Raw genomic sequence first — 57,671 nt, 5'->3', positions numbered from 1 at the left:
GCCTACGGTATTTAGTCATTTTGATGAGTTTATTAAAACTGATACCAAACTTGGCTTGATCGTTTCGCCCTTATCCCGTGGTTGTGTACTGGGACTCGGCGCACAAACTGCCGTCAGCATCATCTGTGAAACTGAGCTCTTCGGCCAGCGGATTTCACAGCAGCGTCGCCGCGAAAAACAGCGTCAGATCAGTAACGATACCCTAATCAAAAACTTAGCCGAGCTGAAAGTTGGCCAGCCGATCGTACACTTAGAGCACGGTGTTGCCCTTTACCAAGGTTTAGTCACCCTCGATACTGGCGGCATTGTTGCTGAATATTTGCAACTTGAGTACTCAGGCGGCGATAAGCTCTATGTCCCCGTTTCCAATTTACATTTAATTAGCCGTTATAGTGTTGGCGCCGATGGGGAAACGCATCTTAATAAACTCGGTAACGACACTTGGGCTAAGGCAAAAAATAAAGCCATTGAAAAAATCCGCGATGTGGCCGCAGAACTTCTCGATGTCTATGCACGTCGCCAAGCACGTCCCGGTGAGAGCTGCGAAATCAATGACGAAGAATACGCCCAATTCGCTCAAGGTTTCCCCTTTGAAGAAACCGTCGATCAAGAAAGTGCAATACATGCCGTGCTCGCCGATATGCAATCGCCAACCGCAATGGACAGATTAGTTTGTGGTGATGTGGGCTTTGGGAAAACCGAAGTCGCGATGCGCGCCGCCTTTGTGGCGGTGAATGCGGGTAAACAAGTGGTTGTGTTGGTACCCACCACGTTACTCGCCCAGCAGCACTACGAAAACTTTAAGGACAGATTTGCCGACTGGCCGGTAGTGATTGAAGTGATGTCACGCTTTAGAACCGCCAAAGAGCAGACCCAAGTGCTAAAACAGCTCGAAGAAGGCAAAGTCGACATCGTGATTGGCACCCATAAGCTGCTGCAATCCGAGGCTAAATTTGAGAATTTAGGCCTACTTATCATCGACGAAGAACACAGATTCGGTGTCAGACAAAAAGAGAAAATTAAAGCACTGCGGGCCAATGTGGATATTTTGACCCTCACCGCCACACCGATCCCCCGCACCTTAAATATGGCGATGTCGGGAATGCGCGACTTATCGATTATTGCCACACCTCCCGCTAAGCGTTTGGCGGTGAAAACCTTTGTACGCGAATCCGATCCCGCGACGGTGCGCGAGGCTATATTGCGTGAAATCCTCCGTGGTGGCCAAGTCTATTACCTGCACAATAATGTCGAAACCATTGAAAAATGTGCCCAAGACATTAGTACCTTGTTACCCGAAGCGCGGGTGGTGGTCGCCCATGGCCAAATGCGTGAGCGGGATCTTGAGCGGGTGATGTCGGACTTTTATCACCAAAGATTCAACGTGTTAGTCTGTACCACTATTATCGAAACCGGTATCGACGTCCCTAGTGCAAACACCATTATTATCGAACGCGCCGACACCTTTGGTTTAGCCCAGTTGCATCAGCTACGTGGCCGTGTGGGTCGCTCTCACCATCAAGCCTATGCGTATTTGATGACGCCACATCCTAAACGTATGACTAGCGATGCTCGCAAACGTCTCGAAGCCATCGATGCCCTTGAGGATTTAGGTGCCGGTTTTATGCTCGCCACCCAAGATTTAGAGATCCGCGGCGCAGGCGAACTCTTAGGTGATGAGCAAAGCGGCCATATCTCAAAAATTGGCTTTAGCCTCTATATGGAAATGCTTGAATCGGCGGTCAAAGCGCTTAAGCAAGGTAAAGAGCCATCGCTGGCGCAAATGCTCAATCAGCAATGTGAAATGGAGCTCAGAATTCCGGCCCTATTACCTGAAGACTATGTCGGTGATGTGAATATTCGTCTGTCGCTCTACAAGCGTATCGCCAGTTGTGACAGCGAAGAAGCCTTAGACGAACTTAAAGTTGAGCTTATCGACCGCTTTGGTTTGCTGCCCGAGGCCACTAAAAACTTGATGGAAATGACTCTGTATAAACATCAGGCAACTCGGCTAGGGGCTACTAAAATTGAGGTACACGCTAAGGGTGGCAGTATCGAATTTAGCCAAGATCATAATATCGACCCAGGCTTTATCATTGGATTACTGCAAAGTCAGCCACAAATCTATCGAATGGACGGGCCGAATAAGTTAAAGTTCATGCTCAGCGCCGAAACGGCAAAAGAGAGGCTCGCGTTAGTCAAGCTCTTGCTCGAACAACTATCTCAACATCAATCGCAACATCGTCTTGGAGATAAATAGTGTTACGTCAACTCGCGGTCTCTATCGCTACACTTATTGCACTTTCACACAGTTCACTTGCCCGTGCTGAGGCGTGGTTCGAGGTTGAAGTCTATATTTTCGAACGCCAAAGCCAGTCAACTGAACAATGGCCTATGGCCCCAATTGAGACGAAAACCAATAGTGCAATCGACCTGATCTCACCGGTTGTAGGTCAGGCTGTGGTATCCATGAGTAATGAGTCTGCGCCTTGCACACTTGTTTATGATGCCGATGCCAATAGCCATTGCGCAGAAAACACAAATACGAATGCCACTAGTAACACCGATAATAGCACTACAAGCGGCTTAAGGATCACAGGCCCAAGCACAACGACCACCCAGTACCGTTACCCAAGCATGATCCCATCGGAAATCGGCAGTAGCAGCCAAACCTACGCCAAACTTGGCAGTGGCCCGGTATTACTCGCAAGCAACCAAGGTCAGTTTTCAAGTATCGTTAATAGCTTATCCAGAGAACGTGGTAATCGCAGTCTACTGCATATGACATGGCAGCAACCTATGACGGGTAAAAGCGGCTCAGTGCCTGTTCGCCTATTTGCTGGTAAGGATTTCTCCGCCAACTACCACTTCGATGGCCGCCAAATTGTGCAACAAGCGTTAAACAGTTCGATGCAAAATACTCAAAGCTCCCAAGGAATGGCTTTAGAAAGTTCGGCACCATTGCTGCCCTCTCCTGTTTGGCAACTTGATGGCACGTTAAATATTTATCTCAGCCACTACCTCTATATCGAAACGGCCTTAAATCTTCGCAAAGAAGGACGTAAGTTAATGCCTGTGCCGACCGATGAAACCAGCACAAATACTAATGCGACGCCTGTTAAAGTGATGACGCCTTACCTGATGTCTATTCCGCTGGAACAGAATCGCCGAGTGAAAAGTGATGAGATTCATTATCTCGATCATCCCGAAATGGGCATGGTGATCCAGATCCGTAAAATGGCGCAACCTAGCGCATAAAACGCCAGCCGATCAATGCTAAATAAAAAGCGGTAATACGAGTGTAATTACCGCTTTTTTTATCACCAATAGCTCCATGACCATTCAAGACTCATCGAGACTGAATTTAGCAGCAAATCAGCGCACTATTGAAAAATCCAGATAAATATCATCGCCTTGGTCTTCTTCCACCCGCACCATTAATCCATCGGTGCAAGGCACGCCTAACTCACACCAGGCAATAAGATTATCTACAGCAGGATTACTGCCCTGTGCGAGCACTTCGACACTTCCATCGACGCAATTAGTCACATAACCTGTCACGCCCAAGGCTCGAGCCTTTGTCAGTGTCGCATGCCGACAGCCCACACCCTGTACGGTTCCCGTTAATTTGATTAGCACCCGTTTCATTTAAGACTCCTGAACAAGGTTAGCTTGTTATTCTCATGCGAGTTTAAGCATAGCCGAGATTTGAGCTTAGTTACGTTATAAATGTGTTAAGTGATGGATTTACTGAGTGAAACAAATGAAATGAAACGCATAAAAAAACAGCTAACAAGACCGCTGTTAGCTGTGTCGGGCGACATACGCAAAAGGTTGTCCATAAATGGACTAATGGCATAAAAGTTTGTAGCATTTTGTAACAAACTATTAAGACGCGCTACTTTACACAATTAATTACAAATTTCAACAAAATGATAGATAAATCCACTCTTACAGTACTTATTTAATGCTTTTTACTGAAATAGCCAACCAAACCAATAATATATACCGTCAACCATTCCAAATATGAAATATATCGATATACCAATACATGACGCTCGGTAGCATAAGCAGCAACCCCGTACATATAACGAACTGAAATATGGAAATGAGCGAAGGCTAAGGCTGGCAATCACACGAAAACCAAACCTATTCCCCTACAAATGAGTCGCGATGCGCGGTCTAATGATGAGCCTGCAAACGAGTATTAACCGTTAACTTAGCTTAAAAGCTTTGATTTTAGGCAAATGGGCCGCTAATTGGGGGAATTTATGGGGTTGAGTTTCATCCCATTCGATAGGGTAAAAACAACTGAGTTCACTGGACGTTGCTTGACTGTCGAGCACTTCATCAAAACGAGACAGAATGCACATCGCTTTGTGGGTATTCTTCAACCTAAACTCTGAAACACACTTATTGGCGATGTCGGCATACTCTTCCGGGCGATCAATTTTCCCTTGCATTGTCTCTTCTGGATGAAGATTGGGATTGATCAACACCGACTTTAACCCATTTAAAAAGCCAATTCGCTCAGCCCAATACGCCCCCAAACCGACGCCCACCATTAACGGCGTGGGATCGTCGCTATACTGCATTTGCTTGGCGACCTCTTTCAATAAATGCTGCATATCATGCTTGGGGTGCAAAGTGCTATAGCTGATAAGCCTTACATCTGGGTCAATAAACTGCAACTGACGCATTTTTTCGTGATTACCAGGGCTAGTCGCATCGAATCCATGAAGATAAAAAATCATATTGAGACCTTTTAACAATCTGCCAAACACGGCGTATGCCACTAACCCTAGCAAATATTCATTGCAGAACCTTGCGCTACATCAAACTTTTGCCTGTTGTGCGAGTTGGATTTGCTCGGCCAGCTGCTTGGCATTTTCCCAACGAGCACTATTTTCTAATGCGATAGCAGTCTGCGCCGCATTAGGTTTAAGTAAACTCGCCGGATGTTTTGGTGCAGCAGAAGGCCATACAAAACCGTTTAAGAGTGACATAACACCTGGATTATCATTACAAACCAAAATCATATCGCAACCCGCATCCAACGCAGCTTGGGCGCGGCCTAAATAATCTCCCGCAAAAGATGCGCCCTTCATCCCCAGATCGTCGGAGAAAATCACTCCATTAAAACCCAGATCTTTGCGAAGGATCTGCTTTAACCAATAGGTTGAAAAGCCCGCAGGATTGGGGTCAACTTTAGGGTAGATCACATGGGCAGGCATAATGCCTGATAATTTACCTTGAGCGATCAACTCCTTAAACGGCAGAATATCTTGATTAAAAATCGCCTCAGCCTCACGTTCATCGATAGGTTGCGCAATATGGGAATCTGCCGCCACACTGCCATGACCAGGGAAATGCTTACCCACAGCCCCCATGCCCGCCTCGGCCATACCCTCAATAAAACTCTGCGCTAACGCAATCACTTCATCGGGCTTTGCACTAAAACTACGTTTGCCAATGACTTGGCTGATGCCGTTAAGATCGAGCACAGGCGCAAAGCTTAAGTCGATGTCACAGGCGAGTAACTCGATGGCCATTAAAAAACCCAGCTCACAGGCCCAACGTTTCGCCAATGCCATCTCGCCCTTAGCCGCTGGCAAAATATCCCCCATGGCCGGAATAAGCGTAAAACCTTCGCGAAAACGTTGTACTCGTCCGCCCTCATGGTCGACGGCAATCAAAATCTCGGGACGAATTTGGCGAATCTGCTGCACCAAGGCAATTAATTGCCCACGGCTAGTAAAGTTGCGGGAAAACAGGATCAAACCGCCCACTTGCGGATGGCGCAGCATCTCAGCTTCAGCCTCACTGACCTCTAAAGACAGCAGATCCAGCATTAGATAACTCATAATTCTCCCTAAAATTTCTTATTCATACTCAAAAAATAACCATAGCGATACTGGCTACGGGGTTCACAAAAATCCCCAAAAAGCGAGCCATTTACCGTCAAATTTTACCCAAAACCGATAATGTAGGCCATTAAATCGACATTAATGATCCGCTAATTAAGCTCAGCTTATCCGAAGACTTTCTAATAAAAAAAACTAATGTGAATCTTGATACTGATTTATGGGATACTGAACATAAGCGTATCACACAAGCCTATTTTTACGTGGATAGTGCCTGCAGTTTGCCAGAGTTGATGCCCTAAAAACCAGCGTATTAACACCATAACTGCAAAGTTCATCCGCACACACTAAAATAAAAATCGAGACACAACAGGACTTCAATCATGATTAGCGTATTCGATATGTTCAAGATCGGCATTGGCCCTTCGAGTTCACACACTGTTGGCCCCATGAAAGCGGGCAAAATTTTTATGCAGCACCTTGCTGATTCGGGCCAGATTGCCCAAGTGGATGAATTAAGAGCCGAACTCTTTGGTTCCCTCGGCCAAACAGGCAAGGGCCACGGCACAGGTAAGGCGGTCATTTTAGGCTTGATGGGTGAAGATCCTGAAACCGTCGATACCGACAGCATCGATGGCATTCTTGAGCAAGTGTCTAAAAATGAAACCCTCAGCCTCAGCTGCGGCAAAGTAGTCAAGTTTACCCGTGAAGACGGCATTACCTACCACAGACGTAAAACCCTTCCCGCCCATGCGAACGCCATGACACTTTATGCCTACAGCAAAGGCGAATGTATTTTTGAGCGCACTTACTACTCTGTCGGTGGCGGATTTATCTTAGATGAAGATGAAATCAACCAACGTAATGCCTCACCAGCATCGCAAATTGAATCAGCACCTTATGATTTTAACAGCAGCGCCCAATTACTCGAACTTTGTACTGAACATGGCTTAAGCATTTCATCCTTAATGATGGCCAACGAACTTAGCCTTGCCAGTGAAGAAGAGGTCAAAGCCAAGCTGTGGAATATCTGGCAAACCATGAAAACCTGTATCGAAAGAGGTTATCAGAAGGAAGGTATTCTGCCTGGCGGCTTAAAGCTGCGTCGCCGCGCGCCAGCACTCTATCGTCGCCTCAAAGCCGAAGGCCGTAACAACGTCGATCCATTAACCGCAATGGATTGGGTCGATTTATTCGCCCTCTCGGTAAACGAGCAAAACGCAGCAGGCGATCGCGTTGTGACTGCACCAACAAACGGTGCCGCAGGTATTATTCCTGCCGTGCTTTGTTACTACGATACCTTCGTGCAAGAAGTCGATATCGACGTTTGCGCCCGTTACCTGTTAACCGCCGCTGCAATTGGTATCTTGTATAAGAAAAATGCCTCGATCTCAGGCGCTGAAGTTGGCTGTCAAGGTGAAGTCGGCGTAGCCTGCTCAATGGCGGCAGGCGCCTTAACCGAGATTATGGGCGGCACAGTCGAACATGTTGAGAACGCAGCTGAAATTGGTATGGAACATAACCTAGGCCTAACCTGCGACCCCGTAGGTGGCCTAGTACAAGTGCCTTGTATTGAACGTAATGCAATGGGCGCAATCAAGGCCATTAACGCCTCACGTATGGCGCTGCGCGGCGACGGTAACCACAAGGTATCACTGGATAAAGTGATTAAAACCATGATGGATACAGGTAAAGATATGCGCAGCAAATACAAAGAAACCGCCAAAGGCGGCCTTGCGGTGAACATTGTCGAATGTTAATCCACTCAAGCTGTTAATTAACTTAAGTTTTTAGCACTGTAATGCCGCGCTTAACCGTTCAAACCTAAACGATTAAGCGCGGCATTTGTTTATCTTGTACAATCTAATGCCTTAACTAGCAGGACAGGTTTCTGGCGATATCCCAGATATCTGCCAAAGCGTTTTCTCGATCCAATCCCTGAAATAGGCAATACGTGAGTAATGTTCAATCACACCATACTTGCCTTCTTCCCAATTGGTTGACTCAGCATTTTGCCATGAGCTGACACCGATAAGGCAGACTGAATTGATCGAGACGAGATACGCGGGGCCGCCCGAATCTCCTGGGCCACTAATCCCCTCCAATGGTAAGGCATTCGCGTCGCGGTCAAAGATAAATTTCAGCCATTGCTCCTGCACCCCAACTACGGCATTGTGTGCCGCGCGCAATTGTTTGTCGGCCGCCACAACGCCCACTAGCCCATTACCAAAATCGCCACGTCCGACGAAGGTAGCGATTTTACCCGTTTCGGTTGAGGCAGGATTCAATTTAGCGAGTGTGGCGTCTTCAATTGAAGACGCCAATTGAACCAATGCAATATCATAGGGAAAGTGTCGTTCTTTCCAAAGTGGATGTTTTATCACGTTTTTAATCGAGTAAAAATCCTTTTTAAATTGCACTTTATTGCCAGTCGTTAGCTCATTAGCCACATGCGCCGCAGTCACAATCCATTGCTTATCAATAAGGCTGCCAGTGCCAAGCACAATGTCTTCACCTTTATAGCGCCCTAAAAAGGTGACCGTCGAATTATCGCTTTGAGCCGCTACTTGATATTTCGCGTCATCCACATCATGCCTGATAATCATGGCATTGGCGGTACTCGTTATCGCCAGTAACAGCACGAACATCCATTTCATATTGAACTCCTATCCTTATGTATCTTTATTCGTCAATATTGTATTGAAAATATAGAGAATGAATCATCTTTAATTTCGAGAACTTAACAGCTTTTTCTCATTTGAGATATAGCTGCGGTGTTCAAATCATTCAGCCGCGATGGGTCAACAAGACATGCTGAATGACATCGCGATTTATCTATAGAAAATAAAATCGCGATAAACTTAAGTTCACCGCGATTTTTAATATTTAACCCTAGGCATTAACTAAGAAGTTTAATACTGAAAAGGGTTAACAATTGGCAGGGCTATTTAAAATACAAGCTATGGAATTTAAGGTGCTCTTCAATAAAGCTCGCAATAAAATAATAGCTATGATCGTACCCCGCCTGCATACGCAAATCTAAGGGATAACCTTTGACTTTGGCGATATCACTCAATGTTTGTGGCATTAACTGTGTTTCTAAAAAGCTGTCGGCATCGCCTTGGTCGACTAAAATAGGCACTTCGCTGATCGCCAATTTGAGTAACTCACAGGCATCGTATTGGCGCCAGTGCTCGCGATTTTCCCCTAAATACTCGGTAAAAGCTTTAATCCCCCAAGGCGCATTGCTTGGATTACTGATAGGACTAAAAGCCGAGATTGAGCTATATCTGTGGGGATGGGTTAACCCTATCACTAACGCGCCGTGCCCACCCATGGAGTGGCCAGATATGGCACGCTGCCCTGTCACGGGGAAATTCGCTTCAATCAGCGCTGGCAGCTCATGCACGATATAGTCGTACATTTTATAGTGGCGATTCCAAGGTGCTCTGGTCGCATTCACATAAAACCCTGCGCCGAGGCCCAAGTCATAGGCTTTATCCGGTGCATCGGCAACATCATCACCACGAGGACTGGTATCGGGAGCGACGATAGCCATTCCCAACTGCGCCGCAATACGCTGCGCGCCAGCCTTCTGCATAAAGTTTTCGTCGGTACAGGTGAGTCCCGATAGCCAATACAGTACAGGTACAGGCTTATTGGCCGCCTCGGGTGGCAGGTAAATCGCAAAGCGCATCTCGCAGTTCAGCGCCTGAGATTGATGGCGATACTGTTTGTGCCAACCACCAAAGCTCTTGTTACAGCTGATATTTTCTATGGTCATGTCAATCCCTTTCCTGTTCACTTTTAGCGGTTAGCTTGCCGTTCAAGACCCTATCACAAGCTTAAAACACATAAGCAGCAGATAAGTCGTCAGCGGTTATCTGCTGCTGTGATGACAAAGAGCGCAATTATTTATCGAAATGGATCACGCTGCGAATGCTCTTGCCTTCATGCATTAAATCGAAGGCTTCGTTGACTTGCTCAAGTCCCATAGTGTGGGTGATAAAGTCATCGAGCTTAAACTCACCTGCTAGGTATTGTTCAACGATTTTAGGTAATTGCGAGCGTCCTTTCACGCCACCGAAGGCTGAGCCTCGCCATACGCGACCTGTCACCAGTTGGAATGGACGGGTAGAAATCTCCTGCCCTGCGCCTGCAACACCAATGATCACTGATTCGCCCCAGCCCTTGTGGCAACACTCGAGCGCGCTGCGCATCACATTGACATTACCGATACATTCGAAGGAGTAATCCACGCCGCCATCGGTCATCTCGACAATCACTTCTTGAATGGGTTTGTCGAAATTTTTAGGGTTAATACAATCGGTTGCACCTAGTTTACGGGCAAGTTCGAATTTAGATTCGTTGATATCAATGGCAATAATCCGGCTGGCTTTAGCCATGGTCGCCCCAATAATGGCCGAAAGACCGATACCACCTAGGCCAAAAATCGCCACGGTCGCGCCTTCTTCCACCTTAGCGGTGTTCATTACGGCGCCCATACCTGTCGTCACACCACAGCCGAGCAGACAGATCTCTTCTAATGGCGCAGTTTTATTGACCTTAGCCAATGAAATTTCAGGTAATACAGTGTACTCAGAGAAGGTAGAACAGCCCATGTAATGGAAAATTGGCTGACCATCTTTATAGAAACGCGTGGTGCCATCTGGCATTAAACCTTTGCCTTGAGTCGCGCGGATCTTCTGGCACAGGTTTGTTTTACCCGATAAACAGAATTTACATTCACCGCATTCAGGCGTGTAGAGAGGGATCACATGGTCGCCCACCTGCACGCTGGTCACGCCTTCGCCCACTTGCTCAACAATACCACCGCCCTCATGGCCGAGGATCGCTGGGAACACGCCTTCAGGATCGTCACCACTTAAGGTAAACGCATCGGTATGGCACACCCCAGTCGCCACGATGCGCACTAATACTTCGCCGGCTTTAGGTAACATCACATCGACTTCTTCAATCTTGAGCGGCTGTCCCGGCCCCCAGGCCACGGCGGCCTTTGACTTGATAAACTGTGGTTTTTCGTTCGACATGCTTGTCTTTCCTTCTTTTAATCAATGGGCTTATCAATTTACGGCTTATCCTAGCCCTACTCGCTTGTAAGCATAGATTGAGGCGGACGGATAAGCTTAAAAATAGTGTGCGGTAATGCAGTCATTCGATTGTATTTATTTCCTGAGGATTGATAATCTAGCATTTTGGCAATTCATTTTTACTGAGAAGCAATAATGTACCTTTGGGATGGCATATCAGAATTTGTAGCAGTAGCCGAAGCCGAGAACTTTACCTTAGCCGCACAGCGCCTCAATGTGTCCACCGCCCACGTGAGTCGGCAAGTCGGCGCGCTGGAAAATCGCCTCGGCACTAAGCTGTTTTACCGTACGACGCGCAAGGTATCGCTCACCGAAGAAGGCACGATTTATTATCGCCATTGCCGCCAATTGCAGACAGGCCTCGAGGAAGCTGAGCGAGCGATTACCGATCTTAAAGACTCGCCTCAAGGGCTGATAAAACTCACCGCGCCCGTAGCCTACGGTGAAAAATTTATCATGCCGTTACTCAATGACTTTATGGTGCAGTACCCGAGCGTGGAATGTAATGTTGACTTGACTAACAGAACCTTGGATTTGATTGAGGGCGGTTACGATTTGGCTATTCGCCTTGGCAAACTCGCCGACTCCAGCCTAATGGCCAAACCCTTGAGTAGCCGCACCCATTATGTGGCCGCCTCGCCCAGTTATGTTGAAAAATACGGTGAGCCCCATACGCTTTCGGAGTTAAATCAACATAATTGTCTGATCGGGAATCACAATTACTGGCGCTTTATTGAACATGGCCGCGAGCGCAATATTAAGGTACGCGGCAACCTTATCTGCAACAGCGGCTATGCCCTGCGGGATGCAGCGTTAAAGGGCATAGGGATAGTACAACTCCCTGATTATTATATTGAAGAAGATATTCATGCAGGCAAACTTATCTCCTTCCTCGACGCACACCGCGAAGCCAAAGAAGGCATTTGGGCGCTCTACCCCCAAAATCGTCATCTGAGCGCCAAAGTGCGGGTTTTAGTGGATTATTTAGCTGAAAAACTGGCGAGCAGTTAACTCACAACAATTAATCCAATATGAGTGACAATCATCTCGCTTTCGTCAGACGCCCCACCTGTTTAGCGCCAGTTTTCCCTGAGGGTGTAATACAACATACCGAGTGCCAGTGCCTGATTACCAAACCATTCATTCAGCGGGATCCGGATATGACGCATGGCGGCGAAGAGATCGAACTCTCGCATTTGACCATCGATCGCCTGCCCCATGATCTCGGCCATGATATGGGAAGTTGCCACGCCATGGCCGGAATATCCCTGACAATAGAAGATATTCTGAGTAATTTTGCCCAGCTGAGGAATACGGTTAATCACTATCCCCGCCATGCCAGCCCAGGCAAATTCAATATCGACGCCCTTTAACTGGGGGAAAGTACGTTCAATCGCCGGGCGCAGCTCAGCGGCAACGTTTTTAGGATCGCGGCCGCTGTAATTGGTGCCACCGCCAAACATCAAACGGTTGTCGGCAGTTAAGCGGTAATAATCCAGCACGAAGCGGCAATCATACACGGCCAAATCCTGTGGATTAAGTTGCTTAGCTAACTCAGCTGGCAATTGGGCTGTCGCACAATTGCCAAGGGAGGCAGGAAATAACATGCCCCGTAGCTTGGGACGGCCCAATTTGTGGTAGGCATTGCCGGCGATGAGCACGCTGTTTGCCTTAACCGTTCCTTTTGGCGTGACCACGGTTGCAAGCTCTCCTTGCTGAATATCCAGCACCTGCGAATGTTCAAAAATCTGCGCGCCTAATGAGGCCGCGGCTCGCGCCTCACCAAGGCATAGATTTACCGAATGCAGATGCATATTGCGCCGATTGACTAAACCGCCGTGGTACAAGGGCGAGGCTAAATAGGTGGGCATCTCCTGCTCAGGCACTAAGGTCATAAACTCCCCCATGCCACGGCGATTAGCCTCGTCGAACATTTGCTGTAACTCTGCCATATGTGCGGGGCGATAGGCCGTCTGGATATGACCAAATTTTAAATCACAATCAATGTTGTACTTCGCCACTCTACTTTTGATGATATCGTGCCCACGCCAGCGAAGATCCCACACATAATCCTCGGCATCCTGACCAAGATGACGCCGTAATTGCTTGGTCATCGCTGCATCGCCAGATAGGCTTCCGGTCACTTGACCACCATTACGGCCAGTCGCGCCCCAAGCAATTTTATTTGCCTCTAGTAATGCGACTTTGTAGCCTTTTTCAGACAACTCAACCGCTGTTGCAACACCAGTAAACCCACCGCCGATGATGGCAACATCTACACGAAGATCACCTTCAAGTTCTGGATAATCAGACTCTTGCTTAATAGTGGCATTGTAATAAGAGGCGCAGCGTTTGGCTGACATAGGGTTTCCTTACACGATGTTATTATGATTTTTCGTTTAATATTTTTTACAAACGTTCAGAATTTTTGAGTATAACGAAGCTATTATCATGGTCAACAGAAGAATGCCCCTGACAGGGAAATAAGCGAGTTTGGCAAAACAGCTTAAGCCATTGGATTAACGAGGTTAGTGACTTAAGCTAGGCACCACCCGCTAGGATGGTAATAGAATTGACCCTGCGTTATTGTCTCAAGGGTAATCGCCATCAGAAAGACGCATTTCACAAAGATTTATTTAACAATAACTTGTCTAACAATGACCTATCAGGAGAAACTATGCCGCAGGATATACAACCTCAAACAACTGATGTTCTGCCCTTTTCTCAAGCCTGTGAAAATAATAAAGCGCCTATTCTTGCGGTATTAAAAACCGCTTTTGCCAATACCAAACAGGTACTTGAAATTGGCAGCGGCACGGGACAACACGCCGTTTATTTTGCGGCGAATCTCCCTCAGCTTTTTTGGCAAACGAGCGATCAAGCGCAATATCTTGAGGGCATTAGTGCAAGATGTTTACAACAAGGTCATCAACTTGGCGTTCATAATCTTGGCTTACCTATTACACTTGATGTATCACTACCTTGGTCTATCAACGGCCCCCATATCGATGCAGTATTCAGCGCCAATACCTTACATATTATGAGTAAACCCAAGGTGGAAGCATTTTTTAATGGCTTAGGAGAGTATTTACCACAGCTCAACACCCTATGCCTGTACGGGCCTTTTAACTATCAAGGTCACTTTACCAGCGACAGCAATCGGCGATTTGATGACTTATTAAAACAAAGAGATAGTGAAAGCGGTATTCGAGATGTTGAATGGATTGTCACCCTTGCCCAAGCCCAAAACTTAACCTTAGTCGAAGATATCGCCATGCCCGCCAACAATCGCTTACTGCATTTTAAGCATTTATTGGCGTAAGGCGCTCAATCCTGAACCCAAGATTCGCATCAGTGAAGCATAAGGATGCTGTGACTACTTACACTTAAACCATTATACATACGCCCTCAAACTATACTGATAATAAGCAACAACTCAGCCACGCACGCAATTACGGCCATCAGATTTAGCTTCATACAGGGCTTTATCCGCTCTGCTAAACAAGGTTTCTGCATCATCGCCCTTTTGCAAAGAGGCTAAGCCAATCGACACCGTAATGGCGCCCAATGAGAGTTTTTTATCTTTGCCTATGGCTAGGCGCCGCTCGGAGATCCGCTCCCTCAAAGTCTCGGCCACTTGCAGCGCATCATGAAAATGGGTATTAGGCAGCAATACCACAAATTCCTCACCGCCGTAACGGGCGACAAAGTCATCACCACGCACACATTGTTTTAAAGCCAGCGCAACATAAGCCAAGACTTTGTCGCCGATTTGATGCCCATAGGTGTCGTTAAATATCTTAAATCTGTCAATATCCACAAGTAATAAACTACAACGGGTTTGTTGTTCCTCCGCACGATGGATATGGTCTTGAATGGCAATTTCGTAAGCTCGGCGGTTATGTAACGAAGTCAATTGATCTGTCATTGCTGCCAGACTTAAATTTTCCATTTCAGCTTTTAAGTTTTGTACTTCTTGTCCCATGGCATTGAGGCTCTGCTCCATGGCTTGGTTATTAACCAATAGGCTCTGCATTTCATCAAGCACCCCATCGACTAATTGATTTAACGTATTCACATCGGGCGTTGATTGCAGTTGCAATCCAAAATCCGCCAAGGTGCTTGTAAATGCTTCCGTCCCTTGAGTTAACTGAGTAATTTTACTGATGAGAGAGTTAATCAGTATCTGAGTTTCTATCTGGACATTCTCAATGACTTCAGGGGACTTCTCTTGAATAAAATTCTTGTACAGACTGGTATTCACTTCTTTGGTGAATACGACATTGTTAGCAAGAAAACCATCAATAGCACGATTTAGATCTAAGTTTGACTGAGCAAAATACTCATACCAAACGGTGTAGTTTTCTGGCGTAACCGGTATATCAAGCGCAGACATTTGCGGTACAGCTAAACGTAAAATTTGAGCCGCTGAATCGAGCTCTTTATTTGCTGCAGGAAAAGACATGAATCATGCATCCATGAGTTGTTATAATTTTGTATAACTTAAGTTAACTCAACTGCTTCATTTTGGATACTGGGTAAAATGATTATTATGATGGCGCGCAAAAACAAAAAGAGGATGTTGCCATCCTCCTTTAATTTTTTATGTTATGCCAAAAGCGGCTCAACCTCGGCAGCGGGCAAAAATATCCAATTCAGGCTGATAAACCTGAGTTTGAACATTCATTAATCCCAATAGGCTATCGAATAAATTGTCATGGGAAAATCCCCCCTTTTCGGCTTCTTTGGCAAGACAGGCCATATTCAAATGATTGTCTTGACTAAAATCCTCAGAAAACCAAGCCAGCATAGGAATACTCGTTTGCTCAATGGGCGCAATGCTGTAAGGGGCGCCATGCAAATACATTCCTTTTTCACCCAAAGACTCGCCATGATCGGATAGATAGAACATGGCAGTATCAAATTTTTCTTGCTGTTGTTTAAGCTTATTGACGACTTCACTGATGATGTAATCGGTATACAAAATAGTATTGTCGTAGGTATTCATTAACTCCTCAGTGCTGCAATTTTGGATATCGCTACGTGGGCAATCCGGGGTGAATTTACGGTGCTCTGGCGGATAACGGAGATAATAAGTCGGTCCGTGACTGCCAATAATGTGTAACGCAATCACAGTATCTTTTTGCTCGGCGTTAGCTAATGCTTCATCAAGTTTGTTCAACAAAACTTGATCAAAGCAATATTGACCGGAGCACAACTCAGGATCGCTCTTTAAATCGATAGTGATGTTCTCAACCTGATCGCACACGCCTTTACAACCCGAGTCATTATCAAACCATTGCACCTTAATCCCGCCATGATTCAGTACATCAACGGCCGTGTCTTGGGCATAGGCACGGCGGGAATCATAGTCATCGCGTCCCATGCGGGAAAACATGCAAGGCAGCGATACTGCGGTTGCCGTTCCACAAGAATGGCTATCCTTAAAGACCAGTAATCCTTGCCCCTGAGTATGGGCGTTAGTCGGTTTATCATAACCATAGTATTGATAGTTCATCGAACGAGCCGTTTCCCCAACCACCAGCACTAATAAATTGGGCTTACCGTTGGCATTGGGACTGACATTTTTTGCATCCAAGCCAAGCTGTTCATATTTGATTGGTGTTTGTAGGTAATGCACATTGATGTACTTAGCCGCCGCACCAATAAAATAGGTCGGCACGATATAACGCTTAATCTCATCATTATTGCGGCCAAAGGAAGCGTAGTCTTGGAAATAGAAGAAAGCGATAATCCCAAGCCCTGCTAACATCGCCAGCATAAACAAAACTTTATGTAGCAACTCTTTGAAAAATGGCTTGTATTGGATATCAGCTTTGTAAATCAAATAGGCTGGCAAAATCCCCGTAAGCAGCATATTGAGTATGGAAGCAAAATTGACATACATCAGCGCTTCAGCGCTGTTGGTTTGAAAGGTGTTTTCAATCATGCCGTAATCAAACACGATATTGTATTTTAAGGCCGCAAAAAACACGCTAGATGATAATAAAGTGAGGATGATAAAAAAGGGCTTTAGCAGATACTTCACTGTAAACAGCGAAAACACAAAACTCAGCGCAAAGATCAAAAATAACGGCATACTGGCGATAAAAACCGGATCGACATCAGGTTGTTTTTCAATGCCTTTTTTGATGATTTCAAACAGTGGGATATTAAAAACGCAAACGTAAAATAATGCGGTGATAAAAGTGAAACGATTCACGGTTAGGGTTTTAAATCTCGTCAGCACTGGTTATGGTCTCTCAAATCAATAGTGGGCCGAAGCTAACTTAGTTTTCTTAAGGCAATCTTATGCCCTACAATTTGCGCCATCTTAGCAAGTCGTCAGATTCTCCTCAATTAAATAATCTTTATAATTAACAAGTTATAATACAGATTAAAAAAACGGCCGAATCTGAAGGCATTCGACCGTTTTTGACTCCCCAACCTATAGGGACTTGCTCGGAACTAACCCCAGCTTGTTAATTTACTGCGGTAACAAGTGCGATTATTTTAACTGCTGTAATAAGTAGGCAAACGCCATTGAATTTAGTTCCGCAGCTTGATTATTATCTGCAGCCCCAGCATGCCCACCTTCGATATTTTCATAGTAAAGCACATCAATACCCATATCCTTCATCTTAGCCACCATCTTGCGGGCGTGCCCTGGATGTACCCTGTCGTCACGGGTTGAGGTGGTAAAAAACACCTTAGGATAATGCACGTCTTTATGCAGATTATGATATGGCGAGTAGGTTTTAATGTAGTCCCACTCCTGTGGAATATCAGGATTACCGTATTCCCCCATCCAACTGGCTCCCGCGAGTAACTTGTTAAAACGATACATGTCGAGTAATGGCACTTGGCACACTACGGCATTGTAGAGATCGGGACGACGGGTAAAGGCAGCGCCCATTAGCAAACCACCATTACTGCCGCCTTGAATACCTAAATGCTTGCTCGAGGTAATCTTACGGGCTATGAGATCCTCGGCGATGGCTTCAAAGTCCTCGTAAGCCTTATGACGATTCTGCTTAAGCGCCGCTTGATGCCACGCAGGACCATACTCGCCGCCACCTCGGATATTGGCCAGTACATACACACCGCCCTGCTCTAACCAGTTTTTACCAATAGTGGCTGAATACGCTGGGCGAAGAGACACTTCAAATCCACCATAACCATAAAGCAATGTTGGATTGCTGCCATCGAGCTTAAGATTTTTTGCCATCACCACAAAATAAGGCACTTTGGTACCATCCTTTGAAGTGGCAAAATATTGCTCGGTTTTAAATTTATCCGCCGCAAACTGCTGAGGCATACCTTTGATTTTTTGAGGTTTAAGCGTCTTAGCATTGACGGTATACAGGCTCGATGGCTCAAGGAAGCTAGTGTAGTTGACGAAGAAATCGTCACTGTCACGCTCCATATCCATCACAGTTAGCGCACCATTGGCCTCAAAGGGCACTGGCGTGCTTTGCCATGCGCCTTTTTCATCTTGCTCGTAGCGAACCAGCTTGCTCTTCACGTTATCGAGCCAATTAACAAAAATCGCGCTCTTACTGAAACTTAGCTGCGCGATAGATGCTGTTGGGGTTGGGCTCACAAATTCAGTGAAGGAGACTTTTTGGGCAATTAGATCGGCCACATTAGCGAACACCACAGCGCCTTGGCTGAATGTCGCCGCAGGCGTTGCTAAGTCACTTTTTAGCTCAATAAACAATTTGCCTTGGAAATAGCCTTTAATCTCAGCATCTTGTGGGATGGGTAGTTTAATCAGTTTGCCGTCTTGATAAACATATTGGGTGGCGGTGTAAAAGGTATGTGCTTCTGTGACTAGGCTCAGCGGAGATTTATCGTCGAACATCACCCAACCCGATACTGCCACCGAGGTTTTATCACCACTAAAAATCGTTTTCGCTTGCTCAAGTGGCGTACCACGTTGCCATAACTTAACGACACGGGGGTAACCTGAGTCCGTCATGCTTTGGCCATCGCCAAAGTCGGTGCCGACAAATGCTTGGTCTTTATCTATCCAACTTAGGCTAGATTTCGCTTCTTTTAAAAAGAATGGCTTATCTTTTGCTGGCACAAAATCTTTGGTGGTTAAATCAAATTCACGCACTTCGACCGCATCTGCGCCGCCACGGGATAAAGACACAAAACAACGTTGATTATCGGGATATTGGCAATCAATGCTCTTAAATACCCAGTTAACCGATTCCAACTTACCTAAAGCATCGACATCAAGCACGGTTTCCCACTTGGGTTGCGCCTTTGTGTATTCTTCCATCGTGGTGCGACGGTAAATCCCCCGTACATGGGTATCGTCCTTCCAAAAGTTATACAGCTTGTCGCCGATGTGTGTGGCGTAAGGAATACGCTCTTTGTCATTGAGGATAGCGAGGCTATTTGCAACTAAGGTATCAAACCCTTTGAACGCTTTAATTTCAGCGGCAGAAGCGGCATTTTGGGTCTTAACCCATTCCATAGGCTTGGCGCCTTCAACCTCTTCAAGCCAAATATACTTGTCTTCTTGCGCGTGGACTTGAGCAGTCATAGTGAGCACACCTGCGATGCACCAAGGCAGTAATTTACGATTCATGTTATTCCTTTTTAAACAGAGTCCTTAAACAGAGCCCTTAAATTGAGTCCATCTTAATTTCTGCTCTACATTACCTTAATTGATTTTCAGTTCAACTTTTAATCCAACAAGAATGTAACAAAAGATAAGATATTGTAATCACGGATGATTAATCGAGAATGAATCGAAAATATTCAAGATGTTGTGTCATAAAAAAAGCGCCCATCGGGGCGCTTTAATCGTGACTTAATGAGCTACATAAATGTGCAATTAAAACTCTTGGTTCATCCGCGTCAGCAGGTTCAGCAGCACGCTGCGCTCCTCCGCGCTCATTTTAGCGGTGAGATCGGTCGTTAATTGCAAATGCAGCGCATCATGCTCAAGAAATAGTGCTTGGCCCTTTTCGGTTAACTCGACCAGAATCGAGCGCCTATCGGTTTCGTGCGGGCGGCGCACAACCCATTGGGATTCGACCATCTTATCGATTTGCACCGTAAGCGTGCCAGTCGTTACCCCAATTTTATCAGCAAGTTCCTTCATCCGCATCGCGCCGTGCACTCCCAATAATTCAATGGTGTGAACCTGTGATAGGCTAAAACCCTTATCACGCACGATAGCATGCTCCCAAGATGATAATTTTTCATAAAACTCAATAATCACATGGTTTAACGCCTGATCCGTGGAATGGACGGCCGAGGCTGATAGAGCATCATGCTGCGGTGCAACTGTCATTAGGCTTCCTTAGCGACACACTCACGTTGACGACAAGTATGCAGCTCAATAGTAATATGGGATAACTCAGGGAACTTAGTCAGTAACTGATTAAAATAACTGGCTTCTTTCGGTGAGTGGGACACTATGGATAACATAATAGCATGGTGATCGGCACTCACGCGCCAAATATGTAAATCGGCGACTTGGTGATCAGGCACCGCTTCAATGGTTTCGCGCACTTTACGCTGTAACGCTGCATTTACCCCGCCGTCGAGCAAAATTGGACTCGTTTGCTGAATCAATCCCCATGACCAGCGACTGATAATAATTGCCCCTACAATCCCCATAATCGGGTCGAGCCAGGTTAAGCCCATATATTTACCGAATAAGAGTGCGGCAATCGCCAGCACTGAGGTTAATGCATCAGCTAATACGTGAAAATAAGCCGCTCTAAGGTTGTGATCATGCCCCGAATGCCCATGTGCGTGGTTGTGTGAATGGTCGTCATGGTCATGGTCATGGTCATGGTCATGGTCAGCAGCATGATGATCGTGCCCATGGCAGCAATGATTATCTTGATGAGCCTTATGGTCATCGTTCTCATCATCATGATCATGTGCGTGAGTGTTGCCATGAGAGTGACCGTGTGAATGTCCATGGTCGTGGGAGTGATGGTCTTTCAACAAAAACACGCTTAATACGTTCACACTTAATCCAATCAAGGCTACGAAAATGGCCTCATTAAAGTGAATATTCTCAGGGTTTATCAAACGCATCCCTGATTCGATAAGCATGATAAGTGCAACCAGTCCTAAAGCAATTGCACTGGTATACCCCCCAAGTACACTGACCTTACCAGTACCAAAGGCAAACGCAGGATCATTGGCGTGCTTACGGGCATAGGAATAGGCAAACAGCGTGATCATAAAGGCGGCGGCATGGGTGCCCATATGCCAACCATCGGCCAGCAATGCCATAGAGCCGTATATCGTGCCCGCCACAATCTCGGCCACCATAGTGATAACCGTTAAATACAGCACATAACGGGTATTTTTTTCGCCATCAGTATTTTGTGTAGAGAATCCATGGGGATGTTGCCATTGGGCGATGGAGTGTCCAACGCCATGACTTGGCTGCGACATTGTTGTTGAGGGTGTTATTTTCATTGTCTTTTCCTACGCTCCCTGCCCTTCTCTAACCGATTGAGGCAACAGTACTTGTGGTGTTTGATGACTTACACCAGTATTTTAGTTTGAAAATCAAAATATATAAATATCAAAATAATCATTTTTCAAACTATTTGCAGAAATATTGCCGACAATCACGAGATGTTAAAACGGACAGATACGGAAAATGGCGGAGTCTAGAAACACAAAGGCGCTTAAATCAACCGATTTAAGCGCCTTAACACAGGATTTGATTAGAATGCGGTATCAGAACATAGATACGAAGAATGCACTGAAAAATAAAGCAATTACAACTGTAGTACCTAGCGCCATTTTAAGTTCGGTGTTCATATTCACTCTCCTAGTGGGTATGAACCCATTATTATCAAGCCTGCGATAAATGCCTATATTGAGATAGTTATTTTGTGAGCAAGACCTAAATTATCCTGTACTTTTCACATTGCATTTAATGGTTACGTGATACAGCTCACACCACGCAACCTCGCCTAGCGCACATCAATTCAAAAATCAAGGCATAGCAATTCGCTTATTCGATTAACATTAAGACTCGATTAACAATGATTTTTGTTATAATGCCGGCATAATTCATTGACCGAGATAATCCTATGTCACAACTGTTACACACAATGATCCGCGTTGGTAACTTAGAGCGCAGTATTAATTTTTACACTCAAATACTTGGCATGAAGTTACTACGCACCTCAGAAAACCCAGAATACAAATATTCTTTAGCCTTCGTGGGCTACGGTGAAGAGTCAACAGGGCAAGCGGTGATTGAATTGACCTATAACTGGGGCACTGAAAAATACGATCTCGGCACAGGCTTTGGCCATATCGCCATTGGTGATGAAGACATTTATGCTCGTTGTGAAGCCATTGCCGCCGCAGGCGGTAAAGTGACACGCGCGCCTGGCCCTGTTGCAGGTGGCACCACCGAAATCGCCTTTGTGGAAGACCCTGACGGCTATAAGATTGAATTTATTCAAATGAAATCGGCAACCCAAGGTTTAGGTTAAACCTATTCTCTTCCAACGTCTGATATAAAAACGGCGCTTGCATTGTATGCAAACGCCGTTTTCTTTGCTCGTTGATAAATGCCAACACTACAGATTATCGCTTGCCCTCGGCGGCCATCGCGATACGGCTGCTGCGCTTCTTCTGCCAAATGGGTAAACGCCATGCGAGCAACAAACCAAAACCGAGGATATACAGACTCGGTTCGATGATTTCGGATTTGACCGACCAATAAAAATGGATTGGTGCCAGTATCGCCACAAGATATACCCCATTGTGCAGCGTTTGCCAACGGCGGCCCATTTTTCGCATTAAGACCTTAAATGAGGTAATCGCTAAGGCGCTCACAATCACATAAGCCACAGCACCAACTAAAATATAAGGCCGTTTCGCCACCTCGCTGAAAAACAACTCCCAGGCAAACAGCAGATCTAAGCTGAAAAACGCCACAATATGCAGTGTGGCATAGGCAAACACATACAAGCCGACAAGCCTGCGAGTCTGCATTAACCAACCTAACTTAAATCTCTTGGCAATAGGTGAAATCAGTAGTGTTGCCAGTAGCGCATTGAGTGCACCAATTCCAGTAAAGTGGATAATATACTGCACAGGGTCGCCGCCCGCACGCCCCGACAGCACAGTAAAAACCAACCAAGTAATCGGGATAAGCCCAATCAAATGAAAGACTAACTTTACCCAGAGCAGCTGTTTTGGTGTGACTCTTAACGCCGTGATGTTGAACATAAGACTCCTACTCTTTTTCCCCTTTAAAGGCGCTAACCACTATCTCGCTAGACAGATATTGCAACTGGCGCAATCGATTGCGCCTAGAATACGGTCGCCGAATGGGTTAATAAAATTGCCTCAAATCCATGCCGTCATATAAAGAGGCCACAAACTCGCCATAGCCATTAAAAGGCAATGTATCGATGCGCTGCGCCGAGAATAACCCACCTTCACCGATGCGCCGCTCACTCGCCTGTGACCACCGGGGATGATCGACAGCTGGGTTCACATTGGCATAAAACCCGTACTCATGGGGTGCGAGTTGATTCCAGCTGGTGGGTGGCTGCTTGTCCATCACCCGAATACGCACAATCGATTTAATGCTCTTAAAACCATATTTCCACGGCACCACTAAGCGGATCGGCGCACCGTTTTGCGGCGGCAGGGTTTTACCATACAGCCCGACTGACATCAGCGTCAGTTCATTCATCGCCTCGGCAATGGTTAAGCCTTCCACATAGGGATAATGAATGCCACCGCCCATTAAACGGCTTTTTTGTCCTGGCATTTGCTCGGGATCGAAGGCGGTCTCAAAAGCAACATATTTTCCCTTGCTGGTTACGCCCACTTTTTTCAATAACGCCGCAAGTGGAAATCCAACCCAAGGGATCACCATCGACCAAGCTTCAACGCAGCGCAGTCGATAAGTACGCTCTTCAAGCGGAAACAGCTTAGTCAGATCCTGATAATCAAGCGTCATAGGGCGCTCAACTTCGCCTTCAATACGCAATTGCCAAGGGTCGACTTTATACTGCTGCGCATTATCAGACGGGTCTTGTTTGCTGGTACCAAACTCATAAAAGTTATTATGGGTTGTGACCTTATCAAATGGTGTAAGCACCTCACCCTGACCAAAGCGCGCATTGGCCTCAAAAGTCAGTGGCGTGGTGATAAAGCTGGTTTTGGGCTGATCACCAAACAGATCGAATAATCCCGCCTGCACATAACCTGGGATACTGGCACCAATCGCACCTAACCCCATGGCTTTCACTATGTGGCGGCGCGCCTTAAAGACCGACTCAGGAGTAACTTGATTGTCTTGTATATGCCAGCGTGCTTTTTTCAAAATACCCGGTGTAAAACGTGATTGATTAGCCAATTGACACCTCTGCAGAAATAAAATGTTATGTACCGGCTTTTGCTAACGCTAAGCGCTCACCCATAAAGCTCAGGTAAATTAACCTGTGTTGATAAGCTGTAGGGATATAGACACAGAAAACCGCAAAAAAATTTCATCCCTCACACTATATCAACCTAAGCGACTAAGTCTTGCTCATTTGAGTCATCAGCTAAACAGATTGTTTATTAAAGCACTTGAAGCCTTTCTAGGGGCATGCGACCCTAGGCGCCATCGCAAAAGGAGTGCTAGTAAGATGCCATTTTCTCAATCTTTTTCCCTCGCCCAGATCATCGGCCTAATCGCCGTGGCCTTTTTAGGACTGTTAATCGGTGCCCTACTCAATCAACGTCTCACCCGTTCTCGCTGGCAACAGTTTAAGGACGAGTTAGAACAAGAAATGCGCCAAGTGAACGAAGATGCAGAACTTTCCCTCGCGCAGCAGCAAATCTTAGTGGACGATAAAGATAGCCAACTCCGTCAATGCCAGCAGCGCCTAGAGCAAAAAATCGAACATCTAGGCAAAGCCGAGGCCTTAGCCGAGCGCGTGCCGAGTTTAGAGCAGCAATTAAACGATAGTCATCGCCGTCAACTCGAATTACAACTGGCGTTGTCTAAATCCAATGCCCTACAACAAACCATTCAGGCCAAAGCGGATGCCCAGCAAGAATCACTGCGGGAAAAGATCGCCACCCTAGAAAGTGCCGAAGTACGTCTGCAAACCCAATTTGAAAATCTTGCCAACCGTATTTTCGAAGAGCGCAGCGAAAACTTTAAACACCAAAACGCCAATCAATTAGAAGGCGTACTTGGGCCGTTAAAGCAACAGTTAGAAGGTTTTAGGCAGCAAATCCGCGAATCCTATAACCATGAGCAATCCGAGCGTAGTGCACTCAAACATCAATTAGAGCACTTGCGTGAGCTCAACTTAAAAATGAGCCAAGATGCCATTAACCTGACAAAAGCCCTAAAAGGCGATAATAAGCAGCAAGGCAACTGGGGCGAAGTGATTTTAGACCGCGTGCTGCAAGAAAGTGGCCTGCGCGAAGGCCACGAGTACCACACCCAGCAGGATCTCAAAGATGACAGCGGCAAACGCTTTAAGCCCGATGTCATCGTGCATTTGCCTGAAAATAAAGACGTGGTGATTGATGCTAAGATGTCACTTATCAGCTACGAGCGCTATTTTAACAGTGAAGATCCGCTGGTGCGCGAACAGGCCATCAATGAGCATGTGCTATCCATACGCAACCACATTAAAGGCTTGAGCCAAAAAGATTATCAGCGTTTACACGGGCTTAAAAGCTTAGATTATGTGCTGATGTTTATCCCCATCGAGCCCGCATTTTTGCTGGCTTTAGAGCATGACCCAAGCCTTGTTAACTTTGCCCTTGAGCAAAATATTATGCTGGTCAGCCCAACCAACCTCTTGGTTGCCCTGCGTACCATCAATAATATCTGGCGTTACGAGTATCAAAACCAACACGCCCAAACCATTGCCAAACAAGCAGGCCGGATCTACGACAAACTCTGCGGCTACCTCGACGATATGGAAAAACTTGGCCGCGCTTTAGATAACGCCGAGAAAACCTATCACAGTGCCATGAATAAATTATCCTCTGGCAAAGGCAATTTGGTACGTCAAGCGCATTTAATGCAGCAACTGGGTGTTGATACCAGCAAACAACTCGATAAGATGTTACTTGAGAAGGCGCTCAATGAAGCCTTAGACGACAGTGATATTGATGAAACCAGCGAGTTCGAAAACGATAGCTTAGCTAAAACAACTGAACACCAAACCAGGGTAACAAAAATTGAGGATGCCACCGCACTCGAACAACTCAACACCCAAACGCAGCAAAACGCCTAAATCACTATTAATCCTGAATCGATAGGGAAAAATCGATTGTAACCTTGATGCCCGGAGGCAAGTTCTGCATGTGCAACCCATTCACAAAGATGGTGTTATCCAGCGCAATTATTATCGCAGGTGCATTTAATGCCTCTGCGGCTTTTGCTTTAACGTCGACCCAAAAGACTTTTCTTGAGGCTGAAAAAGCCTTGAAGAAACAAGACTATGCAACCTATAAGCCCCTGCGTGCTAAGTTAGGTGAATATCCGCTGGCGATCTACTTAGACCATGATATCGATATAGGTCGGCTCAATGATTTACGCGGTAATGACGCTAAGTTTTTGATAGATAAATATCAAACAACACCAATGTACCAAAGACTGCGTTCGAAATATTTATTGAATGCTGGTAGCCAAAAGCGCTGGAACGATTTTCTGACGCTGGCTCAAGATGCGCCAACCGATGTCAGGCTACAGTGTTATTTTTATGAGGCAAAACTTGCCAAAGGTGAAACCCAAACCGCCTATACCGCCGCGCAGTCGCTATGGGTCTATGGTGATTCCCGTCCGAAAGAATGTGACCCTCTGTTCAATGCTTGGACCAAAGCGGGCAAGCGCACTCAAGAGGTGATTTGGGCACGGATGTTAGTGAGCTTCGATGAAGGCCAAACCAGTCTTTTGAGCTTTCTATCGCAAAAAATTACGGTCCATAGCGCCGAAGCCAAACGCTTAGTCGCGGTATTTAAAGATCCCAATAGCCTGCGCCATACTGAAAAATTTAAAGACAAAAATCCTATTGTTGGCGATATCGTTGCTGCTGGGTTAAAACGCCTTGCCCGTAAAGATCTCGACCAAGCCATCGATTTATATACTCGGTATCAAAAAGCCAAACGTTTTAGTCCCGCGCAAGATCTACAGCTGCAAAAGTATCTGGTGCGCCGAGTATTGATTGAGCAGGATGATAATTTTAAAGACTGGGCCGATAATCTGCTGCCAGAGATGAAAAGCGACGATATGTTCGAACGTCGTTTACGTTGGGCGATTCGTGAGCAGGACAGCACCCATATTGCTCGCTACTTAGATTTATTATCACCTGAAGCTCAAGCCAAAGAACGCTGGCAATATTGGCTGTATCGCACCAATGCCAAACACGCCCCAGAAAGCGCAACCAAAGCCCTAGCGGCCGTTAGCAATGAGCGCGGCTTTTACGGTTTTGCCGCCTCACAATTATTGAATAAGCCCGTATCGCTAAATCAAAGTCCTGAGCCAGTTATCAATGGGAACAGTCCGAAACTCGAAGATGATTTGGGTTTTGTGCGCGTACAGGAGTTGATGGCGCTCGATCGTTACTTCGATGCCCGTTATGAATGGGTGGCACTGCTCAAACGCAGCAATAATGACATGCGTGCTCGTTATGGCCGTTATGCCCATGATCAAGGCTGGTATGACTTTGGCGTCGAAGCCAGTATTCAAGGCAAACTTTGGGACGACATCCCTCTACGGTTCCCAATGGCGCATCAATCAGGCTTCGAACATGCGAGCAAAAAGCACAAAGTTAATATCGATGAAATCCGCGCCATTAGCCGACGCGAAAGTGCGTTTTTCCTTTATGCAACGTCTGGCGTTGGTGCCCGCGGTTTAATGCAGATTATGCCCGCCACCGCCAAGGCTACAGCAAAAAAACACGGTGCTAAGTACAATGATCCAAAGGATCTCTACAGTGCCGAACTTAACTTAAATTTAGGCAGCGCCTATTACGCCCAATTATTGAAGGAGTTCAATCAAAACCGCGTATTAGCCACAGCCGCTTATAACGCAGGCCCATCAAGGGTTCGCCGCTGGTTATCGGAATCAAATGGTCAACTCGATGCGATGAGTTTTATCGAGTCTATTCCCTTCACCGAAACCCGCGAATATGTACAAGCCGTGTTAAGTTATCGTTTGATTTACGAAGCGCAAAAACAACAACCACAGCCTTTATTTAACGAGGCTGAGCTGAAGTTCCATTACTAAGGACAAGACTAAATGTAATAAAGGTGGCAAAGGCCACCTTTATTACATTAACAAACATAATACCGTTTCAAATTCATACCGTTAAGCTATGTATATAAAATCAGCAAACGCACATCACTCAGGCAAACTTATTTGCACTTAGCACTATTAAATGCGAATAATTAGCAATTAGTCATTATCCATGCGTTGCTACATGCTCAAGCTCAGCGGTTTATCCTTAAGTTGCGAATACCAACCCTTCGTTTGCCCTCACACTAAACACATTCATGGTTATGAAGCACTCGCCCGTTTCTACCTTGAGCAAGGTCAAGCCATCGCCCCTAATCTGGTATTTGAGCAGTTACACGAAAACAGCGATGCACTTGCTTCAATCGAGTTTCAGGCCAAAGCCTTTCAGCTTGAACACGCCCCCGCTGAACAAAGCTTGTTTGTGAATGTCGATCCCCATGCAGCTAACGGCGTGCATACCCAAAAGTTACTTGACCTATTCTCCAGTCACCCGCAAGTCACAGTAGAGATTATTGAGAATACCTGCATTAATGACGCCGAGCTTGCCAATCAACTGTTTCATCAATTTAAAGCAGCCAATATTAACGTGGCACTTGATGATATCGGTGCGCCCCACTCCATGCTGTCGGTCGATTTAATGATGAATGTGGATTATCTGAAGTTTGATCGTCACTGGCTAAATTTAGTTGCCGAACCTCACGGCATCGCACTACTCAGTGCATTGATTGAATTTGGCAAACGCACTGGCAAACAATGCATCCTCGAAGGCATAGAAACCGACGCCCAGCTCCAGCTAGCCCGCGAGCTGAATGTCGATCTAGTACAGGGATTTTTATTCAAACCTTGGTTTATCCGCCCAGAGCAAAGCGAAAAGTTAATTTGTTAGGGATAATAAGGTGTTATACAAAAATGGCAGAGTGCTTGAAGATTCGCTGCCATTGATAAGTTAGGGGTTATTAGAATCGCATAATCACATAGCGAAGATATGGATTGTCATCGTTTTCCCTGTGACACGCCGCCCTTTTATTTCACAAAAAGCATCCCTGAGGGCTCGACGGCGGCATCTGCTGTACATGGATGTACTAATGCAGCGATCACATGGCCTATGCATCATAGTGGCATTTCCCATATCCTTATGGGTCAGATGTGAAAGAACGGCCATGCCGCCAACGGTCACTGTTACAACAGTGGCAATCTTAACGACCATTAACTGTTCATCAGGCTAAAAGCTTTTTTGCCCCAAAGCGAGATAAGTTTGTCGTCAGGTGTGTAGGATGAATTGTCATTGTTTCCCCAGTGACACGCCGTGAATATGTCCCTATAGGCTCGACGGCGACATCCATGTCGCCAACGGTCACTGTTGCAACAATAGCAATTTTGACGACCATTGCACTGTTCATTTGGCAAAAAAGCTAATGCCCCATTCTAATTCAGCATGTGATTTTAGACAAAATCTAACATACAAAGATTGACCAAATTTTAGTAATGCGACAATGTTACTACATACGCAGTTGAGTCAAGCTGGCACGCAGTCACCGCCAGCCAGCTTCAAGTGAGCCCAATGTTTGCGGAATATGGAGAGTTCAGATACAAGGAAGTCAAATAGCCCATCATCAGCGCACTTCTTATGTACTCTGTAACTCACAAAACAAGCCACGGACACGGAAAACCGCGCCGTTGCGTTATGATCGTTATGTTTTCGCTGTCTGACATAGAGAAACCTTAGAAAATAAGGCAAGGAAAAGAGATTGAAAGATATAAGAAATATTGACTGGGGCAATGACAGTGCTGAAAACGACCCTGCACTAATGACCTACTTTGTAACGCCGTTAAACTTCGATCGAATAACACAGTTTAAGAAAACATTTATCATTGGGCGGAAAGGAGCAGGAAAAACAGCAATCAGGAAGAAGTTAATCAGCAAGTTTGCGGATGAACGCGAGCACATAGTTGTTGAGGTGTCTCCTACAAATGGGATATTTCGAAATCTAGCTGGAGTTGATTTGCTTAAACAAGAACGGGGCGATGAGACAATTTTTCAGTATGCGTGGCTTAATAGCATAATGAGAAAATGCCTCAACTTAATCGGCTCTGTGCAGGATAACAAGCTTACTGTTGGTAGTGCTGAAGCCGCAAGAAAATTTGCTAAAGCCGAAGGTGTTGTCAACTCAGATTTTGTAGAATCAGTTACAACAATTCTTAGCTCTATAAAATTGAAGTTTAAAGACATTGGTGAACTAGGTCTTCAACTAGAGAATATTATTAAAGAGTCATCTGCCATAGATAGATATGAATATCATTTAAAGAACCTTGCAAAGGATGGATGCAAAATAACTATATTGGTCGATGATCTAGATATCGGGTGGGATAACAGTGATAGAAGTAATCAGATACTGTTAGGCTTGCTTACTTCTTCAATGTATCTAAAAGCAATACACGCCAACGTGAATCTAATTATCTTTATTAGAGATGATATATATTCAATATTGATGAAGAAAACTACCCACAGTGACAAGTATAGGGATGTATATAAAATAACGTGGGCCGACGACAATTTCCAAAAGCTGCTAGCGGAGAGAATTAGTCAGTCTCTTGACTCTATGCCGTCAGTTGAAATACAAACGGATTTCCTGAGGGTATTTCCTGAAAAAATTGGCAACCAATTTACACTTGGTTGGATGACTGAGCGAACATTAGGGCGGCCAAGAGAGCTCCTTCAATTATCACGGTTATATACCGAAGCTCTTTCTGAAAACTCTCCATCAGACGATACTTTAAAAGATGTCGAAGAAGAGTATTCTACATGGAAGAAAGAGGATTTATGCGCAGAGTTCGTTAATCAATACCCTGATCTTGATAAAATATTTGACTATTGGAGAAACAACTACTTTAGGACCAAGTATCAAATTGATGAAGATACACTTGAAGAAAGAATGTCCAAAATTCTTGATGAAGTTCGAATCCCTCATGATTGGTTTGTCAACCTTAGTAATAACGCAGATACAAAAGGTTTAGCAAAGATCCTATTTGATATTGGTTTTTTTGGTGATTTCATTAGAGGTGGTGATGGAGGAAGTAAGGTCAGCTACTTCGGTGAAACTCAAAATCCGTTATTGAAAGAAGTGCAAGTCCACCCTTGTTTCAGAAAAGCTGTTGGTACAGTTCAAAGAAATCGTTAAACATAACAAGACCATGCATAGGAACCAAAACAGCTACACTCACTAAACTGTTTTGGTTCTATGATGGCAGTGTTAATCCATAAAAATTTAATTAGAAACTCACCGAGTAGAGTTATAAATCTAACACACTTGTGTCCCAAAGTGAGCCTGTGAATCACTCTACACCAGACTGATTCATGTGAATAATTAAGAGGTTTAGATATGACATTTAAATGCAAAATGAATACGTATTTTAAAATAATGGAACAAAAAGGTATTTCTAAGCTAACTTACTCACCACCATTTTATCGGCTTCTGTGGAAATATGGTGTTAATTTTCAACCTCCCTTATTAGCAAGTTTTAAGACTACTCTTGCTGTTCAGACTGCTTACTTTTTCAGCTTTTTTTCTATCATCTTATCCATTTTATCCTTCATATTTTTTTATACTAATGACCTTTTCAAAGATGTAGCCGCCATCGAAGAGCTAATTATGCTTTATATGAAACTCTGCTTCATATCATTAGGCTATGGTTTATCTGTTTCTTGGTATTGTGGTCAACTGAAAAAGAAGTATAACCTGCCCGATTGGGGTGATCTTGCTGAAGAGTGTGCAGATGAATCGTTCTAGGACAGACTGATTCACCTAAGCTCCTAAAACCCGTCTCTATCCTCCATTTGCGGCTATTATGGGGCGGTTTTTCCCCTAAGATGAATCACTGATATCCAGACAAGTCATTCATGTCTCTGTTATGCCTATTCCGACAGGTGATATCGAGTGTTGGTTAGTTTGTTGTCAAACGAAGTATTGCTATTAGAATAGTTAATCCAAATCTGGCTAATAAGAGTGAATTATTTAGCAAGGTTTTGTCCCAAAACGTGTTGTTTATTTCTTTAAAATTTACAGGCGACGCAGATGCTAAATAGGTGAGTCGTGGCGATTAGCGAGACGACCGTCCGCCCCACGGACGGGGCGGTCGAGCATCCACGGATGGACTCGCTGCGCGTCGTTGAGCAAATGCCATAGCTCACCTATATATCTATGCTTCAAAGCTCCAAGCAGTAAGACCTACATAAGGTTACTTAGCAACGACTCACTAAGCCGATTGATTTCACAGTAAAAGCGACTGGCTAAGCGCAACATATTCCGCCATAGTGGTAGAGCGAATGACCTCATCCATGCACAAGGAGTCTCCCGTGGCACATTCTGGTTTAAGCCAACTATTACAACAACTTGAACAGGTATTATTGGGCAAGCCACGGCAAATTCGCTTAGCCCTCGCCTGTATTCTCGCTCGTGGGCACCTGTTAATTGAAGATTTACCCGGTATGGGCAAAACCAGCTTGTCCCATGCCCTCGCCCAGAGCCTAGGCTTAAGTTATCAACGCATTCAATTTACCAGTGATATGCTGCCCGCCGATATTCTCGGGGTATCGATTTTTGATAAACACCAAGCGCAATTTGTGTTTCATCCCGGCCCGATTTTTAAGCAGATGGTGCTGGCCGATGAGATTAACCGCGCCAGTCCTAAGACGCAAAGCGCACTACTCGAGGCCATGGCCGAGCAGCAAATTTCTGTCGATGGCGTCACCCACAGATTGCCCAATCCATTTTTTGTGATTGCTACGCAAAACCCGACGGAGCAATCAGGCACCTTCCCACTGCCCGAATCCCAGCTCGACCGCTTTATGATGCGGATTTCCATTGGTTATCCGAGCCACGATGCCGAGCTTGCGATGCTCAAAACAGTACAAACGCCGCAAACCCTCGATAATCTGCCGCAATGTTTAACCCCTTTGGCGTTAACCCAATTGCAGGAGCAATGCGATAAGGTCACTGCATCCGATGCACTGCTTAATTATATTTTGGCCTTAATCCATGATTCTCGCAGCCAAACGGACGCCATTGGCCTGTCGCCACGGGCAACCAAAGCCCTGTTACAAGCGGCCAAGGCTTGGGCATTTTTAGAAGGTAGACACTATTTAGTGCCCGAAGATGTGCAGGCGGTGTTTTGCAGCGTCGCCGAACATCGACTGCGCACCAGCAGTCAATTACAGGGAGAAGCGCTCTCGGAGCGGATCCTCGCAGGTGTGAATCCGATCATGTAACGGCTCAATCAGCCATTAAATGTGAATATTGATAAGAAGATGAGGACAGTGTGAAACGCGTGTTTTCTGCTTTTTGGCAGCGCTGGTTGGCAAGGCGCATGCCGCCCAGTTCTGAGTTCACCTTAAGCCATCGCAGTATCTTTATTCTGCCCAGTGGCTTTGGGTTTGTTTGGCTGGGGCTGGTATTGCTACTGTACTTGTTTGGTACTAACTATCAGAACAATCTCGTGATTGGCCTGAGTATTTTGCTGCTCAGCTTATTCAATACCTGCATTCTCTATAGTTACAAAAACTTAGCAGGGCTACGACTACGGGCACTGACGCCGCCGGAGGTGTATGCGGGCGAGACGATCACTTTTCCTATTTTGCTTAACTCAAACCACAGCAGCCATCATATCAGCCTAAATTATCCGAATAATTTAGGCTATTTAGTCAAACACGTTGGTACGCAGGACGAGCAAGCGCTAGTGTCGTTTGCAAATCAACAGCGTGGAATAGTCTCCGCTGGACGGCTGAAGATTGAATCCACCTACCCTTTAGGACTCTGCCGTGCTTGGTCGCATATCGACCTTGATAACGCCCATATTGTCTATGCCCAGCCGCTTGAAAGCCCCTTACAACTTGAAGCCGCAACGGAATCCGGACAGGACGAACCGCTTGAGCGAGCAGGCAAATATATTGCTGGCATTGATGAATATAAAGGCCTTAAACCCCATGTGCTCGGTGAGTCATTAAAGCAAGTGGCATGGAAACAATGGGCCCAAGGGCGTGGCATGTTAACCAAGGAGTTTGAACAGCCTCAAGGTGATCCGGTCTGGTTAAAATTAGCCCCTGATCCTACGCACCTCGAACAGCAACTCAGCCAATTAAGCTGGCAGGTGAACCGCTTAAGTCAGCTTGAGCAATATTTTGGCCTTTGGCTGCAACAGCCTAATGGGGAAGATATTATTCTGGCGCCCGCCCTCGGTAACTCGCACCGAATCGCCTGCCAACGGGCACTGGCGCTTTATGGAACACATACACAAACGCAAGATACAAGCGACAAATTATCTGTTAATCATGGATTTAGTCATAAGCCACATATTCCTCCCCACAGGCATAGCACTCAAACAGCATCACATGTTGAGGATCGCCTATGAGCCTCAAATCAATGACTAGTGCAATGGCCACTGAAAGTGCAGCTCAGCTAAATGCCTATCGCGCTAATGGACCTCAAACTGGGGATAATATCAGTCGTCAAACCCTGTTTTGGCTATTGCTCACCAATTTAGCAGTGCTCAGCCCGTTATTTGATAAAACCACCCCTTGGACCCTTGGGATCTGCGCCATTTGCTTGCTGTGGCGCATTGGTATCTATGTCGGCAAAGTCGCTAAACCTCCCCGTTATCTTGTCACAAGCCTTGCTATCGGCGCGGCAATCACGCTGGCACTGGTCTCGGGCACAATTGGGCTATTAAACGCTTTAGTCAACCTGCTCATTTTAGGTTATGCATTAAAATACATTGAGATGCGAAGTGTTAGGGATGTAAGAGCCGTCGTGATTGTCGGCTATTTTTTAATTGCCCTCACCTTTATTGACCACCAATCCATGCTCAATACCGTGCACCTTATTGGCGTCACGATTATCAATACCTGCGTACTGGTCACCCTCTACCAAAGCCAACATCGCTGGCAACACACGGCATGGATTGGGGCTAAGTTATTGCTGCAAAGTATGCCCTTAGCGTTATTACTTTTTTTGGTGCTGCCCCGTTTTGCACCGCTTTGGCTTGTGCCCAATGTGAAGGAAGCCCAAACCGGGCTCTCGGACTCCCTTGCCGTGGGCGATATCAGTAAACTCACTCGCTCATCGGCCTTGGCATTTAGGGTGAGTTTTACCGATGCCAGCCCCACGCAAGCCGAACTCTACTGGCGCGCCCTAGTGCTGGAAGATTATGACGGCTTAACATGGCGCCAAGATGCGGGTATCAAACAAATTCAAAAGGATGCGTTTTTCTTTCCGCCCTCAAGGCCAGATCCTGCGCGGCAGTTGCCCTCGTTAACGCCAAAAACACAAAACAGTACCAGCAATAGCCAACCAAGGGTTTACCGTTACCAAGTGATTGCCGAACCCAGTCATCAACCTTGGCTATTTGGCCTTGATGTGGCCTACAGCCAAGATGATAAGCTGGTGAATTTGCCCGACTATCGGCTCTATGCGCTGCGTAATGTCGATCAACGAATGGGCTACAATGCCAGTTCGTGGCCACAGGCGAAAATGGATCTCACCTTAAGTGACAAACAGCGACAAATAAACCTCAATCTACCAGCGGACAGCAATCCCCGAGCGCGCCAACTCGCCGCTGAATTTAAGGCTAAATATCCAGAACCCCATAAGCGACTTTGGGCCATGATGGGCTATTTTAATCAACAGCCGTTCTTCTATACCCTCACGCCCCCACCGATTGGCCGCCAGCAAGTCGATGACTTTCTGTTTGAAAACAAAGCAGGATTTTGCGCCCATTATGCCTCTGCCTTTATTTTTATGGCGCGCGCCAGCGGCATACCAGCACGGATGGTGACAGGCTATCAAGGAGGCGAATACAACCCACAGGCCAATTACCTCAGCGTGTATCAATACATGGCCCACGCCTGGGCCGAGGTGTGGCTCGAGAATGAAGGCTGGGTGCGTTTTGATCCGACCGCCATGGTGGCACCTAATCGGATTGAACAAGGCTTTGATGCCGAGTTTTCCCCTGAGCAAAGTTACCTGCAAGAAAGCCCTTTTAGCAGTTTACGATTTAAATCTATGCCTTGGCTCAACGAGTTGAGGCAACGCTTTGCTAGCGTTGATTATTACTGGAGTTTGTGGGTGCTCGGTTTTAATCAAGAACGGCAGAACAAAGTGCTAAGCGGTATTTTAGGAGAAGTCACTAAGGCCAAAGTCGCAATGTTTATGAGTGTGTGTATTGGGCTTATTGGCCTCTATATCGCCTACAGCGTAGGGCTATTTCGCTTTAAAAGGGAACAAGATCCCATCAGCGCTAAGTACCAACGCATTTGCCAGCGACTCAGTAAATTTGGCATCGCCCGCCCAGCCCACTTAGGCCCGAACGCCTTTGCAGCGCAGCTTATTGACACGCACCAGCAGCAATCCCCTCTGTTTTGTCGTGAGTTTGACACGTTCACCCAAAGCTACGTCGCATTGAAATACCAAAACTTGGCGGATAACGACTATCAAGTGGCGCTAAAGCGCTTTAATGCCGCGGCCAAAGCCCTCAACTGGCTGCTATTTGGCCCAAGTAAACAGTTAAAATAGATAGGATAGACCGCGGACAGACAAGATTGTTGAATCTTATAAATCAAACACATAGAATTGCCAAGCCCGTTTGCTATGCATAAAAGCAATTGGCTATGCATAACAGCAATCCCAAATCGTGAGTCGAATATGCTGAAGTTAATCCAATCCAACCAAATGGAAGTGCTCTGTGCCCATCTCGCTGCATATTTGCGCCAACCACTACCCGGCACGGCGTTATTGCAAAGCGAGCATATTTTGGTGCAAAGCCCTGGGATGTCGACTTGGTTACGCCTTGAAATTGCGAAACAAAATGGCATTGCCGCCGCGCTTGAGTTCCCTTTGCCCTCCAGTTTTATTTGGCAACTGTGCCACGATTTACTGCCCAATGTCCCCAAGGAAAACGCCTTTACTAAAGCGGCAATGACCTGGAAATTAATGCAGCTACTGCCTCGCCTACTTGAGGAGGAATCCTTTGGGCCACTGCGGCATTATTTAGGTCATATTGAGTCAAGCAGCCCCAACTCGAGCACAACAAATAATCAACTTGAAGCGTCAAACTCAATCGCCGCCGATAATATTAAGCTTTATCAGCTCTGCGGCCGTATCGCCGATATCTTCGACCAATATTTAGTTTACCGCCCCGACTGGATTGCCGCATGGGAAGCTAATGAACCACTCGATGCACTCAAATTAAATGAGGAACAACGCTGGCAACCTATTCTTTGGCGGGCGCTGATTGCCTTCAACCGTGATGAACTGCGTCAAAGCCATTACCACAGGGCCAATTTACATCAGGATTTAATTGCCGCGCTGGCTGATAGCACCCATTCCATTGCCAAATTGCCTGAGCGTTTATTTGTGTTTGGCATTTCGTCTATCGCCCCACAAACCATTGACGTGCTCCACCAGCTCGCGGGCCGAATTGATGTCATCATCCTTAACCTCAGCCCCTGCCAGCATTATTGGGGCGATATTATCGATCCTCGGCATCGAGCGCGAATGGCACTGCAATATGCTGGCAAACGCCAATTGGCCGAGCAATGGGAGGATAAACTCGAGGTCGGCAATCCGCTGCTTGCCAACAATGGCAAAATGGGACGCGAATTACTCGATATGCTGCTCGAACTCCCGCCCGAATACTGCGATTTTGGCGACGATGTGTACTGCGAGCCCTGCGGCGATCCTAACGATCCGCATAGCAATGCCAACATGCTGGCCGGGGTGCAATACGATATATTAGAAATGCAAACCCTCGACCGCGTACTCGGGCCTGATGCCGAGCTATATCAAAACGTTGCCAATCGAAGAGTGTTAAAAAACAGCGACCATTCGATTCAAATCAAGAGCTGCCATAGCCCGCTGCGCGAAGTCGAAACCTTGCACGATCATTTACTCGACCTGCTGGATCGCGACAACCAACTCACGCCTAAAGATATTGTGGTAATGATGCCAGATGTCGCCGCCTACGCGCCCTATATCGATGCGGTGTTTGCCGCCAAACAGGGGCTCGAATATATCCCCTACGCCATTGCCGACCGCGGTGCGGCGCAGGAATCGCCACTCATTAATAGCTTTTTGAATTTACTCAATATTAATCAGAGTCGCTTCGGACTGACCGATATTTTAAGCATTTTAGAAGTGCCAGCGATTTTACGGCGTTTTCAACTCGAAGAAGACGAGCTACCACTGATCCGCCGTTGGTTAGATGAAGCCGGTGTGCGTTGGGGGCGCGATGAGCAAAGCCGTGTTAAACAGGGCGTGCCTGCCTTTGAGCAAAATTCTTGGGCCTTTGGCATCAAACGGTTAATCTTGGGCTATGCCTTAAGGGACGATGCCCCCTTGTATCAAGCAAGCCCACAGGCACCAAGCTATTTAGTGGTTTCAGGGGTAGAAGGCCAATCGGCACAGGCCCTTGGCAAACTGTTGAACTTTATTGAAGTCCTCGATGAAACCACACTGCAATTAGCCCAGCCTCAAGTGCCTTGCCAGCGTTTATTGGAACTGACTGAACTGTTAAATGCTTTTTACGCCCCCGATGAGGATGAGCGTGAGCAGTTACAGGAAATCCGCGACGCCATTGCCACCTTAGAGCAAGAGTTACTGGCCGCCAGCCCTGCTGACAGCTATACAACGGCATACGACGTTAACCCCAATTTTTTAGACCAAAGCGGCTTACACTCAAACGCCTTGAACTTAAGCATCGAAGTACTCGCACAATGGTTTAATCAGCGCTTAACCGAGTCACGGGTTGGCCAGCGTTATCTTGCGGGCAGTGTAAATTTTTGTACCTTAATGCCGATGCGCTCGATTCCGTTTAAGGTGGTGTGCCTACTCGGCATGAATGATGGCATATATCCGCGCATGCAACATCCTGTGGGCTTTGATCTGATGGCACATTTTGGTGCACGCAAAGGCGATCGCTCCCGCAGATTAGACGATAGGTACTTGTTTTTAGAAGCACTACTCTCGGCACGGGAACAGCTTTACATCAGCTATATTGGCCGCAGTGAGCGGGATAACTCGGAGCGCATTCCCTCTATGCTAGTCTCCGAGCTGATTGAATATTGCCAGCTGTGTTATGTGCCAGAATCGCTTGCAACACTAGCAACATTAGCAGCAGAAACTCCAGCCGTAGGTAATGAAGCCGCCCAACAGGCATTGCTTGAGACCATCATAAGCCACCAGCCGCTACAACCTTTTGATCCTAAACTGTATCAGTCAACAGAGCCGCAAGCGCAGGCGATAAAACAAAGTTACAGCCAGCAATGGTGCCCACCGGACATCAGCACACAGTCACTCCAGCGTCGTTTTATTGATGCCAACACGCTGATCGTGCTCGAAGATGACACGATTGGGGATAGTGATATTCAACAAGATATTGAGCCACTAAGCGAAGAAGACCATGTCGATATCTCCGCTTTTATCCGATTCTTTCGCAATCCCGCGCAATATTTCTTTAACCGCACACTAAAGGTTGATTTAAACCTGAATATTCAAGCGGATGATAATGATGAGCCCTTTAGCCTCAATGCGCTTGAGCGTTATCTGTTACAGGCAAGGTTGCTCGATGATGCGCTTGAACAAGGCGCTGAACAAGGACAGGCGCAGCCCAGTAGCGAACTATTACAACGCTTAAAAGCCAGTGGTAATTTACCCATGCAGCCCTTTGATGATCTGCTGCTGCGCCAATATAGCCATGATATCGCGCCGCTTGTCGGCAGAACCTTATTTATGCGTGGCGATGTCCCCCCGTGCCATGCGGATATTCGGCTCGCCTTTGAGTTACCTCATCAGAACGCAGGGAATCAGGTAAAAACCAAGCGCGTTATCCTCGAAGGTCGCATTGATGATATCAGTCCAAAAGGCTTGGTCAGTTGTCGCCCCGGCAGTGCCCATGGGCGGGATATTTTAGCGCTGTATCTGCGCCATTTATGTTTAATGGCCGCAGGACTAACTCAGCCTAGTGATCATCTGCAACCTAGCTATCTCCTCGATATGGGGCATTTTCACGCCCTCTCGCCGATTGCGCCAAAGCAGGCCCATGATCAACTGGCTCACTTGTTACAGCATTTTTATCAGGGACAGTTGCATCCGCTGTGTTTTATGCCCAAAACCTCCCTTGCCTACGCCAGTGCAGAGATCAATGAGGATAAAACCAGTCAACTTGATGGCAACCACGATAGTCAACACAGTGTGCGGCTAGAGGCGGCGCAAAGCGAATGGCTGGACGAACAAGGTGAGCTTGGCGAAGGCACCGATCCCCATTACCAGCGGCTATTTCGGTTTCCGCAGGATTTTACCGAAGCAAATTTTGGCAAACTGGCCGACGAGATCTATCGACCCATGCTGAGCTTGTACCATAAAGACACCCTCGCCCAACTTGAGGAGTTTGTGCTCAATGCAGAACCACAAGCCGCCACATCAGAGGGAGCGCAGCAATGAGTGCACCATCAAACAATATGATACTTCCTACTACATCACAGGCGCTGCCATTAGATCCGCTCACCCTGCCATTTGGTGGTAGCCGATTGATAGAGGCCAGTGCGGGCACAGGTAAAACCTATACGATTTCGGGCTTGTATCTGCGACTACTGCTTGGGGATGGCTTAAGCGAACCACTGAGTTGCGAACAAATTCTGGTAGTAACCTTCACCAATGCCGCCACCGAAGAATTAAGGGACAGAATTCGCCGCCGTATACAAGTGGCTTTTAAGTGTTTCTTAGGGCTCGAAATTAACGATCCCTTTGTACAGGCGTTGTACGATAAAACCCCAGAATCTGAGCGCGCTATCGCCCTAAGACGTTTCGACTTAGCGCTCAAATCACTCGACGAAGCGGCGATTTTTACCATTCACGGTTTTTGCCAACGGATCTTAGCCGATCTCGCCTTCGAATCCTCTTTACTGTTCGAGTCAGATTTTACCTTAGACGACAGCGAGTTTTTGCACCATGCGGTGCGGGACTTTTGGCGTGAAGCCTGCTATCCGCTGCCGGAATATTTAGCCCAGATTATTGCCAGCGAATTTGGCGATCCCGATGGCTTAGTCAAGCAGCTTCGGGCGTTGCTCGGTGCCAGTGAGGCAAAACCGCTTAAACCCGTGCAGCCCTTTGCTCGTTTGGCAGAATCCTTAAGCCAGAGTGTGCAACGCTTTAAACTCGCCTGGCCGCGTGGCCGCGACGCGCTGTTAGAGTTACTTCATAGCCTGCCGCTTAATGGCCAGCGCTTTGGTAAGGCGAGCGACAATTACCCCAAATTGGCGGAAATGTTCGACCAACTGGATAACTTTATCGCCTTTGGTCATGGCTTACCGCCGCTAAAAGTGCTTGAGGCCTTGTCACTATCAGAGCTTAAGCTCAATAAAGGCGGCGTACTCCCAAGTGCCAGTGAAGCACCACTGCTTGACCATATGGAGCAATTAGCCACGCTAATTAACGCCATTAAACCCGCATTTCTCTTCAGCGCCAAACAAGGGATCAGCGAGCGGTTTGCTAAGCAAAAGCAGCTTAAAAATGTGCTGACACCGGATGATTTGCTGACCACCTTAGCCGCAGCGATGCAGGCCAATCCCGATACTTTGCCCAAAGCGGTAGCAAGTCGCTTCCCTGTGGCCTTAATCGATGAATTCCAAGATACCGATCCTTTGCAATTTGCGATTTTCTCGGGGATTTATCAAACCCGTTTGGGGGTTGAAGCGCAAAATTCGGCGACTGCCAAACCAAGTACGGCTGTGGATAGCAAATTAAGCCTGCTGATGATTGGTGATCCTAAACAGGCGATTTATGCCTTTCGCGGCGCGGATATTTACACCTATATCGAGGCGCGCAGGCAAACCCAGGCGCACTATTTTCTCGACACTAACTATCGTTCCAGTCGTAATCTGGTGGCGGGAGTGAATCACCTATTTGCCCAGCATCCCAATCCTTTTATTAGTCAATCGATTCCCTTTGACAGGGTAAAAACACCCGCCAGTGCGGCGGCAAAACAGTTAATAGAAAGTACAGCCAATAGTGCCGCACTGCGGTTAAAACTGTTACGCGAGGGCGAAACGGGGCTGAATAAAGCCAGCGCCAGGCAAACCTTGGCCGAAGATACCGCCGCCGAGATCACCCGTTTACTCACAGAGGCCGCCAATGGCCAATGCCATACACCAAAAGGGCCATTAATTGCCAAAGATATCGCCATCTTAGTGCGGGATAGAAACGAAGCCGCGGTGATGAAAACGGCGCTCAGTAAACGCCAGATTGGCGCGGTATTTTTAAGCCGCGATAGTGTGTTTGATACCGTTGAAGCGCGGGAAATGGCGCTAATTTTGCGCGCATTAGCCAGTCCCAAGGATGAGCGCGCCCTTCGCAGCGCGCTCGCCACCGCGCTACTTGGCTATAGCGCCGAGCAAATTCATGCCTTTAACCAAGATGAAGAGCAGCGCCAAATGTTGCTTGAGCAGTTTTTTGCGCTACATCAGATCTGGCAAAAGCGCGGCATTATGCCGGCGCTGCTGAGCTTAGCCAACGCTACCCATATGGTGGCACGGCTACTGCAAACACCCAGCTTTACAGCCACTGCCGACCAAGATAGCGAAGAGCCCGATGAGGCGAGCAATGGCGAGAGGCGACTAACAGATTTTCGCCACTTAGCCGAGCTGTTGCAGCAAAAGGCCACTGAGATTGATGGCATCAGTGCCCTACTCAATTGGTATGAGCAACAACTAATTGATAATACAGGGGCAGATGAGCAGCAGCTTCGCCTTGAGAGTGAGCAAAATCTGGTGCAAATCGTGACTATCCATAAAAGTAAGGGGCTGGAATACCCAGTGTGTTTTATCCCCTTTGTTAGCCTTGCGCGGGATAATCGCCGCCGCCCGACACCCATGCTCTATCACAGAACCGATGCGGATGGGGCACAGGAGCTGGTATGGGATATTGAAGGCACAGACGAAGGCTGGGAGCAGGCAAAGCAAGAAACCTTAGCCGAAGATCTTCGCCTACTTTATGTGGCGCTCACCCGCCCCGTGTACCTGTGTTATTTGTACATCGCTAACCATAGCCGGATGTTAAAAGCCGGGATCAAAAGCCAATTGCATGAAACCGCTATCGGTTACCTTTTAGGCATTACCGATGCCAACTGTGATTTTGCTCGTCTGCACAGTGCGGCGCAGGCGCTGCTTAATGGTGTCGAGTCGAATGCACAAGCGATCAGCGTTGAGTGTGTTGGTGACAACATTGCTGATAGCAAGCTGCACACGGGTGAAATGCAATCCCACACCTTAAATGCCCGTAACGTCACCCGTCCGTATCGCACCCCATGGCGAGTAGGCAGTTATTCTGGCTTAGTCAAAAATGCACCCCACGCCAAAGCCAGTCCGGGCGCCGATGATGAAGTTAGCGCGGTATTTGGCGCAGAACCCGCCAATAGCCTAAGTGAATCCTCATGGCAAGATACCGCTGATGTGCCACAACTGCCGCTACTCAATCGCTTTAGCTTTGAGCGCGGCGCCAATGCGGGGAGTTTTATGCACTTAGTGCTTGAGTTAATTGATTTTACTCAAGCCGAAATCGATTTACCGCGTGAGTTACCTAAGGCTATGTTGCAATATGGTATCGCCCCCGAGTGGCAAACCGTATTGCAAGACTGGTATATGGAAATATTGCAGGCACCGCTGGCATTGATGGCGCAGGATAATCAGCTCATCAATCCCGATCTCTGTTTAGCCGCGCTCGCGCCACAGCACACCTTAGTGGAGATGGAGTTTTACCTGCCTTTAAATCAATTAAGAGATGCAGAGCTTAATCAACTCCTCGGGCAATTTGGTTACGATACCGCGCTGCATTTTGATGAATTACAGGGCATGCTCAAGGGCTTTATCGACTTAACCTTTGAATATCAAGGTCAGTTTTATATCGCCGACTATAAATCAAACCATTTAGGCGACACGATTCAGGCCTACCATTATGGTGCGCTTAAGCAGGCGATTAGCGATCATAGGTACGATTTGCAATACATTCTCTACTCCCTCGCCCTGCATCGTTATTTGGCGATGCGACTGCCAAACTATGACTACGATACCCATATCGGCGGCTGTTATTACTTGTTTTTACGGGGAATGTCGGTTCAGTATCCCGGTTTTGGTGTTTACTACGATAAGCCACCTAAGGCGCTCATTCTCGCCTTAGATGCGCTGTTTAACCGCAGCCAAGATGAAAGCCATATGAGTCAACATAATACGGAAGCGATGGCATGAACCACAGCACCGATATGAATAGCACCGAAATGAATAACGCCACAGCCCTTGCAGCCAATTGGTACAATACAGGCGCGCTGAGACTTAAAGCACCACTGGCTGAGTTGCTCAAATATTGGGAAAAAGAGCGGCTTATCACTGCACTTGATCGCCATTTTGCCCTCGAGATGGCCCGTCTTCACCCCAATGACGCCCAAGAGCCACTGTTTATGCTGCTGTGCGCCCTGTTGAGTCAGCAACTGTCGGCCCAACATACTTGTCTAGTGCTCGAATATATAGTGCCAACCAATCCGATGGCAGAGCCAGTAAACCGCTGTCAAATCCGTTTAAGCCTTACTGAACTGATTGACGCACTGCAACACTTTGACGCCATTGGTGCACCAAATAGCAATAAACCACTGATTTTTGAAGATGGTAGACTCTATCTTGAGCGTTATCATCATTTTGAAACCCAAGTCGCCAGCGCCTTAACAAGGTTATCAGCGACGGCGCTTTCGTTAACGCCCTCGCAGCCTTTAGCATCGGATAATCAGTCACTTTTACAACTACGCAGGCAACTGGATTGCTTATTTCCAAGTGCAACCCACACCGTTGAAGCAAACATCGATTGGCAAAAGGTCGCCACCGCTACTGCGCTCGGTAGAAAGCTGGCGGTGATAACTGGTGGCCCCGGTACAGGTAAAACCACCACGGTGACTAAATTGCTGTTGTTACAACAATTAGGGTCACCAAAGCAGATAAGACTTGTCGCCCCGACAGGCAAAGCGGCCGCCCGTTTAAGCGAATCCATTAAGGCATCTAAAGCGAGACTCGAGCAGGAGCTTAAGCAGGCTCAAGCGACAAACGAACTGGCGCAAAACCACGAAACCCAAGCCCTGTTAGCCGCGCTTAAGCAAGTACCGGAAGAGGCATCAACCTTACATCGCCTGCTGGGTGTCATCCCCAACTCAGCGCATTTTCGCCATCATCAAGGCAACCCATTACGGCTCGATCTTTTGATTGTGGATGAAGCCTCCATGGTCGATTTACCTATGATGTACAAGCTGCTTAGCGCATTGCCGGAACACGCAGGCTTAATATTGCTAGGGGATCAGGACCAACTCGCTTCAGTTGAGGCAGGCGCCGTACTTGCCGATATTTGCGCCGGACTTAAGCAAGCCTCGATGCAACATACCGAATGGAAAATGCGTTATAGCCAAGCACAGGCCGAACAATTAACCGCGCTCACGGGCTTTAATTTAACCCCCTTTATCCACGCTGAGCCTAAAATTGGCGATAGCCTGTGTATGTTAACCCACAGCCATCGATTTAAAGGCGATGCGGGGATTGGCTTGCTGGCCAGCGCAGTCAATCGTGCCGATCTCGCAGGTATTTTATCCGTTTGGCAAAGGGGGCTGGCCGAATTAACCTGGCTAGAACACAGCGTAGATCACAGCCAAACTCAAGCAAAAATCAGTGAACCTAGCAGTAATACCGGACTTAAAGCGCTACTTGCACAGGCCTGTGACCAATACGGTGACTATTTGCGCCTATTACAACCAACGCACGCCACCACAATACACACGAGTGAGCCATTTTGCCCGCCAAGCGCCATGGAGGCGATTGCCAAATTTAATCAATATCGCATTTTGTGCGCCATGCGAACCGGCGATTATGGTGTCGAAGGGATTAATCTTGCGGTGACGAAGGCGTTAGCACAGGCCAAACTTATTCAGCCGCAGCAGGAGTTTTACCTCGGGCGCCCGATTATCATCCAAAGCAACGACTATAACTTAGGTCTGTTTAACGGCGATATTGGTTTGATTTTGCAGGATGAAGAGAGAGCTGACCGACTGATGGCCCACTTTATTAAGGCCGATGGCAAACTGCTAAAAGTGCTACCCGCAAGGCTACCTAGCCACGAAACCTGTTACGCCATGACGGTACATAAAAGTCAGGGCAGTGAATTTAATCGAGTCGCCCTAGTGCTCCCGCCAAATCCTAGTCTCGTACAGTGGCAATTGCTCACCAAAGAGCTGATTTACACTGCTATTACCCGTGCAAAACAACACTTTAGCTGTTTAGGTACACAGCAAGTCTTCGAGCGTGCTAGCTTGCAAGCTACCCAGCGCGCCTCAGGTTTAGCGGATAGACTATGGCGCGATAAGTCGATAATCAATTAACATTTAACAAATTGATTAATAAATAAAAATAGCAAAAAAAAGGAGCAAGGAGTTGATGGAACAAACAATGATAAAACTGCAACAGATGCAAGATGTCATCAATTTATTTGATAGCATCAAGCCTGAAGCATTGTTACCCGCTCAATACTATGAAAGCACACGCTATATTCGTTGGTCTGAATTTGAGGCAATGCAAGTGTATGAGCTTGATTTTGAGCCTTATTTATCAATTGCTGAACGCTGTAACATGCGTTTTTTTGCCCTGCATCAGAGCCCGAAACGTGTGTACCTTGCTCATTTGAATGATGCTGGCCATGCACCAAGATGGGAAGCCCGGCCACTATTATTACCTCAGTTGCGTGATACCGAGTTGATGACATCTCTTATGCAAGATCACGCCTATCAATTAGGGCTGAAGATCAATCTCGAAGCAAACTACCCTATTTAGATTTTAGCGCTAGACGACATTGAAACCGCTTGTGGATCGATTGGAAAATATATTTTTACCTCAGTTCCCTTGCCTAACTCAGATGCGACGTCAATCGTACAATCGTGCTGACGCAAAATTTGAAGCACAATAGACATTCCCACTCCGGTCCCAGTCCCAACGGGTTTAGTGGTATAAAAGGCATCAAACATTCTTGTGAGGGTATACTCATCCATACCGCAACCATTATCGACAACCGTTAAGCAAATGTTTGTATTGGATTGAGTGAGCTTAAGCCGTATTTCTGAAGACCTATCGCTCACCACATCGCAAGCCTGATAAGCATTTACGATAATGTTCATTAACACCTGATTGAGCTCACCTACATTAAACAAAATCATAGGCACATGCGAAATCTCTTTTTTTATCAATACATTGTTAAAGATTGGCCGCAGTAATTTAAGAGTGAAATCCAGAGCGTCGGCTAATTGAATGACAGATTTTCCCGTCGAGTCTGTTCGTGCAAAAAAGAGCAAATGATTAACGATATCTTTTATACGCATTAAGCCTTGGCAAGTATCACTTGCCAGTTCAGGCAAATCCTCTTTGATAAATTGCAGCTTAGCCTGGTCAATCTGCTGTGTATCGCCACCCTCTATACTCGCCAATAAATCCTGGGCGTAGTTAGTTAAGCTATTGATGTTGGAGAGAATATATGCAAGTGGATTGTTAATTTCATGGGCAACACCAGCAGCAACAGTCCCAAGGGAAGCCAATTTTTCCTGCTGGATCATTGATTGCTGTTGCTGCTTAATCAGATCGATTTGTTGCTGTAACAACAGATTTTTCTCATAGAGTTGGCGGGTACTGTCTTCGAGCAACTGCTCCACCTCTTGCCTTGCCCTTTTTTCCCGCAGATAGGCTGCGTAGTAAGGATTTTCGCTGTCAGTCATTTTGTAACTCGATGATTAACATACAATGATCGGCACCAGTGTGCATGCAAGTATCGTGGGTGATCTGGATCTTTTGTTTAAAATGCTCGGCAGCGCCAAACAACAAGCCTTCAGCACAAAAACACAGTCGGCGGGGTGATGAGTACCTTAACGCAATTTGATTGTTCGGTAATAACTGTCCATTAATGTGCGGCAATGAAGGCTCATGGTATAGCTTATTCACCTCTAAATGGATCACATCATGGATCCCCATGACTAGGGAGGTAAAATCGTCAAACTTGTCTACAACACCGACATGACGGGAGGCTAGCCCATTAAAAAGAAACTGCCCAAATGCTTTTACCACGTCCTGTATCGGCATATTAAGCCGCTGAGCCACGTCCTGAACAATGCTAAATAACTCGGACTCAGCATAACTTTTGGCAGACACATACACGCGATCCTTAGGAGCATGTTTTTCCAACAAATCGTTCCACACTGACATACCGCACTGAGCCACGACCATATCTTCAAGCACATTAAAAATAATTCCTTTCATACACACCTCATGGGGTGACCAAGTCGAGCTAACAGGCGAGTGTCACATTTGTCCTATACATTACCTATAAAGTAATAGCAGCAATCTTAATGTTCACCAGTATTTTTATGCGAAGTTGCTAGGGCGTGTTGAATGTTTCTAAACCCAAGTCATCAAGTAATGACGTCATAACCAAGCCGTAAATAACATCGTCGATAATAACCCTTAGCAGCAGGTCTATTCGTGAAGCGTTACCACTCAGTGGTTACATGTTGATTTAGATACACAGATGCGAACTTGCGTCTCTTTTCTTGAATAAAATCAACAGGAGTATAAGTCGACGTCCATCAATGCAGCATCCTGTTATACAAGGGTTATTGATGTGCTAAATGCGCTTATCGCGCCCTTTATGCCAGTAAAAATTGCATCGCAATTTGACAATCTGATGGATAGCCACTTTTGTTTAGTCTAATATGCCACCAACTGTGAAATAGGCCATGCAACAAACGCATATTACAAACATTGCCATACCAATAAGTAGTCACTTTTATGCCTAAAACACCCGCCCACTCGCCCGCTAATACCCTTGTGGTCCTCGATTTTGAAACCTCGGGTCTTTCGCCCAGTCAAGGCGCTCGAGCTATTGAGGTTGGCGCGGTATTGATTGAACAAGGCCAAATCACTGCGCGTTTTTCAGAATTAATGAATCCAGGTTTTCGGATAAACACCTTTATTGAAGATTACACCGGGATCAGCAATCAAATGCTGTCACGTGCAGCGCCCTGCGCCGAGGTAATGTCACGATTTGCCAAGTTTATCGGCAAGCACCATTTGGTTGCCCATAATGCCGCATTCGATCAGCGGTTTCTTGATGCTGAATTTGCTCAAATTGGTCACCAATATTCCGGCCAGTTTGGCTGTTCTCTCCTGTTGGCAAGGCGCTTGTACCCAGAGGCCATTAATCATCAACTGGCAACGTTAGTACGCTATAAACAACTGCCGACCGAGGGGACTTTTCACCGCGCGCTTGCTGATGCGGAAATGACGGGACACTTATGGCTACGAATGTTAGCGGATCTGAAACAGGACTTTGCAATAGCCGAACCACCCTTCAGTCTAATGCAAAAAGTGATGCGCAAGAGTAAAGCTGAGGTGCCTAAGTTTCTGCGTCAATATGCCAGAGGTTAATCCACTCAGCGTTGACCAGTTTTACACCATACACCAGCCAAACTTGTCATAAAAAGCCAAGTGCTAGCAAACACTTGGCTTAATCGCGTAAATCAATACAGAGACAGCTTAGCCTAGCAATGCGTGGTCAATCCCGCAGGAACTGCGAACGACTAAGGTGGTTGGGATCAATTGAGGGCCTACCGCCTGACCGCGAATAAGCTTGAGCAAACTCTCGACTAAAATCTCACCCGCTAACTGAGTATTTTGTTTGATGGTTGTCAGTGGTGGATTAGCAAAACTTGCCACAGGAATATCATCATAGCCCACCACAGCCACTTGCTCTGGCACTAATATCCCCTTCTCTTTTAAGGCGCGAATGGCACCAATAGCAATCAAATCACTAGCGGCAAAAATCGCATCAAACGTAAGCCTTTTTTCTATTAATGCCATCGCCGCATCATAACCAGCACTTTCGGTGCTAATGGCTGAAATTTGCCGCTCAGCCACCACTGGTAATCCTGCTGTTTGTAAGGCTTTGACATGACCTAAATATCTGTCCCTAAATTCTGGGCTATGACTAGAGGCGTCACCTAAGAAGGCAAAAGCGCTACGGCCAAGGGAAATCAAATGTTCAGTGGCTATCAGGCCACCTTGGTGATTATCACAACCAATGGATAATACGGATTTATTGTTATGCTCGGCGCCCCAAATCACAAAATGAGTATGCTGAGCGAGTAACTTTTCAAGCTTCTGCTCGTAATCCATATAATCGCCGTAGCCCAGCAAAATAATGCCATCAGCTTTATTACTGTCTTCGTAGTCGGCATGCCAATCACTAGAAAGTTGTTGAAATGAAACGAGTAAATCATACCCCTGTTGCGCAGTTGCCCTTGTTATTGAGCCTAACATCGACAGAAAAAATGGGTTGATAAGGGAATCATCATTAGTCGGGTCTTCACACAATAACAGCGCCAGAGTATGGCTATTTTGGGTACGCAAATTACTGGCGTTTTTATCAACCTTGTAGTTAAGTTCCTTTGCAATTGCTTGGATCCGCTGACGGGTCTCTAAGTTGACAAGCGGGCTATTTCTGAGGGCTCGGGAAACCGTAGACTGGGATACACCAGCACGATAAGCAATATCAATTGAGGTCGCTTTCGATGCCATAACGGAGGTCACCATAATTATTATTTTGGGGGATACTAAAACAGTTCTAATGACTTGTATAGCCGAAGGGTTTACAACTGTCTAACAAGTTAACCGAGTTAATCTGCTTTAACCTATTGAAAGCTAAACTAACTTAACCGCACACCTTAACGCTGGGTGCTTAACCACGATAATGCGGCTTATGATTGTGTGACTAAAAACACAGACTAGAGAAAATAAATGCTTCAAAAAAACCGCTAACGCTATTCACAGCTTTGCATTCACTAATAATTAGCTGAGTCGCATTTATTTTCTCTTAATCAGATAGAAGTTAAATCCCTAATTCATCGAGTAAATCATCGGCGTCCACATTGGTATGATGTTGACTTATCGCGGGCTTGTCCGCCATTCGGCTCCAAGGAGTGCTTTCAAAATTTGAAGCTTGCGTCCCACTCACGCCGTGCTGTTCGAGTAAGCTATCAGGGTCAAACTCCTCATCATATTCAAACTCATCCAGTTTGATAAACTCGGTCTTATCCATCGCAAATTCAAGGTAGAAAATGTGATTATTTTCGGTTTTAAAGGACACTCGCCTTGCTACAGCATCATCCAAGTTTGCATCAATAGAGATAGTCAACTCTTTGTTTATCGTTAACATTTTTGGCTGACTTTGGCTGATGGAAGTTTGTAATTCCTTAGAGACTTTATTAATAAAGTCACCTAAAATTTGGTTCATTAACTCCCCCATCACATTACCCACTTCATCAGAAGTATGGGAAAAGGCTAATTCCTCTTCAGGCATGCCCATATTGAGCATATAGCGACGGTAGATTTCGATAGCCGCAGCAGCGGAAAAGTTAATAACAACAAGCCCTGAAAATCCCCCATCAAAAATCGAAAAACATCCTAAGTCGGGTTTTAAGCGGGTACGGGTAATGCTTTGTACCATACCAGCATGGCTCACATGGCTTGCGCTGGTACTCGATAATACATGGGCAACAGAGTGGCATAACTTCAACAATATATCGTCAGAAGTCACAATCGTATTTGTAGTCATAATTGATTCTCAAACATAACAGTTGATTAATCTTGCGCGTAAAACGGTAAAAAATCAAAATTAAAACAACTAATTAGATATAGTTATCATGATTGAATTTGTTAATAAATGGTAAGTTGTTGAATTTAATAAATACTTCATCACATGCGATTAGACTGATGAAATATCCTCAAAATAAGCCATAAAATCATCACTCAGGAGAAGGCCTGCAAAGATCCTGCTTAAGATCAAAGAAACCCCATATTGTTTACCAGTTTATATGAAATTTAACCCGCTAATATTCTATTAAAAAACATTCGCAGGTATATTGTTGAACATTATTTTTGCGCCCGAGGACTCCAGATGATCACTTTTTTGCGCCAATTCACCATTTTAAAACGTCTAATGATGATGTTAGTGATGGCGGCCATTGGAACTGTTTGTTTTGCAAGTTTTTCGATTAAAGAACAATACAGTAATTTGATCGAACAAAAATGGTTACAAATCGATGGTCAACTTGGCAGTATCCTCAGTGTGATAGACGTTTATCGCCAAGATGCTGTTAACGGAAAAATGAGCGAGCAAGAGGCTCAAAAAGCTGCTGCGAACCTCATTAACCAAACCCGTTATGCGGGGGTTGGTTACTTTATTCTGATTGATGACAACAACCAAATCCTAGCCCATGGTGAAAATGCCAGCCTAATCGGTACCTCTGCACAAAATTTCACACTCCCCAATGGCACTAATCCGCTGACTACGATGCTGTCTCAAGCTCGGCAACATGACAAAGCCATGCTGGAATATCCGATTGCTAATCCTGTTTCAAAAATTGTTGAGGACAAATTGGCCGAAGCCCGCTACTACCCACAATGGGGCTGGACTGTGATCACAGGGGCTTATCTCAGTGACGTAAAAGAGAGTCTTTACAATGTGATGATCGACTATCTGATTATCATGTTTTTGATTTCTGTACCTATTTTTGCATTTTTCCTTGTTCTTAATCATTCGATTACCTCACCATTGAATGATGCTATTGAAGCCCTTGAAGATATCGCTCAAGGCGAAGGCGACTTAAGCCAGCGTTTAAGCACTCAAGGCAAAGATGAAGTTGCTCATCTCGCCCAAGCCTTTAACCTTTTCGCCCAAAAAATTGGCGATATGGTGGGACATTTGCAACCCCTAGGAAAATCGCTCGACAACGATGCTAAACAGTTAATGCTTGCCGTTGAGGAGTCGAACCAAAGTGCGGAACATATCCACCGTGAAACCGGTAGCGTAGCAACGGCAGTTAATCAAATGCTGTCTACAACCCATGAGATGGCGAGCAATACCCAGCAGGCCGCCGATGCCGCCACCAGTGTGAAAAATCAGGCACAGCAAAGTAAAGCTGTGATTGACAATACGCTGCGCGATACCGAGAAGTTGGTCCAAGAGCTGAAAGCATCAGAAGCAATCACTCAAAAATTGGGACAAGCCTCTGGTCAAATTGGCAGTATTTTGGATGTGATTCGGGGCATTGCTGAACAAACCAATTTGTTGGCACTTAATGCCGCCATTGAAGCTGCTCGTGCGGGTAGTCATGGCCGAGGATTTGCCGTTGTCGCAGATGAAGTAAGAGCCTTAGCCAATCGCACCCAAGACTCGACCAATGAGATCCAAAAAATTATCTCTGAAATTCAAACCGGTGTGGGCTCTGTGATGCAAAGCAATAGCCAAACCCAACATCAATCAGAAGAATTACAAGCTAAGGCTCAAGAGGCTGGGCAAGCCATGGCCGCAATTCTGGGGCTAATTGCCCACATCAGCGATATGAACACTCAGTTAGCGAGTGCGACAGAAGAGCAATCCCTCGTGACAGAGGAAATTAACCGTAATATCTGTAATATTTCAGAGCTAACCGAAGTGTCTGTAAAAGCCAATGACAGTAATAGCCGAGCAGCACAATCATTACAGGATATTAGCCAGGATATGTCCCATACCTTAGGGCAATTTAAAATCTAACCTAGCGAATGTTTTCAATAGCAAACAAGAGGACGTATAAAAACGTCCTCTCTTGCTTTAAAATTAGCTAATGAAACGACACAACCAACCCTAGCATACGAAATGCGGGCTGATTGAGGATGCACTTGAGAACAATGTCCTTTAAACAGGAATCCATGTTATAAGGTAAACTCCTAACTTGCATTCACCTCGCCAAAGGAGAACCGCCTATGCGTATGACCTTAGCCGTACATACCCGGCAATATACCATTCACAGTTTTAGCCCTAAGGCGCAAATTCCTACCGAAGTCTTTGCTGAAGAAGTGTATTTTATCTGCAAAACAGAAGAAGGTTTGACCTTGGTTGTGCCTAGTGAGCTTGCGCTTGATAGCTTAGAGCAAGAAACTAACTGGAGCTGTCTAGAAGTGTTAGGCCCTCTAGGATTTTCATTAACGGGTATTTTATCGAAAATTGCCAGCACCTTAGCCGATGTGCAAATCAGTATTTTCGCCCTTTCAACCTTTGATACTGACTATATTCTCGTGAAGAAAAATTGCCTCCAAGGCGCCATTGCTGCCTTAAAAAAGGCCGGTTATAAGATTATAGAGTCGAACGAAGCGCCATAATATTCATAAAGAGTTAACCCACTATGTACGAAAAATCTGTCACTATCACCGCGAAACATGGTATTCATACCCGCCCTGCGGCACTATTGGTGAAAGAAGCAAAGACCTTCGATTGTGACGTTTTGGTTGAATGTAACGGCAAGCAAGCCAGTGCTAAGAGCTTATTTAAACTACAAACATTAGGTTTATACCATGGTGTCACTGTCAGGGTTTTCGCCGAGGGAGAGCAGGCGCAGGAAGCCGTCGAAAAAGTCTCGGCCTTGTTAATCACCTTAAGTTAGCGAACCGCCCAACATCATTAGGAATGACTATGTCGATAACGGGGATTATTGTGTCATCGGGTATAGCCTTCGGTAAGGCTTTACACCTTAATCATTGCGAAAACCACCTCGACTATCGCCCAATTCCGCTCTCTAGGATCCCGCAGCAACAAAGTAAGTTTCTTAAGGCGTTACAAACACTGAAACAACAGCTCAGTCTAAGCCAAACTAAGCTCGATCCTGACAGCGAAAACTACCAACTGATTGAAGCCGATTTATTACTCCTTGATGATGAAGAACTGATAGAACAAGTCAAAGAAGCCATTCGCACCTTACAACTTTCCGCCAGTGTCGCTGTTGAGCGAATATTTGCCCATCAAGCGAATGAACTCGAGTCCCTAGACGATCCCTATTTAGCCAATCGAGCCCAAGACGTTCGATGCCTTGGACAGCGCATAGTCACCGCGATTAATGGCCGTTTGGACCAAGGTTTAACTCACCTGAGTGAACCTACGATACTGCTAGCACAGGATCTCACCCCAGCAGAATTTGCCTTGCTCCCTAAAGAGCACATCAGCGGTATTGTGCTTAAAACCGGTGGACTCACCAGTCATACCGCTATTTTGGCCCGTGCAGCAGGTATACCCGCTATTTTAAGTTGTCAGTTCGATGCAGAGCTCATCCCTAATGGCACCCCATTAGTGCTCGATGCAATAAGTGGAGCGCTTTATGTCAATCCGGAGCCTGAGCAACAAGCTCGTTTAACCGTGACCCTGCACCATGAACAAGCAAGACGTCAGGCACTTCAAGCTTATCGCGATGTTCCGGCTCAAACACAGGACGGACATCAGGTTCGCCTGCTGGCAAACGTCGGCAATTTGAATGAGATCACCCATGTCAAAGATGAAGGGGCCGATGGAATAGGCTTATTCCGCACTGAATTTATGTTAATGCATACCAGCACCTTGCCGGATGAAAAAGCCCAGTACAATCTTTACTGCGAGGCTCTGCATGCTCTAGGTGGTAAAACTTTTACGATCAGAACCTTAGATATTGGCGCCGATAAAGAACTCCCCTGCTTATGCCAAGACATAGAAGATAATCCCGCCTTAGGACAACGTGGGGTGAGATACACCTTAGCGCACCCAGAATTATTTAAGACCCAACTTCGTGCCATTTTACGGGCAGCAAATCACGGTCCGATTCGCTTAATGTTTCCTATGGTCAATCAAGTGGAAGAGTTAGATGAGATATTTACGCTTATCGCCGAATGCCAGGATGCCCTCGAAGACGAAGAAAAAGGCTATGGTGAACTGAGTTATGGCATAGTGGTAGAAACGCCCGCGGCGGTGTTGAATTTAGCCTCTATGCTACCAAGGCTGGATTTTGTCAGCATAGGCACCAATGATTTAACACAATATGCCATGGCAGCAGACCGCACCAACCCACAACTGACACGGGATTACCCTTCCCTTTCACCTGCGATTTTAAGCTTGATAAACATGACAATCATTCAAGCCAAAGCAGCCGAGGTCACAGTATCACTCTGTGGTGAATTAGCCAGCTCGCCACACATCGCTCCGCTACTCGTGGGAATGGGGCTGGATGAACTCAGCGTTAACTTAAGCTCATTACTAGAGGTGAAGGCAGCCATTTGCCAAGGTGAACTGGCGAAATTTTCTGCGTTAGCGCACACTGCGATGCAGCAAAATAGAATTTCAGATCTGCAACAGTGTATAACAAACTGTAAATAGTACATTTAATTGGTTATGCTGCTTTACAGACCAACACAGAACAACAAAAACAAGCAAAGGGGCACCACATTATGGGATTTTTAAGCCGCATAAGGCGATTGGTATCAGGACAGCCACAACTTGCTGGTGGCATTATGGTCTACGCCCCCGTCAATGGGGAAATAGTCGCGATTGAAAAAGTCCCCGATGTCGTTTTTGCAGAAAAGATTGTCGGTGATGGCATTGCTATCGCGCCTAAGGGCGACACGATTGTTGCGCCTATTGATGGTACTATCGGTAAAATATTCGAAACTAATCATGCCTTTAGTATTGAATCACCTCAAGGATTAGAACTATTTGTTCACTTTGGTGTTGGTACTGTCGAGCTAAGAGGGCGTGGCTTTAGTCGTTTAGCCGAAGAAGGTCAAGAGGTCAAAGTAGGCGATCCGATTTTGTCATTTGATATTGAGTATCTTAAAGACCAAGTAGACAGCTTACTCACGCCCGTGGTGCTTGCCAATATGGAAGATGTGAAGTATTTAGACAAAGCTCAGGGGAGTGTCACCGCGGGCAAAGATCCTATTTTTACGGTGCAACTTTAACAATTAATCCAGTGTTAATTAGCAGTCCATTTAAGATCCATACCTTAGCTAATCCCCTTTTCTTCGTTAATCATACCGCTGGTAGTTTGCTGATACTGCCAGTGGTCACATTCGCAGCATTAACCTAAGCAAAAACAGCAGCACCTCAAACAGCTAATCGACCTAATATCCATTAATAGTGATAAATTCAGTATTTTCGATAATAGGTAATTGGCCTAAGCGTGATAATTCTTGTTTGAGTTTGGTCATCACATCCATCTGTTTAGCTGAAGGCGGTAAATGTATCTTAACAATCCGTATAGCCGCGATGGACTTATAGTCAATCACCCGTCTTACAAATACGCAGTCTTTTGCCTGTATTTGAGATATCACTTCATTTGATACTTCATAATCCAATGGAAAATCAGCCTCACCTACCAGTCGTAATTGTAGGTAAACACTGTGTGACGCTAAGAGACTAATGCATTCACGCCATTTGGTATTGTTCATCACAACTCGTTGTCGTTATCTTTAATTCTGAATAGTAT

The 57,671-nt window shown here is 46.1% G+C and carries 44 protein-coding genes (1 of these 44 running past the window's edge); 24 read left to right on the top strand and 20 right to left on the bottom strand.

The window, feature by feature from the left end; translation table 11 throughout:
- Window positions 1-2,260 carry the 3' portion of a transcription-repair coupling factor gene (mfd, locus tag MMG82_RS10540; RefSeq protein ID WP_241406835.1) on the top strand. Its footprint begins 1,235 nt before the window's first position, so the window shows 2,260 of its 3,495 coding nt (coding positions 1,236-3,495); its start codon lies beyond the left edge, outside the window; its stop codon occupies window positions 2,258-2,260.
- Entirely contained in the window at window positions 2,260-3,258 is a 999-nt protein-coding gene (locus tag MMG82_RS10535; protein WP_047535965.1) for a peptidoglycan binding protein CsiV, read from the top strand. Before mfd ends, MMG82_RS10535 begins: the two co-directional genes overlap by 1 nt.
- 117 nt (window positions 3,259-3,375) lie before the next feature.
- Here MMG82_RS10535 and MMG82_RS10530 read toward each other — a convergent pair whose 3' ends face one another.
- The 3 genes from MMG82_RS10530 to nagZ all read right to left on the bottom strand — a co-directional run bounded on the left by MMG82_RS10530 (window position 3,376) and on the right by nagZ (window position 5,864).
- A complete protein-coding gene (locus MMG82_RS10530; RefSeq protein ID WP_047535962.1) occupies window positions 3,376-3,648 on the bottom strand; it encodes an acylphosphatase in 273 nt (90 codons plus the stop codon).
- Between the two features lie 566 nt (window positions 3,649-4,214).
- A complete protein-coding gene (gene ycfP, locus MMG82_RS10525; protein WP_241406827.1) occupies window positions 4,215-4,754 on the bottom strand; it encodes an alpha/beta hydrolase YcfP in 540 nt (179 codons plus the stop codon).
- 81 nt (window positions 4,755-4,835) lie between these two features.
- Entirely contained in the window at window positions 4,836-5,864 is a 1,029-nt protein-coding gene (gene nagZ / locus MMG82_RS10520) for a beta-N-acetylhexosaminidase (RefSeq protein WP_047535960.1), read from the bottom strand.
- 383 nt (window positions 5,865-6,247) lie between these two features.
- On the opposite strand from nagZ, the gene MMG82_RS10515 reads away from it, so the two are divergent.
- Window positions 6,248-7,624, top strand: coding sequence for an L-serine ammonia-lyase (locus MMG82_RS10515; protein ID WP_037418317.1), 1,377 nt, complete (start codon window positions 6,248-6,250; stop codon window positions 7,622-7,624).
- Window positions 7,625-7,735: 111 nt separating this feature from the next.
- On the opposite strand, the gene MMG82_RS10510 is transcribed toward MMG82_RS10515, so the two are convergent.
- From MMG82_RS10510 to MMG82_RS10500, 3 genes are all read right to left on the bottom strand, one after another.
- Entirely contained in the window at window positions 7,736-8,521 is a 786-nt protein-coding gene (locus MMG82_RS10510; protein ID WP_047535958.1) for a S1 family peptidase, read from the bottom strand.
- 287 nt (window positions 8,522-8,808) lie between these two features.
- A complete protein-coding gene (fghA, locus tag MMG82_RS10505; protein ID WP_047535956.1) occupies window positions 8,809-9,648 on the bottom strand; it encodes an S-formylglutathione hydrolase in 840 nt (279 codons plus the stop codon).
- A 127-nt stretch (window positions 9,649-9,775) separates the two neighbouring features.
- Window positions 9,776-10,915 carry an S-(hydroxymethyl)glutathione dehydrogenase/class III alcohol dehydrogenase gene (locus tag MMG82_RS10500; RefSeq protein WP_126513036.1) on the bottom strand — a complete coding sequence of 380 codons (1,140 nt, stop codon included), beginning with the start codon at window positions 10,913-10,915 and terminating at the stop codon, window positions 9,776-9,778.
- A gap of 195 nt (window positions 10,916-11,110) precedes the next feature.
- Here MMG82_RS10500 and MMG82_RS10495 point away from each other — a divergent pair, with 195 nt between their 5' ends.
- The gene (locus MMG82_RS10495; protein ID WP_037417872.1) at window positions 11,111-11,986 is read left to right on the top strand and encodes a LysR substrate-binding domain-containing protein; all 876 of its coding nucleotides are present in this window, start codon (window positions 11,111-11,113) and stop codon (window positions 11,984-11,986) included.
- A gap of 62 nt (window positions 11,987-12,048) precedes the next feature.
- Here MMG82_RS10495 and MMG82_RS10490 read toward each other — a convergent pair whose 3' ends face one another.
- Window positions 12,049-13,338: an FAD-binding oxidoreductase gene (locus tag MMG82_RS10490; protein WP_047539659.1), complete on the bottom strand. Its 1,290-nt coding sequence runs from the start codon at window positions 13,336-13,338 to the stop codon at window positions 12,049-12,051.
- A gap of 314 nt (window positions 13,339-13,652) precedes the next feature.
- Here MMG82_RS10490 and MMG82_RS10485 point away from each other — a divergent pair, with 314 nt between their 5' ends.
- Window positions 13,653-14,297, top strand: a complete 645-nt coding sequence (locus MMG82_RS10485; RefSeq protein ID WP_047540819.1) for a DUF938 domain-containing protein — start codon at window positions 13,653-13,655, stop codon at window positions 14,295-14,297.
- A 114-nt stretch (window positions 14,298-14,411) separates the two neighbouring features.
- Here the strand turns inward: MMG82_RS10485 and MMG82_RS10480 are convergent, their stop codons facing one another.
- The 5 genes from MMG82_RS10480 to MMG82_RS10460 all read right to left on the bottom strand — a co-directional run bounded on the left by MMG82_RS10480 (window position 14,412) and on the right by MMG82_RS10460 (window position 21,436).
- Complete coding sequence (locus MMG82_RS10480; RefSeq protein ID WP_047539657.1) at window positions 14,412-15,440, bottom strand: GGDEF domain-containing protein; 1,029 nt, start codon at window positions 15,438-15,440, stop codon at window positions 14,412-14,414.
- Between the two features lie 159 nt (window positions 15,441-15,599).
- Window positions 15,600-17,225 (bottom strand): phosphoethanolamine--lipid A transferase, encoded by a 1,626-nt coding sequence (locus MMG82_RS10475; protein WP_047539655.1) that lies wholly within the window; start codon window positions 17,223-17,225, stop codon window positions 15,600-15,602.
- Between the two features lie 258 nt (window positions 17,226-17,483).
- Window positions 17,484-19,577, bottom strand: coding sequence for a prolyl oligopeptidase family serine peptidase (locus tag MMG82_RS10470; RefSeq protein ID WP_047539653.1), 2,094 nt, complete (start codon window positions 19,575-19,577; stop codon window positions 17,484-17,486).
- A 249-nt stretch (window positions 19,578-19,826) separates the two neighbouring features.
- On the bottom strand, window positions 19,827-20,288 hold the full coding sequence (locus MMG82_RS10465; RefSeq protein ID WP_037417825.1) for a MarR family transcriptional regulator: 462 nt from the start codon (window positions 20,286-20,288) through the stop codon (window positions 19,827-19,829).
- On the bottom strand, window positions 20,288-21,436 hold the full coding sequence (locus MMG82_RS10460; protein WP_277622191.1) for a cation diffusion facilitator family transporter: 1,149 nt from the start codon (window positions 21,434-21,436) through the stop codon (window positions 20,288-20,290). Before MMG82_RS10460 ends, MMG82_RS10465 begins: the two co-directional genes overlap by 1 nt.
- A 626-nt stretch (window positions 21,437-22,062) precedes the next feature.
- On the opposite strand from MMG82_RS10460, the gene gloA reads away from it, so the two are divergent.
- A complete protein-coding gene (gloA, locus tag MMG82_RS10455; RefSeq protein ID WP_037417829.1) occupies window positions 22,063-22,473 on the top strand; it encodes a lactoylglutathione lyase in 411 nt (136 codons plus the stop codon).
- A gap of 94 nt (window positions 22,474-22,567) precedes the next feature.
- On the opposite strand, the gene msrQ is transcribed toward gloA, so the two are convergent.
- Both msrQ and msrP read right to left on the bottom strand, forming a co-directional pair.
- Entirely contained in the window at window positions 22,568-23,215 is a 648-nt protein-coding gene (gene msrQ / locus MMG82_RS10450; RefSeq protein ID WP_047539649.1) for a protein-methionine-sulfoxide reductase heme-binding subunit MsrQ, read from the bottom strand.
- A 106-nt stretch (window positions 23,216-23,321) separates the two neighbouring features.
- Window positions 23,322-24,356 (bottom strand): protein-methionine-sulfoxide reductase catalytic subunit MsrP, encoded by a 1,035-nt coding sequence (msrP, locus tag MMG82_RS10445; protein WP_069454838.1) that lies wholly within the window; start codon window positions 24,354-24,356, stop codon window positions 23,322-23,324.
- 274 nt (window positions 24,357-24,630) lie between these two features.
- Between msrP and rmuC the strand changes: the two genes are divergently transcribed.
- The 5 genes from rmuC (at window position 24,631) to MMG82_RS10420 (ending at window position 32,035) form a co-directional block, all read left to right on the top strand.
- A complete protein-coding gene (rmuC, locus tag MMG82_RS10440) occupies window positions 24,631-26,244 on the top strand; it encodes a DNA recombination protein RmuC (protein ID WP_047539645.1) in 1,614 nt (537 codons plus the stop codon).
- Window positions 26,245-26,312: 68 nt separating this feature from the next.
- Window positions 26,313-28,238 (top strand): transglycosylase SLT domain-containing protein, encoded by a 1,926-nt coding sequence (locus tag MMG82_RS10435; protein WP_047539644.1) that lies wholly within the window; start codon window positions 26,313-26,315, stop codon window positions 28,236-28,238.
- Between the two features lie 193 nt (window positions 28,239-28,431).
- Window positions 28,432-29,133, top strand: a complete 702-nt coding sequence (locus tag MMG82_RS10430; protein WP_047539643.1) for an EAL domain-containing protein — start codon at window positions 28,432-28,434, stop codon at window positions 29,131-29,133.
- A gap of 862 nt (window positions 29,134-29,995) precedes the next feature.
- Entirely contained in the window at window positions 29,996-31,426 is a 1,431-nt protein-coding gene (locus MMG82_RS10425; protein WP_144346285.1) for a hypothetical protein, read from the top strand.
- Window positions 31,427-31,627: 201 nt separating this feature from the next.
- Window positions 31,628-32,035 carry a DUF6404 family protein gene (locus MMG82_RS10420; protein WP_047539639.1) on the top strand — a complete coding sequence of 136 codons (408 nt, stop codon included), beginning with the start codon at window positions 31,628-31,630 and terminating at the stop codon, window positions 32,033-32,035.
- 288 nt (window positions 32,036-32,323) lie between these two features.
- Here the strand turns inward: MMG82_RS10420 and MMG82_RS21595 are convergent, their stop codons facing one another.
- On the bottom strand, window positions 32,324-32,455 hold the full coding sequence (locus tag MMG82_RS21595) for a hypothetical protein (RefSeq protein WP_269430391.1): 132 nt from the start codon (window positions 32,453-32,455) through the stop codon (window positions 32,324-32,326).
- Between the two features lie 146 nt (window positions 32,456-32,601).
- Between MMG82_RS21595 and MMG82_RS10415 the strand changes: the two genes are divergently transcribed.
- From MMG82_RS10415 to MMG82_RS10385, 7 genes are all read left to right on the top strand, one after another.
- Window positions 32,602-33,513, top strand: a complete 912-nt coding sequence (locus MMG82_RS10415) for an AAA family ATPase (protein ID WP_172589220.1) — start codon at window positions 32,602-32,604, stop codon at window positions 33,511-33,513.
- A gap of 50 nt (window positions 33,514-33,563) precedes the next feature.
- Window positions 33,564-34,652: a DUF58 domain-containing protein gene (locus tag MMG82_RS10410; protein ID WP_241406826.1), complete on the top strand. Its 1,089-nt coding sequence runs from the start codon at window positions 33,564-33,566 to the stop codon at window positions 34,650-34,652.
- Between the two features lie 23 nt (window positions 34,653-34,675).
- Entirely contained in the window at window positions 34,676-36,811 is a 2,136-nt protein-coding gene (locus tag MMG82_RS10405; protein ID WP_181159824.1) for a DUF3488 and transglutaminase-like domain-containing protein, read from the top strand.
- A 129-nt stretch (window positions 36,812-36,940) separates the two neighbouring features.
- Window positions 36,941-40,735 carry an exodeoxyribonuclease V subunit gamma gene (gene recC / locus MMG82_RS10400; RefSeq protein WP_241406825.1) on the top strand — a complete coding sequence of 1,265 codons (3,795 nt, stop codon included), beginning with the start codon at window positions 36,941-36,943 and terminating at the stop codon, window positions 40,733-40,735.
- The gene (gene recB / locus MMG82_RS10395) at window positions 40,732-44,532 is read left to right on the top strand and encodes an exodeoxyribonuclease V subunit beta (protein WP_241406824.1); all 3,801 of its coding nucleotides are present in this window, start codon (window positions 40,732-40,734) and stop codon (window positions 44,530-44,532) included. The genes recC and recB overlap by 4 nt, the downstream gene beginning before the upstream one ends.
- Window positions 44,529-46,694: an exodeoxyribonuclease V subunit alpha gene (recD, locus tag MMG82_RS10390; RefSeq protein WP_241406823.1), complete on the top strand. Its 2,166-nt coding sequence runs from the start codon at window positions 44,529-44,531 to the stop codon at window positions 46,692-46,694. Before recB ends, recD begins: the two co-directional genes overlap by 4 nt.
- A 55-nt stretch (window positions 46,695-46,749) precedes the next feature.
- A complete protein-coding gene (locus MMG82_RS10385) occupies window positions 46,750-47,142 on the top strand; it encodes a hypothetical protein (RefSeq protein ID WP_241406822.1) in 393 nt (130 codons plus the stop codon).
- On the opposite strand, the gene MMG82_RS10380 is transcribed toward MMG82_RS10385, so the two are convergent.
- On the bottom strand, window positions 47,139-48,074 hold the full coding sequence (locus MMG82_RS10380; protein WP_241406821.1) for an ATP-binding protein: 936 nt from the start codon (window positions 48,072-48,074) through the stop codon (window positions 47,139-47,141). The genes MMG82_RS10385 and MMG82_RS10380 overlap by 4 nt on opposite strands.
- On the bottom strand, window positions 48,067-48,612 hold the full coding sequence (locus MMG82_RS10375) for a heme NO-binding domain-containing protein (RefSeq protein ID WP_037418059.1): 546 nt from the start codon (window positions 48,610-48,612) through the stop codon (window positions 48,067-48,069). The genes MMG82_RS10380 and MMG82_RS10375 overlap by 8 nt, the downstream gene beginning before the upstream one ends.
- Window positions 48,613-49,140: 528 nt before the next feature.
- Between MMG82_RS10375 and MMG82_RS10370 the strand changes: the two genes are divergently transcribed.
- Window positions 49,141-49,779 (top strand): 3'-5' exonuclease, encoded by a 639-nt coding sequence (locus MMG82_RS10370; protein ID WP_241406820.1) that lies wholly within the window; start codon window positions 49,141-49,143, stop codon window positions 49,777-49,779.
- A 108-nt stretch (window positions 49,780-49,887) separates the two neighbouring features.
- Here MMG82_RS10370 and MMG82_RS10365 read toward each other — a convergent pair whose 3' ends face one another.
- Window positions 49,888-50,928, bottom strand: coding sequence for a LacI family DNA-binding transcriptional regulator (locus tag MMG82_RS10365; RefSeq protein ID WP_037418242.1), 1,041 nt, complete (start codon window positions 50,926-50,928; stop codon window positions 49,888-49,890).
- Window positions 50,929-51,238: 310 nt separating this feature from the next.
- On the bottom strand, window positions 51,239-51,964 hold the full coding sequence (locus MMG82_RS10360; protein ID WP_241406819.1) for a DUF3334 family protein: 726 nt from the start codon (window positions 51,962-51,964) through the stop codon (window positions 51,239-51,241).
- A gap of 342 nt (window positions 51,965-52,306) precedes the next feature.
- Here MMG82_RS10360 and MMG82_RS10355 point away from each other — a divergent pair, with 342 nt between their 5' ends.
- The 5 genes from MMG82_RS10355 to crr all read left to right on the top strand — a co-directional run bounded on the left by MMG82_RS10355 (window position 52,307) and on the right by crr (window position 57,144).
- Complete coding sequence (locus MMG82_RS10355) at window positions 52,307-53,944, top strand: methyl-accepting chemotaxis protein (protein ID WP_241406818.1); 1,638 nt, start codon at window positions 52,307-52,309, stop codon at window positions 53,942-53,944.
- Window positions 53,945-54,153: 209 nt separating this feature from the next.
- Window positions 54,154-54,549: an ACT domain-containing protein gene (locus MMG82_RS10350; protein ID WP_037418252.1), complete on the top strand. Its 396-nt coding sequence runs from the start codon at window positions 54,154-54,156 to the stop codon at window positions 54,547-54,549.
- 23 nt (window positions 54,550-54,572) lie between these two features.
- Window positions 54,573-54,830, top strand: a complete 258-nt coding sequence (locus MMG82_RS10345) for an HPr family phosphocarrier protein (RefSeq protein ID WP_037418255.1) — start codon at window positions 54,573-54,575, stop codon at window positions 54,828-54,830.
- 29 nt (window positions 54,831-54,859) lie between these two features.
- Window positions 54,860-56,563 (top strand): phosphoenolpyruvate--protein phosphotransferase, encoded by a 1,704-nt coding sequence (gene ptsP, locus MMG82_RS10340; protein ID WP_037418258.1) that lies wholly within the window; start codon window positions 54,860-54,862, stop codon window positions 56,561-56,563.
- 71 nt (window positions 56,564-56,634) lie between these two features.
- Window positions 56,635-57,144, top strand: a complete 510-nt coding sequence (gene crr, locus MMG82_RS10335) for a PTS glucose transporter subunit IIA (RefSeq protein ID WP_037418261.1) — start codon at window positions 56,635-56,637, stop codon at window positions 57,142-57,144.
- A 162-nt stretch (window positions 57,145-57,306) separates the two neighbouring features.
- On the opposite strand, the gene MMG82_RS10330 is transcribed toward crr, so the two are convergent.
- Window positions 57,307-57,633 (bottom strand): hypothetical protein, encoded by a 327-nt coding sequence (locus MMG82_RS10330; RefSeq protein WP_088585512.1) that lies wholly within the window; start codon window positions 57,631-57,633, stop codon window positions 57,307-57,309.
- Between the last annotated feature and the right edge of the window lie 38 nt (window positions 57,634-57,671).

The sequence above is a fragment of the Shewanella sp. MM_2022_3 genome (assembly GCF_022557375.1).
GTDB classification, from domain to species: domain Bacteria; phylum Pseudomonadota; class Gammaproteobacteria; order Enterobacterales; family Shewanellaceae; genus Shewanella; species Shewanella xiamenensis.
This window is presented reverse-complemented; position numbering and strand designations above follow the sequence as displayed.

What these genes read in the sequence shown, in the direction of transcription:
- MMG82_RS10495 (WP_037417872.1), top strand. Translation starts at nt 11,111, where the DNA reads ATGTACCTTTGGGATGGCATATCAGAATTTGTAGCAGTAGCCGAAGCC.
- recD (WP_241406823.1), top strand. Translation starts at nt 44,529, where the DNA reads ATGAACCACAGCACCGATATGAATAGCACCGAAATGAATAACGCCACA.
- MMG82_RS10380 (WP_241406821.1), bottom strand. Translation starts at nt 48,074, where the DNA reads ATGACTGACAGCGAAAATCCTTACTACGCAGCCTATCTGCGGGAAAAA.
- MMG82_RS10360 (WP_241406819.1), bottom strand. Translation starts at nt 51,964, where the DNA reads ATGACTACAAATACGATTGTGACTTCTGACGATATATTGTTGAAGTTA.
- MMG82_RS10470 (WP_047539653.1), bottom strand. Translation starts at nt 19,577, where the DNA reads ATGAATCGTAAATTACTGCCTTGGTGCATCGCAGGTGTGCTCACTATG.
- MMG82_RS10530 (WP_047535962.1), bottom strand. Translation starts at nt 3,648, where the DNA reads ATGAAACGGGTGCTAATCAAATTAACGGGAACCGTACAGGGTGTGGGC.
- recB (WP_241406824.1), top strand. Translation starts at nt 40,732, where the DNA reads ATGAGTGCACCATCAAACAATATGATACTTCCTACTACATCACAGGCG.
- MMG82_RS10345 (WP_037418255.1), top strand. Translation starts at nt 54,573, where the DNA reads ATGTACGAAAAATCTGTCACTATCACCGCGAAACATGGTATTCATACC.
- ycfP (WP_241406827.1), bottom strand. Translation starts at nt 4,754, where the DNA reads ATGATTTTTTATCTTCATGGATTCGATGCGACTAGCCCTGGTAATCAC.
- MMG82_RS10375 (WP_037418059.1), bottom strand. Translation starts at nt 48,612, where the DNA reads ATGAAAGGAATTATTTTTAATGTGCTTGAAGATATGGTCGTGGCTCAG.
- MMG82_RS10385 (WP_241406822.1), top strand. Translation starts at nt 46,750, where the DNA reads ATGGAACAAACAATGATAAAACTGCAACAGATGCAAGATGTCATCAAT.
- gloA (WP_037417829.1), top strand. Translation starts at nt 22,063, where the DNA reads ATGTCACAACTGTTACACACAATGATCCGCGTTGGTAACTTAGAGCGC.
- MMG82_RS10480 (WP_047539657.1), bottom strand. Translation starts at nt 15,440, where the DNA reads ATGTCTTTTCCTGCAGCAAATAAAGAGCTCGATTCAGCGGCTCAAATT.
- recC (WP_241406825.1), top strand. Translation starts at nt 36,941, where the DNA reads ATGCTGAAGTTAATCCAATCCAACCAAATGGAAGTGCTCTGTGCCCAT.
- MMG82_RS10465 (WP_037417825.1), bottom strand. Translation starts at nt 20,288, where the DNA reads ATGACAGTTGCACCGCAGCATGATGCTCTATCAGCCTCGGCCGTCCAT.
- MMG82_RS10355 (WP_241406818.1), top strand. Translation starts at nt 52,307, where the DNA reads ATGATCACTTTTTTGCGCCAATTCACCATTTTAAAACGTCTAATGATG.
- MMG82_RS10350 (WP_037418252.1), top strand. Translation starts at nt 54,154, where the DNA reads ATGCGTATGACCTTAGCCGTACATACCCGGCAATATACCATTCACAGT.
- fghA (WP_047535956.1), bottom strand. Translation starts at nt 9,648, where the DNA reads ATGACCATAGAAAATATCAGCTGTAACAAGAGCTTTGGTGGTTGGCAC.
- MMG82_RS10430 (WP_047539643.1), top strand. Translation starts at nt 28,432, where the DNA reads ATGCTCAAGCTCAGCGGTTTATCCTTAAGTTGCGAATACCAACCCTTC.
- MMG82_RS10515 (WP_037418317.1), top strand. Translation starts at nt 6,248, where the DNA reads ATGATTAGCGTATTCGATATGTTCAAGATCGGCATTGGCCCTTCGAGT.
- msrQ (WP_047539649.1), bottom strand. Translation starts at nt 23,215, where the DNA reads ATGTTCAACATCACGGCGTTAAGAGTCACACCAAAACAGCTGCTCTGG.
- MMG82_RS10435 (WP_047539644.1), top strand. Translation starts at nt 26,313, where the DNA reads ATGTGCAACCCATTCACAAAGATGGTGTTATCCAGCGCAATTATTATC.
- MMG82_RS10405 (WP_181159824.1), top strand. Translation starts at nt 34,676, where the DNA reads ATGGCCACTGAAAGTGCAGCTCAGCTAAATGCCTATCGCGCTAATGGA.
- MMG82_RS10460 (WP_277622191.1), bottom strand. Translation starts at nt 21,436, where the DNA reads ATGAAAATAACACCCTCAACAACAATGTCGCAGCCAAGTCATGGCGTT.
- MMG82_RS10510 (WP_047535958.1), bottom strand. Translation starts at nt 8,521, where the DNA reads ATGAAATGGATGTTCGTGCTGTTACTGGCGATAACGAGTACCGCCAAT.
- ptsP (WP_037418258.1), top strand. Translation starts at nt 54,860, where the DNA reads ATGTCGATAACGGGGATTATTGTGTCATCGGGTATAGCCTTCGGTAAG.
- nagZ (WP_047535960.1), bottom strand. Translation starts at nt 5,864, where the DNA reads ATGAGTTATCTAATGCTGGATCTGCTGTCTTTAGAGGTCAGTGAGGCT.
- MMG82_RS10490 (WP_047539659.1), bottom strand. Translation starts at nt 13,338, where the DNA reads ATGTCAGCCAAACGCTGCGCCTCTTATTACAATGCCACTATTAAGCAA.
- MMG82_RS10365 (WP_037418242.1), bottom strand. Translation starts at nt 50,928, where the DNA reads ATGGCATCGAAAGCGACCTCAATTGATATTGCTTATCGTGCTGGTGTA.
- MMG82_RS10370 (WP_241406820.1), top strand. Translation starts at nt 49,141, where the DNA reads ATGCCTAAAACACCCGCCCACTCGCCCGCTAATACCCTTGTGGTCCTC.
- MMG82_RS10485 (WP_047540819.1), top strand. Translation starts at nt 13,653, where the DNA reads ATGCCGCAGGATATACAACCTCAAACAACTGATGTTCTGCCCTTTTCT.
- MMG82_RS10330 (WP_088585512.1), bottom strand. Translation starts at nt 57,633, where the DNA reads ATGAACAATACCAAATGGCGTGAATGCATTAGTCTCTTAGCGTCACAC.
- rmuC (WP_047539645.1), top strand. Translation starts at nt 24,631, where the DNA reads ATGCCATTTTCTCAATCTTTTTCCCTCGCCCAGATCATCGGCCTAATC.
- MMG82_RS10500 (WP_126513036.1), bottom strand. Translation starts at nt 10,915, where the DNA reads ATGTCGAACGAAAAACCACAGTTTATCAAGTCAAAGGCCGCCGTGGCC.
- crr (WP_037418261.1), top strand. Translation starts at nt 56,635, where the DNA reads ATGGGATTTTTAAGCCGCATAAGGCGATTGGTATCAGGACAGCCACAA.
- MMG82_RS10420 (WP_047539639.1), top strand. Translation starts at nt 31,628, where the DNA reads ATGACATTTAAATGCAAAATGAATACGTATTTTAAAATAATGGAACAA.